Raw genomic sequence first — 55,881 nt, 5'->3', positions numbered from 1 at the left:
CGTTTTTCGGCGTCACCTTTTGCAGCGCATAGGCATCGTCCAGCGATGACGTCAGCGGCTTGTCGCAGATGACGTGGATGCCCGCTTCGAGGAAGGCCTTGGCCGGGGCGAAATGCATGTGGTTGGGGGTGACGATGGCCACTGCCTCGATCCCGTCCGCGCGCGCCGCCTCGGCCCGCGCCATCTCGGCAAAATCGGTATAGATGCGGTCCTCCGCGAGGCCGAGATTGCCGCCGCTTTCCCGCGCTACCTCGGGCCGCGAGGAGAGCGCCCCCGCCACCAATTGGTAATCGCCGTCGAGCCGCGCGGCGATGCGGTGCACATAGCCGATAAAGGCCCCCGTTCCGCCGCCCACCATGCCCAGCCGGATGGGCCGTTTTCCGTTTTCAGCCATCAGTCGTTCTCCCTTGATCCAGCCCGAGCATCTTGCGGTTGGCGGCGCGGTCGGTCCCCGCGCCGGCGAAATCGTCAAACGCCTTCTCGGTCACGCGGATGATGTGGCTGGCGATGAATTCCGCGCCCTCGCGCGCCCCGTCCTCGGGGTGCTTTAACGCGCACTCCCATTCGAGCACCGCCCAGCCGGCGAAATCATAGGCGGCCAGCTTGGAAAAGATCGCCGCGAAATCCACCTGCCCGTCCCCCAGCGAGCGGAACCGCCCGGCCCGGTCGACCCAGCTCTGGAAGCCGCCATAGACGCCCTGCCGTCCGGTCGGATTGAACTCGGCGTCCTTGACGTGGAACATCCGGATTCGCTCGTGATAGATATCGATGTAATCGAGATAATCGAGCTGCTGCAAGACGAAATGGCTGGGGTCGTAGAGCAGGTTGGCCCGCTTGTGGTGGCCGACCCGTTCGAGGAACATCTCGTAGCTGATCCCGTCATGCAGGTCCTCGCCCGGATGGATTTCGTAGCACAAATCCACCCCTGCCTCATCGAAGGCATCGAGGATCGGCGTCCAGCGCCGCGCCAGTTCGTCGAACGCCTCTTCGATCAGCCCGGCCGGGCGCTGCGGCCAGGGATAGACATAGGGCCAGGCCAGCGCGCCCGAAAAAGTCGCGTGCGCGCCGAGCCCGAGATTGCGCGACGCCTGTGCCGCCCATTTGAGCTGGTTGACGGCCCATTCCTGCCGCGCCCTTGGGTTGCCGCGCACCTCCGGCGCCGCGAAGCCGTCAAAGGCCGTGTCATAGGCCGGATGCACCGCCACCAATTGCCCCTGCAAATGGGTGGAGAGCTCGGTGATCTCTACCCCATGGCTGGCGGCGATCCCCTTGAGGTCGTCGCAATAGCTCTTCGATTGCGCCGCCTGTTGCAGGTCGATGAAGCCGGGCACCCATGTGGGCACCTGCACCCCCTTGTAGCCGAGGCCGGCGGCCCATTTGCAGATATGGTCGAACGTATCGAACGGGGCCGCGTCTCCGGCGAACTGGGCCAGGAAGATCGCGGGGCCTTTCAGCGTGCGCATGGTGTCTCCTCCACCGGGGCCGGTCCGGACCCTCCTCGAAAAATCCCACCGGCCGTTTTTGACGTACGTATCTCAATGTAAACGTTTGCACACTATCCGCCCCGTGGTTCCAGTCAAGCGCCTCGCGCATGACAAAGCCCCCGCGTCGCAGGACGCGGGGGCTTCGGGTTCGGCTCCGCGAGGAAAATCGCGGCGGTCAGGCGGCGCGGAAACTTCTGGCGCGCTGCTGCTTTTTCTTGTTGCGCTGCGAGGCGGCCTTCATCGGATCGAACGGCTTCTTGGCCGCGGCCGGCTTGCCCTGGGGCTTGCCGCCGCCATTGGGGCGGCCGCGTCCGCCGCTGCGCTTGGCCTTGCCGCCGCCCATGGCGCGCTGCGGCCGCTCGCCGCTGGCGGTTTCCACCGTGATCCCGGTCAGCCGCTCGATGGCGACGAGGAGGTTGTATTCGGCGGCGCTGCACAAGGCGACCGCCTTGCCGTCGGCCCCGGCCCGCGCCGTGCGCCCGATGCGGTGGACGTAGTTTTCCGCCACTTCGGGAAGGTCGTAATTATACACATGGCTCACGCCGGGGATGTCGATGCCGCGCGCCGCGACATCGGTGGCGACCAGCACCCGGATTTCCCCGTTGCGGAACGCCTTGAGCGTCCGGTCGCGCTGGCCCTGGCTCTTGTTGCCATGGATCGAACCGGTGGCAAAGCCCGCCGAGGCGAGGGATTTGGAGAGCTTTTCCGCCCCGTGCTTGGTGCGGGCGAAGACCAGCGACAGCGCATCGGCATCGGCGGACAGAAGGTCCTTGAGCAACGCGAGCTTGGCCGGGCCTTCCACGAAATGGGCCGCCTGCTCGATCTTGTCGGCGGTCTGGCCGGGCACGGCCACTTCCACGCGCACCGGATCGGTGAGATAGGCGGCGGCGATCTCGGTCATCTGCTTGGGCATGGTGGCCGAGAACAGCAGCGTCTGGCGCGGCTGGCCGACCATGCGGGCGATTTCGCGCAGGGTGTGGATGAAGCCCAGGTCCAGCATCTGGTCGGCTTCGTCCAGCACCAGGAATTTTGCGGAATCGAGGCGGATGGCCTGGCGCTTGACGAGGTCCATCAGCCGGCCCGGCGTCGCGACGAGGATGTCGCTGCCATGAGCGAGCGTCCGGATCTGGGCGTTGATCGACATGCCGCCCACCACGGAATTGACCCGCAGCGGCGTGCCCTTGGTGAAGGAGCGCAGGTTGAGGGCGATCTGGTTGACCAGTTCGCGCGTCGGCGCCAGGATCAGCGCCTTGCAGGTCTTGGGCGCCGGACGGCCGAGGGCCGACAGGAGGTGCTGGATCAGCGGCAGGCCGAAGGCCGCGGTCTTGCCGGTGCCGGTCTGGGCCAGCCCCATGATGTCGCGCCCTTCCATCACCACGGGGATGGCCTTGGCCTGGATCGGCGTCGGTGCCGTAAAGCCGAGGCCGGACAGGGTCTTGAGAATGTGTGCATCGAGGCCGAAGGCCTGGAAATCGGTCAAATCATATCCTTTAGCGGCGAATCCGATCCCCGGACGCCGCGCATGAAACGGCCCCATGCCGCGCCTCGAAAGCGGACGCGCACGTGCCGTAAGCGGTTGCAGGATCGGCCAAACCCGGCGGCCACATTGCCGCTAAAGCGTCGACCCTGTCAGAACCCCGCGTGATCTGGGAACTCGAATGAAACATGCCGGCGAATTCGATGGCCAAACACCATCCATGGCTGCTCACGCGGCAGCGCTCGACATGGCGCCCATATCGGCGCTTCGGGCCGCAATGTCAAGCGGGCGATGGGAGAAACCCGTCGCATTGGCACCTGACAAGCCGCCGATTTTACGCTAGAGGGCCTGCAACGGCCCCGTAGCTCAGCTGGATAGAGCAGTAGCCTTCTAAGCTATTGGTCACAGGTTCGAATCCTGTCGGGGTCGCCAATCCCATTGACGTGCTGGCGCGCCGGGAGGCGTGCTCCGGCGATGCCGCCGGAGCCGTTCCCGTTAGTCGGGGTCCCGATCGGTGATCGCCAGCGTCGTGACGTCGAGTTCGAGATCGTATTCCCGACCGTCGGCATGGATCGCATCGTCGACTTCCCAGACCTTGTCGTCATCGAGCTCGATCTCGCCCCAGGACACAAAGCCTTCGGCTATCAAGACCGCTTCGATTTTGGCGCGCTCATCGAGCGTGGGCGCCCGGTCGTCGGCAAGGGCCGGAACGGAGAAGGGTGCCACCAGCAGCGCGGCCAACACCAGAGGACGTACGATTCTCATGCGGAATTTCCTTTCACAATTGCCCCGCCACCTTATCCATATTGGTGCATTGAGATTCATTTTCATGACTGTGGGCCGGCTCCGCGACCTTCTGCCGCCCTTCCCACCCCCCCGCCCCACCGATTGCGGAACGGTTCCATGCTTTTGTCGTTGTGCCTCCCAAGGAGAAACCCGAGGAGGACAGGACCCATGGCAGTGTCGAGAAGCAGGAAGCGGGGAGTGGCCTTCTGGCTTACAATGGCACTGGCGTGTCTTCTGGTTCTGTTCGGCCTGCCCATACTGGGCGGCGGCGCGTGGCTGATCGCCCTGGGCGGATCGTGGTATTACCTCCTGGCCGGGATCGGCCTCTTGGTGACCGCCTGGTTCCTCTTCCGCCGCTCCATGCTGGCGGTGTGGATTTATCTTCTCACCTTCATCGGCACGCTGATCTGGGCCGTGTGGGAAGCGGGGCTCGACCCCTGGGCGCAGCTTCCGCGCCTCCTCGCCCCGGCCGTCGTCCTCATCCTGGTCCTCCTCACCATACCAGTCCTCGAACGGGCCTGGCCGCGTGGACGGGATCGGGTGCTGGCCGGCCTTGCGGGGCTCGCGGCGCTGGGCACCGCGTCGGCCCTGCTGCTGGCTGGGCCGGAAACCACCGCCATCGCCCAGCAGGCCGAGGACGAGGCCCCCGCCGCGCCCACTCCCGAACCCGACGCAGCGGCTGAAACGGCCCCGCCCGACGCGGAGCCCCCTTCCTCCGACATCGCCTATGCCATGCTCGAAACCGGCGCCGACTGGCCGGCCTTTGGCGGCGGCCACCACGCCACCCGCTACACCCCGCTCGACCAGATCACGCGCGAAAACGTCGCCGATCTCCAGCAGGTCTGGGAATTCCGCACCGGCGACATGCCCGAGGACGAGGAGCAATATTCCAACCAGAACACCCCGCTCAAGATCGGCAATCAATTGCTCGTCTGCTCGGCCATGAACAAGGTCATCGCCCTCGATGCGGCGACCGGGCTGGAGATCTGGCGCTATGATCCGGTGGTTTCCACCGACGCCATCCCCTACAACGCCTCCTGCCGCGGGCTGGCCTATTACCAGTCGCCCACCCTGGCTGCGGACCAGCCCTGCGCCGAGCGGGTCCTGATGAACACCCTCGACGCCCGCCTCCTCGCCATCGATGTCAACACAGGTCAGCTGTGCACCGAGTTCGGCACCGGCGGCGAGGTCGATCTGGAAGAGGGCATCGGCCACACGGTGCCTGGCTGGTACGCACCCACCTCGCCCCCCACCATCGTGCGCAACATCGCCGTGGTGCATTCCCAGGTCCGCGACGGCCAGAAGCGCGACGCCCCTTCGGGCGTGGTGCGCGGCTATGATGTCGAGACCGGCGAGATGGCCTGGGCCTGGGACATGGGCCGCCCCGGCGAGACCGGCCTGCCGCCCGAGGGCGAGACCTATACGCGCGGCACGCCCAATGTGTGGACGATCGCCTCGGGCGACAGCGAACTGGGCCTCGTCTATCTGCCGCTCGGCAATTCCGCCGTCGACTATTGGGGCGGCGACCGTTCGGACGCGGAAAACACCTATGCCACCGCCCTCGTGGCGCTCGACGTCACCACCGGCGAAGTGGCCTGGTACTACCAGACCGTGCGCTATGACATCTGGGATTACGATCTGGGCTCGCAGGCGACGCTCATCGATTATCCCACCCCGGAGGGGCCGGTCCCGGCCCTCATCGTGCCCACCAAGCAGTCCATGTTCTGGATCTTCAACCGCGAGACCGGCGAATTGCTGGTCGAGGTCGAGGACCGTCCCGTGCCCCAGGGCGGGGTGGAGCCCGAGAGGCTTTCGCCCACTCAGCCCTTCGTCGTCGATTTCCCCAACGTGCTCCAGCCCGAGATCGAGGAACGGCATATGTGGGGCATGACGCCGCTCGACCAGCTCTGGTGCCGCATCCAGTACCAGCAGAGCTATTACGAGGGCATGTATACCCCGCCCTCCACCGATTGGTGGATCCAGTTCCCCGGCTATAATGGCGGCTCGGACTGGGGCGGCATCGCGGTGGACACCGACCGCAACATCATGGTGGCCAATTACAACATCACCGCCAACCGCACCCGGCTGGTGCCGCGCGAGGAGGTCGACGAATACGGCATCGTGCCGCTGGACGAGCCCGGCTATGCCGACAACAGCCCCGACAACATCTCGCCGCAGGCCGGCACGCCCTATGGGGTGGAGGTCAATGCCGGCTGGCGGGTGCCCTTCACCGGCCTCCTGTGCACCCAGCCCCCCTATGGCGGCATCATGGCGGTCGATCTCGAGACGCGCGAGGTGCTGTGGGACCAGCCCTTCGGCACGGCGCGCGGCGACGGCCCCTGGGGCATCCCCTCGCGCCTGCCGCTCACCATCGGCACGCCCAACAATGCGGGCGCGGTGATCACGGCCGGCGGGCTGATCTTCATCGCGGCGGCCACCGACGATCTGATCCGCGCCATCGACATCGAGACCGGCGAGGAATTGTGGAGCGACGTGCTCCCGGCCGGCGGACAGGCGGGTCCGGCCATGTATGAGGTCGATGGCCGGCAATATCTGGTCATCAATGCGGGTGGCCACGGCTTCATGGAGACCCCGATCGGCGATTATTTCATCGCCTACGCGCTGCGCTGATTTGCCCGAGGGAGAAACACGATGACGGAGGAAGACCGCCGCAAGGCGCCGCCGCCCGAGACGGTGGAAGAGTTGAGAAACCGCATCGATCGCGGGGAGACGGGGGACAAGGTCGACTGGCCCGATCCCGCCGCCTCGCCGCTGGGCACCGATGACGAGGCCGGCGGCTACCCGCCGACGCGCGAGGAATTGCGGCTGGAAACCCAGTCCGCTTCCATAGCGACGCCGCAGGTCTCCTCATGGCGCGGCGTCATCGCCTATGCCGGCATCGCCGCCGCGGTGCTCATCGTCTTCGTGGCCATCATCTGGCAGGCAGGAAGCTAGAGTGCGACGAGGAAAAGTTGCAGACTTTCCCGGTTCGACCGCGCGACAAAAGAGCGACTTGGTGCGGTCACGACCCCGCATGCGGGCCGAGCGCCAGGTCCTCCCGTGGCCGCTCATGGGTCTCCGACCAGCGCCCCACCGGCTCGCCGCATCTTGAGCAGCAGACCAGGGCGTCGGCCGGCAGATGGTCCACGGCAAAGATATTGACGGTGTGGCAGACCGGGCAGACCACTTCGCGTTCATCCATATAGGGATACATGATGTCCTCCCTTGGCTGGTGCCCGACGATACCCCAGGTCGGACGCCGCGTCCTTAATCTATGTTAATATCGTCCGCCTGTTAACCCTTGGCTGTCGCAAGGCAACCCTTTGCGGCCCCTGACCGTTCATCCGGGACATCAGGAGGTAGATGCGATGACCGCTCCAAAGCGCCGCAAGGCCGCGGCCTTTGCCAAGGCCAGTTTGCCCGGCCCGCGAGAGGCCGAAACCCAGATTCGCGACGCCGGGCCCGAGGCGACCCGCAACGACAGGGACGACTGGGACAAGGTCGATGAAGCCTCCGACGAGAGCTTCCCCGCCTCCGACGCCAGCGCAAAATACTAATCGATTTCCATCAGCGTCGCCCGCCCGCTGGTGAGATCGGCCACGAGGCGGGTCACGTCCGCGACCATGGCCTTGGGGATGGCAGCGGGCAGTTCCGCCCCGCTGGCGGTAAAGTGCGGCGCCTGCATCTCGACCCCCGCCAGCGCCCCCAGCCGGGCCTGCACCAGCGAAAGATCGCCGAAGGGACAGGCAATCAAGGCCGGCACCGTCTCGACCAGTTCCATCGTTTCCGCGCCGCGCAGGGCGAGGGCCGCCGTGCCGCCATAGGCGCGGACCAGCCCGCCGCTCCCCAGCAGCACCCCGCCGAACCAGCGCGTCACCAGCACCGCGACCCGGTCTAGCCCCTGTCCTTCTATCGCCTGCAGGATCGGCCGGCCCGCCGTGCCGCCGGGTTCGCCGTCATCGCTGAAGCGGTAGCTCTGCCCGATATGCCAGGCCCAGCAATTGTGGGTTGCCGTGGTGTCGGAATGGCTTGCGATGAATTCCTTGGCCTCCGCCTCATCGGCGACGGGCGCGGCGAAGGCCACGAAACGGCTTTTCTTGATCTCCTGCCGCGCCGTCACCGGCGCGACGAGGGTTTTGAGATTGGTCATGGCGCTCTCTATCACAGAGAAGCGGGCCGCCTCCATACGTCCCGCCGCGCAAAAGCTCAGGCCGGGACCGCCGCCTTGGATGGCGTGCTTGTGGTCGATGCCATCCGGTTGCTCAGCCGCGCCCCATGGCCGGCCGCCCCGAAGCGTTCGAAGCGCTCGGCGCACAGGGCTTCCATGCGGGCCAGCCCGTTCTTGTGCATGCCGCGAATATCGAAGGAGGACGGGTTGGCCTTGAGATATTCGCGCGCCGAGCCGGTCAGCGCCATGCGCAGATCGGTGTCGATATTGACCTTGCGCACCCCCATGGCGATGCTGCGCTCGATCTCTTCGAGCGGCACGCCATAGGTTTTCGCCATCTCGCCGCCGCTGGCGTTGATCAGGTCCTGCAACGCCTCGGGAACAGTCGAGGCGCCGTGCATGACCAGATGGGTGTGGGGAAGCCGTTCATGGATGGCGGCGATCACGTCCATGGCCAGAAGGTCGCCCTCGGGCCGGCGGGAGAATTTATAGGCCCCGTGCGAGGTGCCGATGGCCACGGCGAGGGCATCCACCCCGGTCGCCTTGACGAAATCCACCGCCTGTTGCGGGTCGGTCAGCAATTCCTCGCGGCTCAGCGTGCCTTCGAGCCCGTGCCCGTCCTCCTGCTCCCCGCCCCCGGTTTCGAGCGAGCCGAGCACGCCGATCTCGCCTTCCACCGAAACCCCGCGCGCATGGGCCATCTCTACCGTGCGGCGGGTCACGTCCACATTGTATTCATAGCTGGCCGGGGACTTGCCGTCCGCTTCGAGCGAGCCGTCCATCATGACGCTGGTGAACCCCAGATCCATGGCGCTCTTGCACACTTCGGGGCTGCTGCCATGGTCCTGATGCAGGCAGAGCGGGATGGTGGGGAACCGCTCGGCGGCCGCCTTGACCATCGCCACCAGCAGCATGTCGTCCGCATATTTGCGCGCGCTCTGGCTCGCCTGCACGATGACCGGGCTGTCGGTGCGTTCGGCGGCGCGCATCACCGCCAGGAGGGTTTCCAGATTGGTGATGTTGAAGGCGGGCAATCCATAGCCATGCTCGGCGGCATGATCGAGGATCGGGCGCATGGGCATAAGGGGCACGATGGTTCTCCTCAAGAATAACGCCTTCCGGCGGAAGGCCTTTGCGTCCGGTTCAGCTTGGAAACACCCGGTTGATCTCCGCGATCGCCTGCGGGTTCAGATGCGCCACCTTGCGATCCCCGAGAATGAAATAGAGCTTGGCGGTCTCCTCGAGCTCCTCATAGGCGTAGACCGCCTGCTCGAGGGACGCGCCCGAGACGATGGGGCCGTGATTGGCCAGCAGCATCGCGCGGTGCTCGCGGGCCCGCAGGCGCACCGCCTCGGCCAGCGCCTTGTCCCCGGGCCGGTAATAATCCACCAGCGGCAGTTTTCCCACGCGCATGATTTGATACGCGGTGAGCGGGGGCAGCACGTCGTCCTTGGTATGCTCGTGGCAGAGGCACGACGCCGCGACCGAATAGGTCGAATGCAGATGCACCACCGCCTGGGCGCCCGGGCGCTCCTCATACATGGCCAGGTGGAAGAAGGTTTCCTTGGAGGGCGGCTCGCCGTCGAGCAGTTCGCCCTCGGCCGAGATGCGCGAGATCTGCTCGGGCTTGAGAAAGCCCAGGCAGCAATTGGTCGGGGTCACGAGAAACGTGCCGTCATCGAGCCGCGCCGACAGATTGCCGGCGCTGCCATGGGCCAGCTGGCGCTGATAGAGCAGATTGCCCCAGCGGGCGATATGGTCGCGAAGCTCCCCTTCCCGGCTCATGGCTGCCCGTTCTCCATCACGTCGAGGGCTTTTGTGAAAAAATCCTCGCCGCCGAAATTGCCCGATTTGAGCGCCACCACCACGTCGCGGGTCCGGCTGATCAGCACCGGCACGCCGGGGTCGATTTCCGGCCCGATCACCAGGTCGCCCAGGTCGAGGGCCTGCGCCACGGCGCCCGAGGTTTCCCCGCCGGCCACCACCAGGCGCTTGACGCCCTTGTCGACCAGCTGCCGCGCCGTGTCGGCGAACAGCGTGTCGAGCTTATGCGCCACCGCCTCGCGGCCGTAGCGGGCCTGCGTGGCCGCCACTTCCTGCGGGGTGGCCGAGGAATAGACCAGCGGCGCCTTGCCCGCGTTCCGGGAGAGGAAATCGGCGAGATCGCCCGCTTCGGTTTCGCCCGCCATGACGCTGTCGACCGAAATGTTGAGCACCGGATGGGTCAGAGCATGACGGTCGATCTGGCCGCGGGTCGCCCCCGAACAGCTGCCGGCGATGATGGCCTCGGGGCCGGAAAGCCCGGTGAACGCGCCCCCCTGGCCGCTGGCGAGGCCCCGGTCGATGAAATTGGCCCCCAGCGCCATGGCGATGCCCGAGCCGCCGGTGACCAGCGGTGCGCCGGCACAGGCCCGGCCGATGGCGATGAGGTTGTCGTCATCCACCGCGTCGACCACCACCATGGTGGCGCCCGCCCCACCCGCCTGGGCAAGCGCGGCGGCGATGGCCTCGGGACCGCCGAGAACGGTCGGCAGCGCCACATGCCCCACATCGGAGCGGGTCTGATAGCCCAGCCAGCGCCGTATGTCGGGATCGGTCATCGGGGTCAGCGGATGGTTCTGCATGCCGCTTTCGCTCAGCAGCTTGTCGTGGACGAACAGATGCCCCTGATAGATGGTGCGCCCCGCCCCCGGAAAGGCCGGGCAGACCACGACGCCCTTGGCGCCCAGCGCCTCGGCCAGCGCTTCCCCCACCGGGCCGATATTGCCCTCGCGGGTGGAATCGAAGGTCGAGCAGTATTTGAAGACGATCTGCTGGCAGCCCTGTTCGCGCAGCCAGGCCAGCGCGGCGAGCGATTGCTCCACCGCCTCGGCGACCGGGATCGAGCGGGATTTGAGCGACACCACGCCCGCCTCGACGCTTTCGGGCGCGCGATGGGCGGGCACGCCCATATATTGCGCCGTGGCGAGGCCCCCCTGGCCAGGGATGCCCTTGGCGATGGTGTTGGCGATATCGCTTGCGCCGGTAAAATCGTCGGCGATCACTCCGAGCAGCATGATGGCTTACCTCGTCACAAGAGTCTGCATTCTGGCGACCGCCGCGTCGGGGGCGGTGAACACCGGCACGCCCACCTTGCCGCGCACCGTCTCGGCGGCGCGGGAGGTGGAAAAATGCGCCAGCATCAGCGCGTCGAACCCCGCCATCTCCGGCGCGGCCTCGCCCACCAGCCGGTTGTGCTCGGCGACATTGCCCTTGCGCAACAGGTCGATGGCCTCGGGCACCACCACGGTTTCCAGCGTGCTCGACAGCCCGGACTGCGCCGCGAAGGTCCTGAACTCGTCCTCCATGGTGGGCACCGCCGGGGCGAAGGTGGCCAGCATGCCGATGCGCTCGCCCTTCTCCATGGCGGCCCGGAACATGGCCTCATTGGGCTTGACCACCGGAACCGGCAGTTCCTCGGCCATGCGGTCGATGGCCGGGCCGAAGGCCGAGCAGGTGACGAGAATGCCGTCCGCGCCAATCGAGACCGCATAGCGGCCGAAATCGACGAAGCGCTCGATCAGCCCTTCGGACAGTTCGTCCCCCTCCTTGGCCCGGTCGATGGTCAGCCCGTCATCGAGCAGGTTCACCGCCTCGGCGTCGGGCCACAGCCGCTCCATCGCCTCCTTGACCGGGTCCATGGCGACCGGTGTTGCGTGATACAGGACGATTCTGGGCGTAGCCTTTGCCATTCTCGGGCCCTTTCGGGATTAGCTCGTGATGCGGGAAGCGAGGCCACCGGCCTCATAGGCCTCATGGGCCTTGCGGGAGGTCAGATGTAGCAGGAATTCCCGCGCCAGGGCAGGGTTTTCCGCCTCCGCGAACATGGCGGCGGAAAAATCGGTCGGCTGCTGCAACGGATCGGGGAACGGCCCCACCACATCGACCCCCTGCACCGACATCAATTCGCTCACCTGCTGCACCGCCATGTCGGCCTCGCCGTCGAGCAGTTTTTCCCCGGTGAACCCGGCCGGAATCGAAACCGCGCGCGCCAAAATCTCGTCGGCGATGCCCAGCCGGTCGAGCAGGGTCAGGAAATACTGGCCGCTCGCCCCGGTCAGCGAATAGGCGATGCGGCCGGCCGACCGCAGCGCCTCGACGAACGCGTCCGGCGTCGAGATGTCGGGCTTATCCGCCCCCGCCTTCACCCCGAGCCCGAACTTGGCCTGCGCGATGGGCATGATCGAATCCGCCGCGACGATGCCCCCGGCCGCCAGTTCAGCCATCGGCTTGTCGATGAGGATCACCACGTCCCCGCGCTCGCCGCCCCGGATCTTCTCCATCAGCACATTGGTCGGCGCCCAGACCACCTCGATATCGTCATGATCGGCGTGCCAGTCGGGCAGCACCCGGCGTTTGAAGGCCACTTCCACCGCAAGTGTAGTCAACAGCCGCAACTTCCGCACCATGCGATTCCTCCCGCCCATACGCAGCCATTACTTCGAACGGCCATATCTATATTGCAAAAGCGGCGCGCCTCTACCGCTGTCCTCACCGACAAAAAATCGTTCCGGGGCCTGCGAGTCAACGCATACCGCCGTCATTTCACACCATGAAATTTCCCGGCCCGCAACTGGGCGCGCCCGCTTGCGACAAGCCCGGAAAAGGCCGCAATGCCATGCGGATATAAGCCTCTTGCCCGGAATGGCAAGCCATTGCACTCCCACGCGGAGGGCGCTATTTTCATATGGTGAAATTTGATCCGCAGGCCGCGCGCCCCGATTGACCGGGTCCGGCAAGGGTCCATAATCGGCTCACATTCCCGGCCCAGGCCAGTGGAGGAGATCATGACAGCATTATCGGTCCAGCCCGGCGACGCCAATGCGGAGCTCCGCCGCTCGCAGTACGAACAGGCGGCGCGCGCCTCCGACCGTAAGGACGGCTCCAAGAGCATCCAGTCGGTCGATCGGGCGCTCTCGATCATCGAGGCGCTTTCGCTCAGCAATTCGCCCCTGATGCTGAGCGAGATTTCCAAGCTCGTCGACCTCAACATCTCCACCTGCCACCATCTGGTCAAGACGCTGGTGTCCCGTGGCTATGTGGTCAATTCCGGCCGGGGGCGCGGCTACAGCCTCAGTTCCAAGCTCGAAAGCCTGTCGCGCCGCTCCGCGCGGGAATTCAACCTGGTCGAGTTCGTCACCCCTGCCCTGCGCGAGCTCAACGACGATATCCGCGAATGCGTGCAACTGGCCGTGTTGCGCGGCTCTATCCTCGTCACTCATGTGCGGCTCGCCTCGCAGATGCCCTCGCATGCGGATGCCTCGGGCACGCCCAAGCTGCATGCCGCCCACGCCGTCGCCCTGGGCAAGGCGATCCTCGCCTGGCTGCCGGAGGCCGAGCTGGCCCGTGTGGTCGCCGATAACGGCCTTGCGAGCTTCACCAGTTCCACCATCACGTCCCTCTCCGTGCTGGTCGAGGAATTGCGGCTGGTGCGCCGCTCGGGCTTTGCCATCGAGGATGGCGAGTTCCACCCCGAAGTGGTCGGGTTCGGCGCTGCCGTCCGCGACACCTCGGGCGCCGTGGTCGGGTCGATCGGCATCACCGTGCCCCGCCGCCGCGCCACCGAGGCCTATCGCACCTATATCGCCCAGGCGGTGATGAAAAGCGCCAAGGATATTTCCGGCCGCATGCCCGCCGGCTGCTTCACCTGAACCGCGCCCGCGCAGGCAAAACTCAAATATAGTCAAATAGAATTGGGCGCCTTGCGCCCTTTTCACATTGTAAAACCGGGCAATCGCGGCACGACGCCAAAGAAATTTCTGCTATCTGCTGGCTCCACATATCATCACGATGGAGGAGCAGATGAACAGCGGAAAGGCCGATCTCGGCGTTCTGGGTCTGGGAACCATGGGCGCGATGCTCGCCCTCAACTTTGCCGAAAAGGGTTTTGACGTCGCCCTGTTCAACCGCACCGTCGAGAAGGCGGCCCGGTTGCGCGACGATACCCCCGACCTTGCCGGGCGCCTCCATCCGCAAGCCAGCCTCGAGGATTTCGTCGCCGGCCTCGCCACCCCCCGCGTCATCGTCCTCATGGTCAATGCCGGCACGGCGGTCGACGACCAGATCGACGCCCTGCTGCCCATGCTCGCCAGGGGCGATATCGTCATCGATGCGGGCAATACCGATTTCAACGACACCCGCGCCCGCAATGCCCGCCTCGAAGGCACCGGCATCCATTTCGTCGGCATGGGGGTCTCGGGCGGCGAACTGGGCGCCCGTCACGGCCCCTCGATCATGGTCGGCGGCGACGAGGACGTCTGGGCGCGCCTGCGTCCCCTGCTCGAACCCATCTCGGCCAAGTTCGACGGCAGCCCCTGCGTCGCCTGGCTGGGCACCGATGGCGCCGGCCATTTCGTCAAGACCATCCATAACGGCATCGAATATGCCGACATGCAGATGATCGCCGAGATCTACGGCATCATGCGCGACGGGCTCGGCCTCGCCCCCGCCCGCATGGCGGAGGTCTTTGCCGACTGGAACACGCGCGGCCTCGCCTCCTATCTGGTCGAGATCAGCGCCGTGGTGCTGGCCGAAGCCGATCCCGAGACCGGCGCGCCGCTGGTCGATCTCATCGTCGACGAAGCCGGGCAGAAGGGCACCGGGCGCTGGTCGGCCATCGAGGCCCAGAAGCTCGGCGTCGGGGCCACCACCCTCGAAGCGGCGGTCTCCGCCCGCATCATCTCCTCTCAGCGCGGCCAGCGTGCCGAGGCGGCCACCGCCTTTGGCAGCCTTGCGCTGGCCGGGAGCGATTTCTCCGCCGACGCGGCCGGCATCGCCGAGCTCGAATCGGCGCTCGAAACCGCCAAGATCATCGCCTATGCGCAGGGCTATGCCATCCTTTCGGCCGCTTCGGCCGAATTCGGCTGGAACCTGCCGCTGGGCGAGATCGCCCGCATCTGGCGGGCCGGCTGCATCATCCGCTCGGGCTTCCTGCGCGACATCATGACCGCCTATGAGAGCGGCGGCGAGGAGGCCAATCTCCTCCTCAACCCCGCCTTCGCCCGCCGCGTCGAAACCGGGCAGGCCGCCCTGCGCGCCGTGGTGGCCAAGGCGGTGCTCGCCGGCATCCCCGTGCCGGCCCTTTCCGCCGCGCTGGCCTATTTCGACGATTACCGCCGGGCGCACGGCACCGCCAATCTCATCCAGGGCCAGCGCGACCTGTTCGGTGCCCACACCTTCAAGCGGCTGGATCGCGACGGCGTCTTCCACCACCAGTGGCCGGCTGTCTGAGATGACCAGCCAGATCATCAAGGTCGACGAGTTCGACTATGTCATCTTCGGCGGCGCGGGGGATCTGGCGGAGCGCAAGCTCCTGCCGGCCATCTATTACCGCGACCTCGACGGCCAGTTGCGGGACACCTCGCGCGTCATCGGCGTTTCGCGCACCGCGCGCAGCGATGAGGATTACCGCAGTTTCGCGCACAAGGCGCTCAAGCGCCACATCCCCGCCGCCGATATCGAGCCCGAGGCGGTGAAGCGCTTCCTTGCCCGCCTCCACTACCGTTCCGTCGATGCGCTGGGCGAGGAGGGCTGGGACGATCTCAAAACCCTGCTCGACGCCGCCGAGCCCCCGGCCCGCGTCCGCGCCTTCTATCTCGCCGTGGGCCCGGAGATTTTCGGGGCCATCGGCGCCAAGCTCGCCGCCAAGGGGCTCAAGAACGATCTGTCACGGCTGGTCATCGAAAAGCCCATCGGCAAGGATCTGCAATCGGCGCGGGCGCTCAACGCCACCATCGCCGAGCATTTCGCCGAGGACCAGGTGTTCCGCATCGACCATTATCTGGGCAAGGAGACGGTGCAGAACCTCATGGCGCTGCGCTTCGCCAATACGCTCTATGAGCCGGTGTGGAATTCGAGCTTCATCGACCATGTGCAGATCACCGTGGCCGAGAGCGTCGGGCTCGAGAACCGGGCCGGCTATTACGACACCTCCGGCGCCCTGCGCGACATGGTGCAGAATCACCTCCTGCAACTCCTCGCGCTGGTGGCGCTGGAGCCGCCCTCATCCTTCACCGCCGATGCGATCCGGGACGAAAAGCTCAAGGTGCTGCGGGCCCTGGCGCCCATCCATGCGGGCAATGCCAGCCAGAAGACCGTGCGCGGCCAGTACCGGGCCGGGGCAGTCGACGGGCAGGCGGTGGTCGGCTACGACCAGGATCTGGGCTCGGCGCGCAGCACCACGGAAACCTTCGTGGCGCTCAAGGCCGAGATCAACACCTGGCGCTGGGCCGGCGTGCCCTTCTACCTGCGCACCGGCAAGCGCATGCCCCGGCGGGCGTCGGAAATCGTCATCACCTTCCGCCCCATCCCCTATTCCATCTTCGACGAGAATGCCGGCGAGATCGCCCAGAACCGCCTCGTGGTCCGCCTGCAGCCGGGCGAAGGACTGAAGCAACTCCTGATGATCAAGCGCCCCGGGCCGGGCGGCATGCGCCTGCGCCAGGTCGGCCTCGACATGACCTTCGCCGAGGCCTTCAACATCCGCCACCCGGATGCCTATGAGCGTCTGCTCATGGACGTCATCCGCGGCGACCAGGCCCTGTTCATGCGCCGCGACGAGGTCGAGGCGGCGTGGGACTGGGTCGACCCGATCCTCGCGGCGTGGCGCGACAACGAGCAGCGCCCGGCCGAATATCCTTCGGGCACCTGGGGCCCGACCTCGGCCATAGCGCTCATCGAGCGCGACGGACGCAACTGGCACGAACCCGAATGAGCGCCCCCGCCATGCAGAGTCTTGCCGCCCATCTCGATGCGTTGGCCGCAAAACCCCTCGGCCCCGAGCTGGCGCGGACGGTCGCCGCCCTCACCCGGGCGGCGGTCACCGTGCATGCCACCATCCGCGCCGGCACCGTCCCCGACCTCACCGCCACCGACACGGCGGCCAATGCCAGTGGCGAGACGCAAAAGCCCCTCGACGTCTTCGCCGACGAGACCTTCCTCGCCGCCGCCCGCACCGCGCCGGTCTCGGTCTATGGCTCCGAGGAGCAGGAGCTGCCGGTCCCCTCGGGCGACGGTCCGCTGGCCATGGCCATCGATCCCCTGGACGGGTCGTCCAATATCGAGACCAATATCGCCGTGGGCACCATATTCTCGCTGTTTGCGGCGGGGGACGCGCCTGACCCCGCAGAGGTGTTCCGCCGGTCGGGCACCGAGCAGCTCGCGGCGGGTTTTTTCATCTATGGCGCGCAATTGCTGCTGGTCCTCACCTTCGGCGCGGGCACCGATGTGTTCATCCACGACCCGCAAGCCGATGAATTCCGCCACCACGCCCGATGCACCATCCCCGCGCGGGCCGGCGAATATTCCGTCAACGCCGCCAATCGGCGCCATTGGCCCACCGGCATGCTTGCCTATGTGGACGGGCTGGAACAGGGCGCCGAAGGCCCGCGGCAGCGCGATTTCGGCATGCGCTATGCCGGTTCGCTGGTCGCCGATGGCTATCGCATCCTGCAGCGCGGCGGCATCTTCATCTATCCCGCCGACGCGCGGAAAGCCTACGCGCGGGGCCGGCTGCGCCAGCTCTACGAGGCCAACCCCATCGCCTTCTGCATCGAGCAGGCCGGCGGCGCGGCCACCGATACGCGGCGGCGCCTGCTCGATCTGCCGCCCACCACGCTGCACGCCAAGGTGCCCCTCGCCTTCGGCTCACGCGACGAGGTCGAGGTGCTGGCCACCTACATGCAGGGCGAGTCCTGAATAGAAAAAACCCCCGGAGACCTTGAGGTCCCCGGGTTTTTTTATTGTCCTACGGCCCGCCCCTCAGCGCAGGGCGGTGATCGCCTTGAACAGCCCACGTGTCAGCGGGCTCACATCGTTTTCGTCCACCTCGCCCTTGATGGCTGGCAGCAGCGCCACGGCGAGTTCCTTACCCAGTTCCACGCCCCATTGGTCATAGGCGTTGATGCCGAACAGTTGCGCCTCGACGAAGACGCGGTGCTCGTAGAGCGCGATCAGTCGGCCCAGCGTATAGGGATCGAGCCGGCGATAGGCGATGGTGATCGAGGGGCGGTTGCCGCTGAACGTGCGGTGCGGCGCGATGCGCTCGGCCTCCTCCGCGCTCCTTCCCGCCGCCAGCACTTGCGCCCGCGCCTCGTCCAGCGTGCGGCCCTTGACCAGCGCCTCGCTCTGGGCGAGGCAATTGGCGAGCAGCAGGTCGTGATGCTCGTCCATGCCGCTTTCCTGCGCCGTCGCCGCGACGAGGAATTCGATCGGCACCACGTCGCTGCCCTGATGCAGCAATTGGAAGAAGGCGTGCTGCCCATTGGTCCCCGGCTCGCCCCAGACCAGCGGCCCGGTCGGGCCGGTGACCGGCTTGCCGTCCAGCCCGATGCTCTTGCCGTTGGATTCCATGTCGAGCTGCTGCAGATAGGCGGGAAGCCGGGCCAGCCGCTGGTCATAGGGGATCACCGCGCGCGCCGGATACTCCTGCGCCACCCGGTGCCACCAGCCGGTCAGCCCCAGCAGCATGGGCAGGTTGCGCTCCATGGGCGCGTCGCGGAAATGCTGGTCCATGGCGCGGCCTCCGGCGAGGAATTCGCGGAAACCATGGGCACCTGTGGCGATCATCAGCGGCAGGCCGATGGCCGACCACAGGGAATAGCGCCCGCCCACCCAGTCCCAGAAGCCGAAGCTGCGCTCGGGCGCGATCCCGAAGGCCCGGATCTTGTCGAGCGCCGTGGACACGGCGCAGAAATGCGCCCCCACCGCGTCCTCGCCCAGCGCCGCGACGATGAAGCGCCGCGCCGTCGCGGCATTGGTCATGGTCTCCACCGTGGTGAAGGTCTTGGAGGCCACGATGAACAGGGTGCGGCCCGGTTCCAGCCCCTTGAGCGTATCGGCGATATGGGCGCCGTCCACATTGGAGACGAAATGCAGGCGCGGTCCGTCGTGATAGGGCGCCAGCGCCAGGGTCGCCATGGCCGGGCCCAGATCGGACCCGCCAATGCCGATATTGACCACATCGGTGAAGCGCTCGCCGGTCGCCGAGCGCACTTCGCCCAGCCGAATGCCGGTGGCGAATTCCGACATGGCCGCCAGCACGCGCTCCACGTCATGGCCGACCGGCTTGCCGTCCGTAGCATAGCCATCGGAAATCCGGCCCCTGAGGGCCACGTGCAGCACCGCCCGGTCCTCGGTCAAATTGATGCGCTCGCCCGCGAACATGGCGTTGCGGCGCGCTTCGAGGTCCATGGCCCGGGCATGGGCCATGAGCGCCGCCAGATCGTCGTCCGACAGCGCCGTCTTGGAATAGTCGAGCCGCATGTCCTCGTGCTGGGCCGAAAACCGCGCGAAGCGCTCATTGTCCATTTCGAACAGGGGCGCGATGCCACCCCGCTTGCGCGCCCGCCCGCGATCGATGAGCTGTTCGCGCGCATTCGGCGCGATAGGTGCGATGCTTGCCATGCACAAATCTCCCGGAAAACAACTATGGTGGGGGCGCCCGCCGGGCGGTCCGAACCCTGTCAGGCTTCGAGCCGTTCCTGCACCATCTGGCGCAACGCCCTCAAATCCTTGGCGAACAGGCGGATGCCATCGGCCAGTTTCTCGGTGGCCATGGGGTCTTCGTTCAGCTCCCAGCGGAAGCGCTTTTCGTCCATGGCGATCGGGGCGACCGGCTCGGCGTTCTCGGGTGCGAGGCGCCGCACCAGCTCGCCCTCCTGACCGTCCAGCTCTTCGAGCAGCGCCGGGGCGATGGTCAGGCGGTCGCAGCCGGCCAGCGCGGCGATCTCGCCCACATTGCGGAACGAGGCGCCCATGACGATGGTCTCGATGCCATTGGCCTTGTAGTAACTGTAGATCGCGCGCACCGAAAGGACGCCGGGGTCTTCCTCGGCCGTATAGGTCTTGCCGGTCCGCGCGGCGTGCCAGTCCATGATGCGGCCGACAAAGGGCGAGATCAGGAACACGCCCGCATCGGCGCAGGCAATGGCCTGGGCCAGCGAGAAGACCAGCGTCAGGTTGCAGTCGATGCCCTCGGCCTGGAGGATTTCGGCCGCCCTGATGCCTTCCCAGGTGGCGGCGAGCTTGATCAGCACCCTGCCCCGCCCGATGCCCAGCCGGTCGTAGTCGGCGATGATACGGCGCGCCGCCGCGACCGAGCCCTCGACGTCGAAGGAGAGGTCGGCGTCCACTTCGGTCGACACCCGGCCCGGCACCTCATAGGCCAGCGCCGCGCCCACCGCGATGGCCAGCCGGTCGGCGACGGCGCCCGCCACCGCCTCTTTCGAACCCTGCTGGTTGCCGCCCCAGCGCAGGGCATCATTGAGCTTGTCGGCGAAGGCGGGGCTGGAAATGGCCTTGAGCACGATGGTGGGATTGGTCGTGCAGTCGATCGGCCGATGGTGCCGGACCGCGTCGAGATCGCCAGTATCGGCCACCACCGTGGTCATGGCGCGCAATTGTGCGAGCTTTGAGGCCATGTCTGGTTTCTCCTTTGTGTTCAACACGGTCGAGGCGGTCATCCGAGCCTGGCCTTCAGCCAGCCCAGGCCGTCCTCGGTGTTGCCGGCCGGAATGTATTCGCACCCCAGGGCCCCGCCATAGCCGATCTCGGACAGCACCGTGTCGAGCCGGTCGAAATCCACCGTGCCCGTGCCCGGCTCGTGGCGGCCCGGCAGGTCGGCGATATGCACATGGACGATCCGCGCGGCGTGCTGGCGCAGCGTGGCGTCGAGATCGAGGCCGGTGGAAAGCGTGTGGAAGACGTCGAGCAAGAGGCCCATGTTCGGCGCCCCGACCGCGTCGATGACTTCGGCCGCCCGGTCGGGCGTCGCGATATAATAGTCGGGCACCGCGCCGCTGCTCATCGGTTCGAGGATGATGGTGATGCCGTGTTCGCCCGCTTCCCGTGCGGCAAAAGCGAGGTTTTCGACGTAGCAGTCCCAATGGTCCTGGGTGCGCTGCGCCTCCGGCAGCACGCCGGACATGGCGTGGAGCTTGTCCACCCCGATGGTGCGCGCATAGGCAATGCCCTCGGCGACGCTGCGGCGGAACTCGTCGCGGCGTTCGGGGAAGATGCCGAGGCCCTTTTCGCCCGCGGCCGCATTGCCGGAGCGCAGCCCGAACTGGGTATAGGTCACTCCCGCCGCGGCCAGGAGGGAGGCCATGTCCCCGGCCGGAATGGAATAGGGCGCCGGATGTTCGACCGCCGCAAAGCCGTTCCTGGCCGCGGCCGCCACCCGATCCTCGAGCGGCATTTCGTTGAACATGTAGCCGATGTGAGCACTGTAGGAAAATGTCATTGATGGGGCTCTCCATGCGCCCGGTTCCGCCACGGCGCCAGCGCCGCGGCGGAGAGGTTCGTCGAAGTCAGCGGCCGGCGACGTTCCAGCCGCGGCCATGGTCGCCATAGCCTTCGCAGCCATCGGCGGTGATGGCAACCGTGTCCTCGAGCTTGATGAAGCCGCGCTTGGTGTGGTGCAGCTCGGTCTCGATCGACACCACCATGCCCGCTTCGAGCGGCTTGTCGGCGTGATAGGCGGGATAGGTCGGCACCGCCGTGCTCATCAGCCAGGGAGCTTCGTGGCTCACGATACCCATGCCGTGGGCGGAGAAGAACATCTGCTCGCGGGCCGAGCATTTGGCGAGGGCATCATTGGCCCAGGTGAAGATGTCGCCGCCTATGGCGCCGGCCTTGAGCCCGCTGCGCGCCGCCTGCTGCACCTCCTCAATCTGGCCGAGCAGGTCGATCAGTTCCTGGTCGGGCTCGCTGGTATAGGCCATGCGGCACAGATCGCCGATATAGCCCTTGTAATTGCCGCCCGAATCCAGCGCGAGGGTCTCGCCCTCCTCCCAGATCTTGTCGTAGGGGGCGCGGTTGAAGGCGGTGCCGATATTGGTCAGCGCGTATTCGAACTTCAGCCCGCGCTTGGTCTCTTCCTGGCGCAGCGCCTCGAAAAGGGCGCGCTTGCTGACGCCGGGGCCGTGGCTCTTGATCACCGCGAGCATCGAATCGACCACCTTTTCGGAGGCCTCGCGCATGATGGTCAGTTCCTCGGGCGTCTTGAGGGCGCGCAGGATTTCGAGCGAGAAGGTGGCGTCGACCAGTTCCGCATCGGGCAGCGCGTCCTTGAGGACCGTATAGGCGTCGATGGGCATGAAGCCGACCTCGATCCCCACCCGGCCCTTGCCGCCGCCCAGGCCCTTGAGCATTTCGGCCGCCGCGCCGGCAAAGCCGGGGCTCTTGAAGTTCTTGAGGTCGAGATTGGAGACCCAGAAGGTGCCGAGTTGCTTTTCGTATTTCTCCATGGGCACGCCGACATAGCCAGAATCCAGCGGCCGGCCCTTGAGATAGACGAAGAAGGGCAGGTAGCGGCTCAGCCCGTGCGCGTCCATGTAGTCGTAGAAAAAGAAGCGGTAGCCGCCCAGCAGATACTGGATCGAGTGCTTGGAGGTGACGAGCAGCGCGTCGAGGCCCGCTTCTTCCATCAGCCGGTCGAGCCGGTCGGTGTCGAAGGGGGGCTTGTGCAGCTTGGAAAGGTCCTCGGGCGGGTTGCCCTCTGAATAGGCGAAGCTCATGACGATCCTCTTGTGACTGGGTGCGATGGTTTGAATTTATTGGCCGCCAGGCGGTAAATCAAAACCAGAAGCGCCGTTTTAATGATGTGAAATGAGGCCGGATAAAAAATGCGCCGCAAGACTAAGTCTTGCGGCGCAGCAATTGTCGCGGGGAGATTTACGCGGTTTTCGGGACGCGCGAGCGCACCATGCCCACAAGGCTCATGACGATGACCAGCAGCGCCATGCCGAAGAACAGCAACGCGATGGGCGACAACAGGATCGAATAGCTGTCTCCCGACATGATCATCGCCGTCCGGAACTCGCGTTCCATGGCAGGCCCCAGCACCAGCCCCAGAAGGATGGGAGTGAGCGGGATGCGCGCCTTCTGCAGCAGGTAGCCGAAGAAGCCGACCACGATCATCGAGCCCACATCGAACATGGAGTTGCGCAGGGAATACGAGCCCACCACGCAAAGCACCATGATGGCCACGGCCAGGAGATGCGGCGGGATCTTGAGCGCCTGCACGAACAGGTGCACCCCGAACAGCATGATCACCGTCACCAGCACATAGGCCAGCCCGTAGAACATGTAGAGGCTGTAGACCACGTCCGGGGCCTCGACGAACAGCAGCGCGCCGGGCTGGATGCCGTGGATGAGCAGCCCGCCCAGGATCAGCGCGGTGGCCGGGTCGCCGGGAATGCCGAGGCCGAGCATGGGGATCATCGCCCCGCCGGTCACGGCGTTATTGGCCGTTTCCGGCGCCACCACGCCGCCCATATCGCCCTTGCCCCAGTTCTCGGGGTTCTTGGCCAGGCGCTTTTCCTGCGAATAGGCGAGGAAGGCGGAGATGGTGCCGCTGGTGCCCGGAATGGCGCCGATGACGGTGCCCAATATGCTCGAGCGCAGGATGTTCCAGCGATAGCCCCAGATATAGCCCAGCTTGGGCAGTTCCACCTTCACCGACTTGCCGTCGACGATGGTGCTGCTGCCGCTCTTGTGCTCGAACAGCGTCGAGACCACCTGCGGCACGGCGAAGAGGCCGATCATGGCGACCAGCAGGTCGACGCCCTGTAGCAGGTTGACATTGCCGAAGGTCAGCCGCGACACGCCATCGATGGGGTCCTGGCCGATGGTCATCACCATCAGCCCGATCACCCCGCCGATCAGCCCGCGCACCAGCGATTGCTCGGCCAGCCCGCATATGGTCGCCATGCCGAACACCACCAGCGCGAAGATTTCGGCCGGCCCGAAGGCGAGGGCGACATTGGAGAGCGCCTGCACCGAGGCCACCATGACCAACAGGCTGAACAGCCCGCCCAGGGTAGAGCAGATGGTGGCCATGGCGATGGTGATGCTGGCCTTGCCGGCCTTGGCCAGCGCATAGCCGTCGGCGACGGTGGCCGCCGAGGACGGGGTTCCCGGCACGCCGACCAGGATGGCCGCCACGGTGCCGCCGCTGGCCCCGCCCACATAGGTGGAGACCAGCACGCCGATGGCCATCATGGGTTCGAGGGTGAAGGTGAGCGGCAGGATCAGTGCCAGGGCCATGGTGTAGGTGAGGCCGGGTATGCAGCCGAAGGCGAGCCCGAAAAAGCTCCCCAGCACCAGGGCCAGGAGCGAATGGGGCTCGAAAGCGACCGCGGCCGCCGTCATGAAAGCATCCATGTTAAAACCCCAGTCCGAGTACGCCTGCCGGCAGATAGACGCCGAGCAGTTTGTTCATGAGAAGGTAGAGCCCGAGACCCAGCGTGAGCGAGAGCGCCGCGATGAGGATCCAGGAGCGCAGGCGCAGCACGATGAGGCAGAAGGCCGCCACGCCGATCACAGTCACCAGGAGGAAGCCCAGATACTGCATGCCCACGGCATAGACGATGAGAAAGCCGAAGGTGGCCGCGATGCCCCAGATTTCCTGGGAGAGGCCGGACATATTGATGGCTTCGGCATCGCCATTGCGCACGCGCTTTAATTCCGACCCGGCAAGGCCGATCGCGGACAGGACCATGAGCAGTACGCCCAGCGTCGTGGGGAAACTTCCCGGAGCGACGAACGATCCCGAATATCCCGCCGGGATCGTCGTGGAAGACAGCCAGGTCCAGACTGCCCCGATCAGCAACAGGATCCCGAAAAGGACCCTGTCGCGCCAGATGATGGTCATAGTTCCAGTCCTACCGGTTGTTCAGTCCAAGATCGGTCATGAGCTGGCCGATAATGGCATCGTCGGTGGCGATAAGCTCGCCGAACTCGTCGGCCGGCAGGAAGGCGGGCGTGAAGCCGAGATTGACCGCGATGTCCGCGAACGAACCGCTTTCGGTCGCCGTGCGGGCGAGATCCTCGAGATAGGACACCACCTCCGGCGGCGTGCCTTCCGGAGCGACGAGGCCGCGCCACATGGTGATGTCGAGGCCTTCGGCGCCGGCATCGTGGCAGGTGGGGACGTCCCCGTGTTCGAGCGGCTGGGCGCCGGTCGAGCACAAGAGCAGCAGGTCGCCGCTTCTCAGATGCGACTGGAACTGGCTCTGCCACTGCACCGCGACGTCGATGCGGCCCGACAGCAGTTCAGCCGGAGCGCGGCCTTCGCCATAGGGGACGTAAATCACGTCGAGGTCGAACTTGTCGAACAGGGCGGCAGAGGCGATGTGGGTGAACGAACCGAGGCCGGAAACGCCGACGCGCAGCGGCTGGCCCTGCTCGCGGGCCGCCGCGACCATTTCCTCGAGATTGTCCCAGCCACGGCTCGACTGCACGGCGACCACGGGCACTTCGACGCCGATCTGGGCGATCGGGGTGAAGGCTTCATAGTTGAACGGCAGATTGCCCTGGTAATAGACCGTCGAGATGGAGTTGGAGTTCCAGACGATATTGTATCCGTCCGCCGCAGTCGCCTGGGCGTAGGAATAGCCCACGGCCCCGCCGCCGCCGGGACGCGAAACCGCTACGATCGGCTGGGCCGAAGCGCGCGACATCTCGTCGGACAGCACCTGGCCCACGGTCTGGGCAGAGCCGCCGAACAGGATGGTCATTTCAATGGGTTTGGTCGGGAAATCGGCCTGGGCCAGCGCCATACCCGGCACCAGCAGCACGCCCATGGTGTTTGCCAGCACCAGAGATTTCAGATTGCAGAACGTCATGGCTTTCCTCCTCAGCCTTTTTTAAGTTCATCCGCCCCGTGAGTCCAAAAACACCCTCCGGGTGCGATTCTCAGTTCCAAAACCGTAAGGCCGGCGCTGTGGCGCCGGCCTCTTTTCTTGCTTATTCCGCAGCCTCGACCTGGCGGGCTGCATGGTCGTTGCGCACCACCACCTTGATCGCGTCCTCGATGCGCTCCCTGGCGTAGCGCAGGGCTTCGGGCAGTTCGCGCATGGAGAAGGTGTGGGTGTGGATCAGGGTAGCGTCGAAACGCTTCTGGCGCATGAACGCCTCGGCCCGGTGGGTCGCGGTCTTGCCCTCGCCACGGATGCCATAGACGTAAATGTTGTTGCGCACCAGATAGGCCACGTCGACCGGCACCGCCTCGCTCGGGAAGGCCGCAAGGCAGATCTTGCCGCCGCGGTTGAGCATCTGGGCCGCTTCGTTGACCGCGTTGGGCGCGCCCGAGCATTCGACCACATAGTCGACGCCCTTGCCGCCGGTCAGTTCCCTGACCTTGGCCACCGGGTCTTCGTTGCGCACGTTGATCACGTGGTCGGCGCCGAGCTTCTTGCCGATCTCGAGACGGTTGTCGCGGGTGCCGGTGAGGATCACCGGCTGGGCGCCCAGCGCCTTGGCGACGGCCGCGCCGAGCAGGCCGATCGGGCCCGGTCCGCTCACCACCACGCTTTCACCGGCCACGAGCCCGCCCAGTTCGGTCAGCCCGTACATGGAGGTGCCCGCCGTCACGACCAGCGTGGCTTCCTCGTCGCTCATATTGTCGTCGACGTGGATCAGGGTGTTGATGTTGTTGACCTGGTATTCGCAGAACCCGCCATCGGTGGTGAAGCCGTTGGCCCGATGTCCCTTGTCGACATCGCCATAGTTCTTCCCGTAATTGTGGCAGGAGGTGTACATGCCCTGGCGGCAGCGCTTGCACTGGCCGCAGCCGGCGTGGATTTCCACCGTCACGCGTTCGCCGATCTTGAACTCGTCGACGCCCGGCCCGAGCGCAACCACCGTGCCCATGTATTCATGGCCGGGGGTGAAGTTCTTGTTGAACGGCTCGCCGCCCTGGATCATGGCCGGGGGGCCGTGGTCGATGATCTCGAAGTCGGTGGCGCAGATGGCGACCGCATCGATGCGCACCAGGACTTCCGCCTTCTTGGGCGTGGGGACAGCCTTGTCGACGAGCGTCAGTTCCCCGGGCGAACCCAGGACCCAGGCCTTCATGGTTTCCGGCACCGGATAATCTGCGCTTACGGTCACATTCGATGGCATGGCCATTGAACATCTCCTCCATACAAAGAATGAATACTCTCAGACGACGGCCAGCTTCTTGTCTGGATGTCTTCGGTGTCGCAATGTTGGGGGGAACGACATGTTACCGTCAACGCGCGTCCACCTTCTTTCATCATGTGAAAACCGGGTGGGCGCGGGGACGCGGCGGCGCCGGACTTCTGCTGTCACCGGACGGAAATTTGACGCATGTCAATTGCATCGATTTCGTGCTGACTTATCTTCTGATGGCATCAGGGAGACACCGACATGTATAGCCATATACTCATCGCGACCGACGGTTCGGAGATTTCCACCAAAGGGGTCGATCACGGCCTGAAGCTCGCCAAGGCGCTGGGCGCCCGCGTGACCATCATCACCGTCACCGACTACTGGGCCTCCGGGGCGCTTGCGGCGGCCGGGCCGGCCACCATCGCCGAATATGAGGAATCGGGCCGGCTGGCGGCAGAGGACATTCTGCGCGAGGCCGCCGAGATGGCCAGCCAGAGCGGGGTGACGGCGGAAACCCGGCACATCCCGAATCGCTATGCGGCCGATGCCATCGTCGAGACCGCGCAATCGGCCGGCGCCGATCTCATCGTCATGGCCTCCCATGGCCGCCGCGGCTTCCGCAAGCTGCTGCTCGGCAGCCAGACCAGTGAAGTGCTGACCACCAGCACGCTGCCGGTTCTCGTCGTCCGCTGACGCGACCTTTTCGACATCGGATGGGGGCGGCGTCGCCGCTGCCCCTATCCGTCTTGCCAGGCGCCTATCCCTGGCGGGACGGCACCCGCACCACCAGCCCGTCGAGTTCGGCCCGGATCTTGATCTGGCACGACAGCCGGCTCGTATCCTCGACCTCGAAGGCGAAGTCGAGCATGTCCTCTTCCATCGAGGACGGGCCTCCGGTCACCCCGAACCATTCCTCGTCCACATAGACGTGGCAGGTTGCGCAGGTGCAGGCCCCGCCACATTCGGCCACGATGCCCCTCACCCCGTTGCGGATCGCCGTTTCCATCAGCGTGGCGCCCAGTTCCGCCTCCACATCCCGGCGCGCGCCATCGGGTTCGATGAAGGTGATCATAGGCATGGGTGAGGCTCCGGGGATAAGTTTTTATTGGCCCGGATATAGGTCCGCACCCCGGTGCGCACAAGCGCGACATAATTGGCTAATTACATCGCGCAAGGCGCCGCACGACAGGCAGCGTTCACCCGATATTCGCTAGTCGGCGACCAGCGTCGAGATATAGGCGCACACCTCGTGCACGGCCATGGCGAGGTCGTCCAGCGTCTCGTCCTCGAGGGCGCCATTGGTGCCGAATTCGGCCTCCGCCGCCTCGGCGAGCGCCGCCAGCGTCACCGCGCCGATGCCGCGCGACGCGCCTTTAAGCGTATGTAATCCCAGCGTGATTTCATAAGGGTCGCGGCTGGCCTTGATGCGTTCGAAATAGGCGATCACCTGGGTTTCGAACATGCGCAGCACTTCGCATTCGAGCCCGCGATCGCCGAGAGTTTGCCGCGCCAGATGCACCAGATCGATGGGCCGGTTGGTCCGGTCGATGCGCGGGGAATCGAGCCCCTGCCAGGCTGCTGGTTCGACCATGAAATGCACCCGCTCCACGCCGGAAAAAACTGCTCGCCGCACTTTATGCGAGGCTCCATGAAAACTCTCTTAACCCTCGAAAACCACTCGATTTTCTTAACAAGGCGTATGGAGGAAAAAAGTCGTTAACGGTCTTTTAATAAAGATTTCAGTACCCGCGCCAAACCGTGTATAAGGATATGTTAGAGCAGAAGACGGACTCCCGGTCCGGCGATGGCAGGTAAAGCGGAAGAGCTCCCGCAAGTCATTGCCGCAATTGCCGTTTTCTGAGTGCGGCGCTTTGAGTAAAAAGAGTATTGTGAGTATGGCGAACAAGTCGACCCCCCCCAAGGACGATCCGGCAGCGCTCGCGTTTTCCGCTGTCGAAAACGCACTGAAGGACTCGATCTTCTCAATGGACGACAAGCCCGCCCGCAAGGTCGAAAGCCAGCCCGCCAGGCAGGAGGCGCGCCGCGACACCCGCAAGGAAAACCCAACGAATACAGAGCGTTTGCGTGCCGCCGACAAGATCGCGGCCCAGGCCTCATCGGTCGCCAATGATGACCGCTCGCCCGCCGCTTCGGGCCTTTTCTCCTTCCAGACCCGCGCCTCCAACGCCCCCATCTGGGTGGCCATCGCCGCCTCGGTTCTGTGGCTGGCCGGGGTCGGCCTCATCGCCTCCCTGCGCTATTCGGGCCAGTTCGCCGATGGCCTGACCCTGGGCGAGTTCGTCCAGAGCCTTGATTTTGCTGCGCTTGCGGCCATTGCCTGCCTGCCGGTGCTGGCGATGATCTCCATCGCCTTCCTCGTGCGCCGCGCCCAGGATCTCCGCCTCGCCGCCGCCTCGATGACCCAGGCCGCCATGCGGCTGTCCGAGCCTGAATCCTCGGCCGCGCACAAGATCGCCACCGTCGGCCAGGCCGTCCGCCGCGAGGTCAACGCCATCGGCGACGGGCTCGAACGCGCCCTCTCGCGGGCCGGCGAACTCGAGGTCATGGTCCACAACGAGGTGACCGCCCTCGAGCGCACCTATTCGGACAACGAGACCCGCATGCGCCAGCTGATCGAGGAGCTATCGAGCCAGCGCGAGTCGGTGGTCACCAATTCCGAGCGCATGCGCGACGCCATCGTCGCCCTGCACGGCAACATGTCGACGGAGATCGACCAGATCGGCACCACGATCACCGACCGGCTGCGCACCGCCGGGACCGAGATCACCGGCGCCATCGCCGAGCGCGGCAACGCCGTCGCCCAGTCGATCGAGGAGGCCGGCACCACGATCGAGACCACCTTCGAGCGCCGCAGCCAGGCCTTCACCGAGGCCGTGGACAGCCGATCCGCCGACCTCATCGCCGCGCTGGACGATACCGCGAGCCGCCTCGATACGACGCTGGGCGACCGCACCGAAACGCTGACCAGCGCCATCACCAGCTCCACCGAGCGCCTCGACGCCACCCTGTCGGGCAGCGCCGAAAGCGTCCATAAGGCGCTGGAAGGGCATGCCGATCTCATCGAATCTGCCCTCACCGACACCACTGGCCGCCTCAATTCCCTGCTCGACGAGCGCACGGGTGCCCTGTCCTCCGCCCTCGAAAGCGGCACCAGCGCCCTGGCCGACACCCTCGGCAGTGGCGTGGGCAAAATCGAATCCGCCTTTGGCGATCGCACCGACCGGCTGGCCGCTTCGCTCGACGAACGCGCGCTTTCGCTCTCGGAATCCGTCGATGCCCGCATCAACAGCCTCGTCAACGCCCTGGATTCCCAGACCATTGCGTTCTCGGCGGTGGTCGATGAAAAATCGGCCTCCCTCGGGGACATGCTCAAGGATTCGACTGATTCCATCCTCGTCGATTTCTCGCGCCGTTCCGAAACTCTCGGCACCACCTTCGCCGCGCTGGGCGACCGGATTTCCAAGGACATCCTCACCCGCTCCGAAGACGCGGAAGCCGCATTGGGCCGCATCACCGACCGCCTGGATGAAACCTTCTCCATCCAGGCCAACGCGCTGGAAAGCCAGATCCAGTCCATGAGCCTGCGCCTCGACGGCGCCTTCGAAGACTCGGCCGAACGCAGCCGCGAGGTCCTGACCCGGGCCGGGGCCGACACCCTCAGCCAGCTCAATGCGCGCATCGACGAGATTTCCGTGGTCCTCGACGGCCGGATCGGCCAGGTCGACGCCATTGTGGGCGACAAGGGCGAACGGCTCATCGCATCCCTCGATGCCCATACGGGCGAAATCGCCGAGCGCAGCGCGCGGCTCGAAACCACGCTGGACGAAAAGGGCCGCGCGATCAGCCAGACGCTGGAGACCGGAAGCGAACGCTTCGCGGCGCTGGCCGAGGCCCGCACCGACGCCCTGCGCGAAACCCTCGACACCCGCACCGAAACCTTCGCTTCGGCCATCGAAAGCCGCACCGACGCCCTCAATTCCGCCCTGGAAGCGGGCACCGAGACCTTCGCCTCGCTCGCCGACGCGCGCACCACGGCGCTCGGCGACACGCTCGCCACCCGCACGGACGCCTTCGCATCGGCCATCGACCTGCGCACCGATGCCCTGTCCTCGGCTCTCGATACGCGGGCGGATTCGCTGAACGCGTCGCTCGACATCCATACCGAAGCCCTCACCTCGACCCTCGACAGCCGCACCGCACAACTGACCAGCGCGCTCGATGCGCGGGCCGACCAGTTCGGCTTGGCCATCGAAAGCCGCACCGATGCGTTCACCTCCGCCATCGACACGCGGACCGACGCCCTGGCTTCGGCGCTGGACGAGCGCGCCAGCCGGCTCGCCGCCCAGTTCGACGGGCGCACCCAGCAGATGACCTCGGCCATTGACGATCAGGTCAACAGCCTTGCCGCGGCCCTGGACGAGCGCACCGGGCAGCTTGCGGCCAGCCTCGACGGGCGCACCGAGCGCTTCACCACCAGCCTGGACGAGCGGGCCGAGCGTCTCGACGCCAGCCTCGACGGCCACGCCGAACGGATTACGACGGCAATCGAGGCGCGGACCGACCGGCTCGATATCCATCTCCACGGCCATGCCGAACGCCTGGCCGCCGCCCTCGACGAGGGTGTCAGCCGTCTCGATGCCGGCCTTGACGGCCGCACCGAGCGCTTCACCTCGGCCATCGACAGCCGTACTCAGGCCCTGACCTCGGCGCTCGACGAGCGCACCGGCCAGTTCACCTATGCGCTCGACAGCCGCACCGACCAGTTCAATTCGGTTCTCGATGGCCGCGCCGAGCAGTTCACCTCCGCGCTGGACCGGCGCAGCGAAGAGCTCACCTCGGCGCTTGACGCCCGCACGGCCCAGCTCGACACCACCATTTCGGCCCGCACCACCCAGCTCGACGACACGCTGGCCGAGCGCTCCAATGCGATGAATTCCATGCTCGACATCACCTCGAGCCAGCTGTCGGAAACCCTCACCGAGCGCACCCGCTATCTCGGCGGCGTGGTCGACGATGCCGCCCTGCGCCTCGAACGTTCGATCGGCGAGCGCGCCAATGCGCTGGAAACGGCGCTCGACGAGAAGTCGGCGCATATGTCGGAAACCATTGCCTCGCGCACCGGCGAACTGTCGGGCGCCATGGAGGCCTCAGGCGAAAAGTTCCGCTCGACCGTGGATTCCAGCCTCACCCAGGTCACCGAGACCATGGAGAGCCGCACCACCCAGGTCTCCCAGCTCATCGAAGGCAAGGTGGCCGAGGTCAATTCCAATATCGGCCGCGAGATCGACAGCGCCGTGTCCCGCATCGCCGATGCGGAGAGCGGGGTCACGGCCCGTATCGACCGGGCGGCCGACTCCGTCGGCCAGAGCGCCCGCGACGCCGCCGATCTAGTGGAATCGCGGCTCACCGAAGCCCGCACGGCCATCACCGAAATGGTCGATGACCGCCTGGGCACCCTGCCCGAGGCCATCACCACCCGGGCCGAAATCACCGCCGAGCGCCTGGCCGGCCTCAACGAGGCCATCCACGGCACCATCGGCGATTCCATGCGCGACCTCGAGGCTGGCGCCGACCGGATCGAATCGACGCTCACCAACTCGATCCACAGCGCCATCGGCCAGTCCATGGCCGATCTCGAATCCGGCGCCTCGCGCATCGAAACCGTGCTCAACGACAAGCTGGCCAATGTCACGGCCAACATATCGGCCGATGTCGAGCAGACCACCATGCGGATGGACGCCGTAGTCCGCAAGGCCATGGAGGAGCTGCGGACCGCCGCCGTCCATATCGAGGATCTGGTCGAGGTCCGCGCCGTCAATACGGCCGACGAGCTGGGCCGCAAGGCCTCGGAAATCAACCGCATCGTTTCCGAGCACACCGACAGGTTCGCCGATCTCATCGACAGTAAGCAGAACCAGCTGACCAAGGCCCTGGGCGGCCAGACCAATCTCCTGCGAGCCGCGCTCGAAGCCAATGCGCGCGACAGCGAGGAGATCATGGCGGAATCGACCAACCGCATCCAGCACGAGGTCACCGAGTCGCTGCGCAAACTCAACGACGCGAACCTGCTGCTGCAGCGGGTTCTCGAATCCTCCACCGGCAATCTTGCCCGCCTGCAGGGCAATGTCGCCGAGCAGACCACCTCCTATTCCAACGCCGTGCGCGATGCTCTGTCGGGCACCGAGGAAGCCGGCACCATCATGGGCCAGCACGTCGAGGCGCTGCAATCGACCATCGCCTCGATGCTCGATCAGTTCGGCCAGATGTCGGGCAGGCTGCGCACCGAAACCGGCGAATTCACCCATGCGGCGGCCAATCTCGCCGAGGTTTCCAACTCCACCATGGACACCCTGGAAAACCGCCGCGGCGCCATGGATTCGCTGGCCGAGGGCTTTGCCGCGCGCACCGAGGAAATCGACGGCCGCCTGCGGGGCTTTGCCCAGTCGATCGCCGAGACCGTCAACCAGACCGAGCGCCGCCTGATCACGGCGCGCAAGGCCATGGAAGACGCCCTCTCCTCCACCTCGGACGAGGTCACCGGGCAGATTTCCTCCATCGGCGACCTAGCTTCCACGGAAGGCCAGCGGGCCAGCCAGGCCCTGCGCCAGACCCAGTCCGAACTGCTGGCCGATATCGAGCGGGCCTATGCCGACGCGACCCGCCGGTTCACCGACACCGCCGACGCCATGCGCATGACCGCATCCCAGCTCGGCCAGGAGCTCGAGGCGACCCGCAACGAATTGCAGCGCTCCGTGCTCGACCTGCCGGAAGAAACCCGTTCCAGCGCCGCGGCCATGCGGCGCGTGGTGGCCGAGCAGATCGAGGCCCTGGCCGAGCTCAACGCCATCGTCCGGGCGCAGCCGGGCACCCATGACGTGTCGGGCGGTTCCGCTCCGCGCACGCCCTCGGCCCGGCTTTCGGCTCCTGCCGCCCCGCGTCGGGTCGAACCGCAGGCGCCGCGCCCTGCCCCGGCCCGCGAGCCGGAGCAGCCGCGCCAGCAGGCCACGGTCACCATGGCTTCGCGCCCTGCCGAGGCTCCCAAGTCGCCGTCCGAACGGCTCAATGAAGCCCTGGTGCAGTCCCGCGCCCAGCAGGCTCCGGCCGCCCAGTCCCAGGCGCCGCAGGAAGGCGGATGGCTGCGCGACGTGCTGCGCAATGCCTCGGCCAGCCAGGCCGGCACGCAGCGGCCCATGAACCTGTCGAGCCTCACCGAGGACATCGCCCGCGCCATCGACAGCGATGCTCTGGCCGCGGCCTGGAACCGGTATCAGGACGGCGAATCCGGCGCTTTCAACCGGCGGCTCTACACCATCACCGGCCAGTCGACCTTCGACGAGGTCCGCCGCCGCCTGCAGCGCGATGCCGAGTTCAGCCGCACAGCCAGCGCCTATATGAGCGAGTTCGAGCAATTGCTCGGGGAAGCCGCCAACGGGCCGAACAGCATGCAGGCCACGTTCGGCCAGCTCACCTCCAACCGGGGCAAGGTCTATACCATGCTGGCCCATGCCAGCGGCCGCCTGAGCTGATCCTCGCAAACCCCAAACACAGGAAAGGCGGCCGATGGGTCGCCTTTTTTCGTTCCGGGTGCCGCTTCCTATTGGGTCGCGCGCAATCGCCCCAATCCGCGGCGCTTGCGCGGCGGGGCGCTCATGTCCTTCCAGCGGATCAACTCGAACGCGCCGTCATGTTCCTCGACGATGGCCGTGCAGCTTTCTACCCAGTCGCCGGAATTGATGTAGTGGATTCCGAACTTGTGGTGCATGGTCGCGTGGTGGATATGGCCGCAGATCACGCCGTCCACCTCGGTATTGCGCGCCTCGAGCGATAGCGCCTGCTCAAACCGGCCCATCACGCTGACGGCGTTCTTGACCTTGCGTTTGGCCCAGGCCGACAGCGACCAGTAGGAGAGGCCCAGCCGGCGGCGGATCCAGTTGACGGGCACGTTGACGGTGAGGGCGAAATTATACGCCCAGTCCCCGATATGGGCGAGCCATTTGGCATTGGCCACCACCACGTCGAACTGGTCGCCATGGATCACCAGATAGCGCTTGCCGTCCGCGGTGATGTGCACCATGCGGTCGACGATCTCCACGCCGCCGAAATAGGTGCCCAGATAGTCGCGCAGGAACTCGTCGTGATTGCCGGGGAGGTAGACCAGGCGCGCGCCGGCCCGGGCCTTGGCGAACAGCAGGTTGGCCAGGGCGTCATATTCGGGTGGCCAGTTCCACTCTTTCTGCAACCGCCAGCCATCGATCAGATCGCCAACGATGTAGATCGTATCCGCATCGTGGAGTGCGAGAAACTTGAGCAGTTCTTCGACCTGGATGGTTTGCATGCCGAGATGGACATCGCTGATGAACAACGCCCTCACATGCCGAACCGGCCTGGTGTCTTCCATTAACTCGGCGCCCTTATCTGCTCGCTCAAGCTCGGTGGTCGCACACTAGACGAGGCCAGGGAGCAAGACAAAACCGTTTCCCGCTTCCCACGGCATTCGGCCTGGCAATGTGGCCAATGGGAAACAGGTGCGGCCCGTCCCCCCGGTTACGGCATGATCCCCAGCCGGCGCTTGAGGGCAATGATCCGCCCGTAGCTGGCCTCGATCAGGCTGGCAAACCGGGGGTCCTCACCCGCCTTCTCGACCAGGATCGCATGGATTTCCGTACCGAGTTCCGGGTCGTAGGCGACGGTGTTGGAAAACAGCAATATGTCGTTTCCGGCCGCCACGGCGCGCACCACGGTCTCTTCGAGGTCGAATCGCGAGCGGATGGCGCCCATCTCCAGATCGTCGCTGATTACCACGCCCTCGAAGCCAAGCTCGCCGCGCAGCACTCCGGCAATCCAGTGCGGCGACAGGCTGGCCGGCAGTTGCAGGGCATCTCCATCCTGCCACTCGGCGTTGAAGAGATGGGCCACCATGATCATGTCCGCCAGCCCGGCTCCAATCAGCGCGCGATAGGGATCGAGCTCGCTTTCCTGCCACACCTCGGTCACGTCCACGAAGCCGTCATGGGTGTCGCCGGTACTCGATCCATGTCCCGGGAAATGCTTGAGCGCCGTGCCCATGCCGGCCGCGTGATGCCCCTCGATAAAGGCTCGCGCGAAGGCGGTCACCGTCTCCGCATCGCTGCCATAGGCGCGCTCATATCGGGCGATGATCGGGTTGGCGGGATTGAGGTCGAGATCGACCACAGGGCCGAAATTGACGTTGAACCCTTCTCTTGCCAGGTTTCGTCCCAATTCGGCATAGATCGCACGCGCCGCCTCGGGTCCCTGCCGGGCCACCGCCGCCGCCGATGGGATTTCCGCAAAGCCCACGGCCCGGGTCAGGCGTTCGATCTGCCCGCCCTCCTGATCCAGCGCGATGAAGGGCGGCAGCCAGGGCCGCGCCGCAACCAGCGCGCCATTGATCGACCGGATGGCCGGAAGGCTGGCGACATTGGTGCGCAGATACATGACCCCGCCGATCTCGCCGCGCCCGATCTGCTCGCGCACGGCGCGCACGCCGGCATCGGTGACCGCATCGCCATTAAAGCCCAGCATGATCATCTGGCCCGCCATGTCCTCGATGCTCTGGGCGTGGAGGCCGCCGGGGGCGATGATCAGGACCAGGGCGAGGAGAAACCGCCGGTATATACGCATGCTCATCCAATCGGTGTCTGGAGGGCCAGAATGGCGCGATTCTGCGACTGCTCCAAACTCTCGCCGGCCAGTGTGGCCGAAATCAGCTCCGCAGGTCCCGCGCCAGCCGGTCGGCTTCCTCATCGTCGAGGATGGCGACGATCTCCTCGGCCGGGCCCGGGCGGGCGAAAAGGAACCCCTGCCCCGTCCTGCATCCGGCCAGCCGCAGCAGCCAGGCCTGGTCCTGGGTCTCGATGCCCTCGGCGATGACGTGCTTGCCCAGCGATTCCGACAGCATCAGCACCGTGCGGACGATGGCCGAGGCCTCGAGATCCTCGGGCAGGCCGCGCACGAAGCTCTGGTCGATCTTGATCGTATCCACCGGCAGACGCCCGAGATAGCTCAGCGAGGAATAGCCGGTTCCGAAATCGTCCAGGGCGACGCTCACGCCCATGGCGCGCATCTGCGCCAGCTTCTCGGTTGCATTGGAGGTTTCCGCCACCAGCAGGCTTTCGGTGATTTCCACGCAGAGCCGTCCCGGCGGCAGTCCCGATTGCTCCAGCGCCGCGCGGAGATCGCCGACGATGTCGCCGAAATCGAACTGCATGGGCGAGATATTGACCGAAACGCGCAGCGGGGTCGCCCAACCGGCCACTTCGCGCGTCGCCGTGCGCAATATCCAACGTCCCAGGTCGATGATCAGCCCGGTATGCTCGGCGACTGGGATGAATTCGGCCGGCGGGACATTGCCCAATTGCGGATGCACCCAGCGCGCCAGGGCTTCGACGCCGACGATCCGGCGGGTTTCGAGATCGACCTGCGGCTGGTAGTGCACGCGGAACTCACCATTGGAGAGCGCCGCCCGCAGGGCCACTTCCATGTCCTGCTTGATCTTGATGCGGGTGTCCATATTGGCGGCGAAAGCCGTCGCCGTATTGCCGGGCTGGTCGCTGGCGATGGACAGAGCAAGATTGGCATGGGTGATGATGGCTTCGGGATTGAAGCCGGACAGGTCCGAATCGCTCATCCCGACGCGCGCACCGACGATCGCGTGATGGCCGTCGAGATGATAGGGACGAGCGATTTCCTCAATGAGCCGGTCGGCGAACTTGGCGCCCTCCGCGCTGCCCACCAGGCCCGGCCGCAGCACCGCGAAGGCATTGCCCTCAAGCCTCGCCACGCACAAGGGCCCCATCAGTCCCAGCCGCGCGACCACCTGCTTGAGCAGCGCATCACCATAGGCATGGCCGAGCGTGTCGTTGACGGTCTTGAGGCGGGAGAGCCCGATCAGGAACACGCTGGCGCCTTTGGCCCGTTCCGTTGGCAGGCTGAGCAGGGCGCTCAGATCCTTCACCAGCTTGACGCGCGAGGCTGCGCCGGTCAGCGGATCGTGTTCGGCCAGATAGGCGAGACGATCGGCGGCGCTCTTGCGCTCGGAGACATCGCGGAAGGTGAGGCAGGCGACCCGGCCGATGGCAGACTGGTCGGCGCCGTCGACCTCGGACAGCGTGACGACGAATTCGATGACGCGATCCACCCCGTTGCAGGGAATGATCATCTCGGCCACCTCGTCCATGGCCAGCCCGCTGCCGATCGCCCCCTCGAGGGCGCGGCGGAAGGCCTCGGGCAAGACCGCCTCATAGCGGCTGCCGATGAGGTTCGGCCCGATCAGGGTCTCGGCGAGTTTGCTGGCCGCCCGGATGGTTCCGCTGCGGTCGATGACCACCACGCCGTCGAAATTGTCGGCCACCACCCGTTCGAGCAGGCCGCGTATGGAATCGCGTTCCTGCGCGGCATGGTCGAGCGAGCGCCCCCGATCCTCCAGCTCATGCCAGAAGGCAGCGACGATAAAGCCGAGCTGGGCGATATGGACGCCGGCGGTGTCGAGCAGCAGCGCCGAATGCACCTGCAGCACCAGGGCGGTGAACTCGATGACGCCGGCATAGGCCGCCGATCCCAGGATCGCCGATTGCAGCGCCATCCTTGGGCGCAACAGGATGAAGACCAGCGCTCCCAGGATGATGATCGCCCCGGTTGCCGCCGCGCTCATGTCCCGCAGCATGCGCTCCTGGCGGATGGTTTCCGCCGCCAGCAATTGCATCGCCGGGGTGGACAGCACGCCATAGCGCGGTGCCGCATGGCTCGATTGCTGGTCGTAGCTGGGATGACCGACAACGACCTGCCGTCCGAGAAAGGCCTCGGGCGCTAAGCGGCCGCTCGTGACGTCGGCGAGGGCAATGCGCGGCACGCTCGACAGGTCGATGGAAAAATCGACGAGGAAGGTCTGGGGGCCGAGGATCTGATATTGCGGATTGAGCGCCGTCGCCATGGAGCTGATCACCCAGCCATCGCTGAGCATGCGCGTGCTGTAGCGCTCAAGGCCCGGTCCCGCCGCTGTGGTGGCATCCACCGCCACGGGCGTGGCGAGGGCCGCGGCCCGGTCGTCGGGCAATACGAGCCTTTGCGTGCCATCGGCGGCTTCGCGCTGCACCGCGACGGTGTGCACCCGTCCCTCGGCAGCGGCGAGGGATGCGAGCAGCCGCTGCCCGCCCTGCCCGGTTTCGATGTCCAGAGCGGGAATGTCCAATATGATCGTCGTGGCCCCTTGCGCGACCATGATGTCGATCGCCCGGGCCAGTTGTCCTTGCGAGGCATCGCGCGCCGAACGGGCCTGCATGCCGCCGGCGCCGACATCGATGAAGACGATCTCACCGCTGGCCGGGCGCGAGGTCAGGTTGAAGCGCATGTCGCGCAGGGCGCCGTCGAGCGGCGCGAACCAGCCCCCCGCAACGCCCCAGAGACTGAAGACGCATACGGCGGCAAGAACGGCGATTTGCAATGTCCGCGTCACCAGCCCAGTCGCCCCGGTTCGGGCTGTCCTTAGAGGACAACCTCGCCTTGGAATACGGCCGCAGAAGTGACCGACTCCTCTGCGACGCTAGCCGAACTGGCCTGAATATCTGGTAAAGACGGGCGGGGCCGCCATGGCCGCTCCGCCCGCAGAGACAGCCGTTCTAACGGTTTTTCCGGTTTGCGATGAGATCGTCGACCACGGCCGGATCGGCCAGGGTCGAAGTATCGCCCAGCGAGCCGTAATCGTTCTCGGCCACCTTGCGCAGGATGCGGCGCATGATCTTGCCCGAGCGGGTCTTGGGAAGGCCGGGCGCGAACTGGATGCAGTCGGGGCTGGCGATCGGCCCGATCTCCTTGCGCACCCAGTTGCGCAATTCGGCGGCAAGCTCATCGGACGCCGGCTCGTCGGCCATCAGCGTCACATAGCAATAGATGCCCTGCCCCTTGATCTCGTGCGGGAAACCGACCACCGCCGCTTCGGAGACCTTGGGATGGGCCACCAGGGCGCTTTCCACTTCCGCCGTGCCCAGCCTGTGCCCCGAGACGTTGAGCACGTCATCGACCCGGCCGGTGATCCAGTAATAGCCGTCCTCATCGCGGCGGCAGCCGTCGCCGGTGAAGTAGAATCCCTTGTATTGCTGGAAATAGGTTTCCTTGAAGCGCTGGTGGTCGCCCCAGATGGTGCGCATCTGGCCCGGCCAGCTGTCGGCGATGGCCAGCACCCCCGAGGCCTCCCCCTCCAGCACCTTGCCGCTTTCGGGGTCGAGCACCGCCGGCTGCACGCCGAAGAACGGCTTGGTGGCCGAGCCCGGCTTGGTGGGGATGGCTCCTGGCAGGGGCGAGATCATGAAGCCCCCCGTCTCGGTCTGCCACCAGGTATCGATCACCACGCACCGCTCGCGCCCGACCTTGCGGTGATACCACAGCCAGGCTTCGGGATTGATCGGCTCGCCCACCGAACCGAGCAGCCGCAGGCTGGAGAGATCGGCCCTCTCGACGAACTGGTCCCCGGCGCCCATCAGGGCGCGGATCGCAGTGGGAGCGGTATAGAAGATATTGACCTTGTGCTTGTCGACCACCTCCCAGAAGCGCCCCGCATCGGGGTAGCTGGGCACGCCCTCGAACATCAGCGTGGTGGCGCCATTGGCCAGCGGGCCATAGAGGATATAGCTGTGCCCGGTGACCCAGCCCACATCGGCGGTGCACCAATAAATCTCGCCGTCGCGATAGTCGAAGGTCAGTTCATGGGTCAGGGACACATAGACCAGATAGCCGCCCGTGGTGTGCAGCACGCCCTTGGGCTTGCCGGTCGAGCCCGAGGTGTAGAGGATGAACAGCGGGTCCTCGGCGTTCATCGGCTCGGGATCGCAAACCGGGTCGACGCCCGCAGCAGCCTCGTGCCACCAGACGTCGCGGCTGCCCTTCATGGCGATGGGGCCGCCGGTATTGCGGATCACCAGCACCTTTTCCACCCCGGGGCAGTCTTCGAGCGCCACGTCGACATTGGTCTTGAGCGGCACCGACTTGCCGCCGCGCCGCCCCTCATCGGCGGTGATCACCACGGCGCTGTCGCAGTCATTGATCCGCCCGGCCAGCGCATCGGGGGAGAACCCGCCGAACACCACCGAGTGGATGGCCCCGATCCGCGCGCAGGCCAGCATAGCATAGGCGGTCTCGGGAATCATCGGCATGTAGATGGTTACCCGATGGCCCTTCTTCACCCCCAGGCCCTTGAGCACATTGGCGAAGCGGCACACCTCATCGTGCAATTGCCGATAGGTGATGTGCCGCGCCTCGGCTTTGGGATCGTCAGGCTCGAAGATGATCGCCGTCTGGTCGCCGCGGGTTGCCAGATGCCGGTCGATGCAGTTGGCCGCGACGTTGAGCGCACCATCCTCGAACCATTTGATCGAGATGTCGGGCCATTCGAAGCTGGTGTTCTTGACCTTGGTGAAGGGCTTGATCCAGTCGATGCGCCGCGCCTGTTCCCCCCAGAACCCATCCGGATCGGAAACCGAGCGGGCGTACTGGGCCCCATATTGCTCGGCAGTCACATGGGTTCGGGAGACGACGGCCTCCGAGGGAACAAAAACGGCTTCGGAACTCATCGTGCATCCTCCTATGCTGCCTTGGCCGTTGTCTTACTCCAGCCCTTCCCTGCGGGACAAGAGTGGTATTCCGGTTTCGTGGACGCCCCCGCTCACGGTTTCTTAGGCCTCGCCCGCCATACTGCCGGGCATCCGAGGGGATTTGCCATGACAGACGTGCAGATGACTTCCCGTCCGGCGACCTATGCCGATATCGACGCGATCCATCGCGAACTGATGGAACTGATCGACTCCATGCCCTTTTACGGCGACCGCTTCAAAGCCTATGAAAAGGCGCGGCTGGACAAGACCTTCCTGCGCACGCTGCTCGAAATCGACCCCTGGCACATCATGCTGTTCGAGGCCGATGGGGAGACCGGCGGGTTTTCCATCTCCGGACCGGCCAACGGGACGATCTTCCAGTACTGGTCAACGATCTATCCCGCCCATCGCAAGACGCCGCTCAGCCGCTTCGGCATGGAAGCCTTCATCGCTCATTTCGACAATAATCGGTTCCACAAGGTGTCCACCTTCACCCGCCCGGAGAACCGTCCGGCGCTCGCCCTTCTGAAACGCTTCGGCTATCGCGAGACAGCCCTGCTCGAAGATCATATTTTCGGCGAGGACTATCTCATCATGGAGCGCAAGTTCACCAAGGCGATCGAGGGCTATGACAATGGCGTTGCCCTGCCCTTCGCCAAGCGCCTCAAGCTCAAGCTCAGGGCGCTGACGGACCGCTGAACGGTCAGGCGGCCGCCATGGGGCGGAAGCGGGCGAAGATCGACACGTCGATATTGACCCGGCGCAGAGCGATCAGCCACAGCGACACCGACCACAGCGATATGGCCACGAAGGCGGAGACGGCCGCTCCCATGAGGCCGAAGGGCGGCACCAGCAGGTAATTGCCCACCACCAGCGCCCCCAGCCCCAACCAGACCGCCGGCAGGCTGGCCCAGGGCCGGTCATGCATCGAAAGCACCAGCGATGCGGGTCCGAAGGCGGCCCGCACCACGAGGCCGAGGCAGAGGATCGCCACCGGCAGGCTGCCCTGGGCGAATTCCTCGCCGAAGATAGCCAGCACATAGGGGCCGAACACGAGGACCCCCACGAACAGCAATCCGGCCAGCGCCGTGGCGACCAGATTGGCCTCTCCCATCCGCTTGCCGAACGCGCCGCGATCGGCATCGCGCTCGGCGTCGAACATGTTGGGCAAAGTGAGCGCATAAACGGCTACAACGCCGAACGAAGCCAGCGCAAAGATCCTTGTGCTCACCCCGAAGATCGCCAGTTCATCGCGCCCGAGCAGGTCGGCCAGGAGGATGAGGTTGATATCGAAGAAGTAATCCGAGGCCAGGGTGACCAGCACCCAGGGCGTCGCGAACCGCCACCAGCGCCGCGGCTCGTGCTTCCGCCATTGGTCTCCCACCGGCACGGCGCTCACCGCGCGGTGCACCGTAACCGTCTGTAAAGCAAAGAGAACCAGCAGGAAGCCGGCCAGAACCCATAGCATCAGCGCCATGTCGGGCCCGGCGACGAACACCGCGACGAGGGCGAACGCCGCCAGCGTCAGGACGGGGCGAAACAGCATGTCCGGCAGATAGCCGGCCATGGGACGCTTCAGGCCCACAAGGGTCGTGGCGCTGACATAGGTCATGCCGGAGGCGATGCCGATCAGGGCCGTCGGCACCCATAGGGCGCGCAAATGCGTGCCGCCCTCGCCCATCAGGAAGGTGATTGGCCAGCCGACGACCAGGACGATCGCACCAACCCCGAACAGATGCAGATAGGAGCGCCGCACGAAGCGCCGCAAATGCACGCCTTCGCCGCGCGAGGCATATTCGGCGGTGAAATAGGTGCTGACGGTCTGGAACCCCAGCGGCATGATCACGGCCATGATGTTGGTCGCGGCGATCACCAGCAGAAAATCGCCCAGCGCCCCGGCGCCCCAGACCCGCGAGATCGCCGCCTGGACGAAAAAGATGAAGCCGGCGCCGAAAATGCGCAGCCCGAAGATCGCTACCGATTTGGACGCTAGTTTACCCGCAAGCGACATGAACGCTCCTCTCGCGCCGAATTATTCCGCACGCCCGACGCGCTGGCGCAGGCGGCGCATCACGTTGAGCCGCAGCACCAGGATGCGGTCGCGGCCCCGCATCAGGCCTTCCCGCGCCTTATAGGCCAGCATGCCGGCCGCCCGCGCCCGCCAATGGGAGGCATAGTTCATCACCGGCGGCAGGGGGCTGATATGGCCCGCCTCGCCGACCATCCCGCTCTTGAACTGATGCAGGCCGGCAAAGCCGTCCGTTCCGCCCAAATCGTAGAATTGGGCTGTGCTGTTCTCGCGCAGCCAGGTGATGACGTGCCAGTGGAGGAAATAGCCGGCCCGCAGGGCGAGCGCCGAATCGGCCGTCGCGCCGTAGAGATAGCAGGCCGTCCTCCCCCGGGTGAAGATGATGCCGCCGGCCACCGTCTCGTCGCCCTTGCTGACGAAGAACAATTCGGGCCGGGCCGTTCCGTCGGGCATGGCCATCAGCGCATCCACCGTGTCGATGGCGGAAAAGTCGGGAAACATCTTGCGCGCGCTCATCATGCGATACAGCGTGAAAAAGCGCCCGAGTTCTTCCGGCCCCGCATGCTCGAAGCGCAGGCCGGCCTTCATCGACTTGCGAAGATTGTAGCGCCATTTCTGCGCGAATCCGGCGAGGCGCGTGTCGTCGTCGACGCCGAGGTCGACCACATAGCGCTGCGGATATTGGACCCCCACTCCCGACACGAACCCCCGCGCCGCCAGCAGGGCTTCCAGGCGATTGCCCGGCCCCTTTTCGACCTTGGGCATGATGGAGACCATCATGCCGCGCCGGTCGGCATATTCGTCGACCAGGGCGGCAACCATCTCGTCGATGGTGCGCGCCGCATTGGGAGCGGTTTCCTTGGCGAGGATAGGACCCCATTTGACCAGCGCGATGGTCGCCAGCCCCAGCGGCAGGCGCTGCAGCATGACGAGGGCCCCGCCCACCACCTCCCCGCCGGACACGAATTCGACCGGCTCGAGGTCCACCCCCGGCCAGCGCCGCGCGGCATAGGTATGAAGCTGCTCCTGGCAAATGCCGTCAAAGCCCGAGGCCAGTCGGTCCCATCGCGCCGCATCGACATAGCGCAGCGCAAGCGCTCCCGTCGTGCCCCGGGCCTTGGGCCTGGAATGGCCTGAAGCCACCATCGATGGCGAGGAACTGGTCAGTGACATGCTGCGGTCCATGGCTTGGCGTTTGCGCCCATCCTAGCGCCATGGATGCTGACGAATGCTTTCGCGCAACCGCACCGGCGCAGCCAAGTGTTCCGGCGGTAAACGAAGGGTAATCAATCCCGGTCGGATTTTCGCGATCCGATGGCGTTCGCCACCGGACGGCAACAGCGGTTTTCAGGAGAAAGTGGTGGGTGTACGAGGGCTCGAACCTCGGACCCGCTGATTAAGAGTAATCGAACAAGAGGCAAACCGCCCGGAACCCCTGGCTTGCAGTTTCCAATGACCACACCAGAAGCCCGTGAAACCCCCGGAACATATAGTGAATTGGAAACCCCTTTTCGGTGCGTTGTAATTGACACTTGTTCTGCATCCGTTCACGGCGCTATGCTCTGCCGCTTTGAAAGGAGCCGGCCATGGCAAAGGAACGCCTGTGGGCCCTGGGCAATCGAGAGCCCAGCGATTTCGTGCGAGCACTGGAGATGGCCCGGCGCAGGGCTGAGGGGCACCGTGAGGCGAGCGCAGAGGCATGGCAGGACCATGCTGCACTTCTGCAGCTTCTGCCCGAAACCGTGGGGCGACTGCTGGTACTGGAGGATGAGCGGGAATCGTTCCTCGAACGCCTTACGGTGAGTGCCCCTCCAACTGGAGACACGACCGGTGACTTGTCGGCGATGTGTCAGGACGCTTTAGGCGGATCGCTGGCGGCGATAGCGCAGGATGCCTTGCGGAAGGGCTGGGGACCCGAGGACATTTATCGAGCCATGGTAGCTTACGGCAACTACATGCTGGCCTTCACCCGCAACTCAATGGGGATGGGGCATATGATGGCCGGCCTCAACCTGGAGGAGAAGGCGGCGGCTGTCGCTGAGGCCCAAGCCAAGGGTTATGGGGCCCTGCCGCCATACGGAACGAAAACTCGCTCTCGCCAAACGACTTCGAATGAGATGTGATGGGTGAGAAGGAGCAGCCATGTGCAATCTCTATAGCCACACATCCAACCGCGATGCGATCACCGCCTTTGTAAAGGCAACGCGGATCGCCGAGAGCGTCGGCAACCTCGCGCCGCAGTCGGGCATCTTTCCCGACTATTCAGCGCCGGTCGTCAGGAACATGGACGGTGAGCGAGAACTGGCCATGGCTCGCTGGGGCATGCCCTCGCCGAAGTTCGTGCTCGAGGGCAAGAACCGCGACCCCGGCGTCACCAATGTGCGCAACACGGCGTCCCCTCACTGGCGGCGCTGGCTCGGCGTCGAAAACCGCTGCGTCGTGCCGTTCACCTCGTTCTCAGAGTTCAACAAGGCGGCCGGCGGCGATATCTGGTTTGCGCTCGACGAAAGCCGGCCCCTCGCCTTCTTTGCCGGCATCCACGTCCCGGGCTGGACCAGCGTGCGAAAGGTCAAGGACGGGGAGGTCACCGCGGATCTCTACGCCTTCCTCACCAGCGATCCGAACGCGGATGTGAAGCCGATCCATCCCAAGGCCATGCCGGTCATCCTCACTGATGCCGACGAGATCGACATGTGGCTCACGGCGCCATGGGATGACGCCAAGCACCTGCAACGCCCCCTGCCCGATGGGTCGCTCCGGATCGTTGCCAGGGGCGTGAAAGAGGATGGCGCGGCATGAGGCTCTTTCGCCGGCCGCGGCTCCTCCCACGGAAGCCTCGCCTGCCCTCATTACGGCCCCGCCGTCGATCGCGCCGCCCCTCGATGGGCGTTGTGGCCGTCTTGGTGATGGGCGGCCTCGGCCTGGCGGCAATCGGGGGCTCTGGCTCTGGTCCTGCACCCGTCGCCCAGGCCGTTGCGACGGACCAGTTCACAATGTGCGGAAGTGCCCAGCGCTACACCTGCGTCGTCGATGGCGATACGATCTGGTGGCGCGGCCAGAATTTGCGGCTGGAAAGCTACGATACTCCGGAACCTTATACCGACATTTGCGGCGGCGAGCGGGAAATTGCGCTGGCCCACCGTGCCAGCGCCCGCCTGCTGGAACTCTTGAACTCCAACCAGTTCTCGGTTCAGACCTTCGGGACGGATCGCTATGGCCGGACCCTCGCCACGATCAAGGTCGACGGCGTCGATGTGGGCGATATCCTGATTGCCGAGGGTCTGGCCCGGCGTTGGCCGAACGGACATGAGTTCTGGTGTTAACTGGAGAGTGCAGATGAGCAAGCCAACCACACCCGCCAAGCTGATCGTCGTAATGGCGTTCGAAGATGATGGCGAAGGCGGACTGCGCCCCGCCTTCGAGCCGCGTGAGTTTCAGAGCGAGCAGCGGGCCAAGACCGAGGCCGGATCGTTGGTCAACGCTTACCCCGCCGTGATCGCCTGGTCACGCACTGCCGATCCGAACCTCGGCGAGTACGGGGAGCCCGAGGTGCTGTTTAGGTTCGGGCCGGTGCCGGATATGGAGTGACCGAAAAGCGGCAGGAACTATGGCGACGACTACTCGTTCTTCTCATCAAGGAGGCGATTGCCATGCCGCTCGATCACCGTGCCGCTACTGAACGCCGAAAGAACATCGAAGTAGGCGGCACCGATCCATTCGTCGTCGTTGCAGGGCTGATCGTCGCCATCCTTCTGGGCTCGTGGCTTTTGTGGATGAACGGCCACGAAGAAATCAGCAACATGCAGCAAATTTACGGGGCGGAGCGGCCCATTGGCGAACATGAGAAGCCAGAGCTGCTGTTCAGTTTTTGGACAGTGCCGGATACGGAATAAGTCGCCATGCGGTCGCCCCCCTTTTTATGCAAATGCGATGGAATTGCGCTACCTGCCGCAAACCACTTCACCCCCATACCCTCAACCATATCTCTCGCTCGCGATTCCTCCCACCAGAGGCAGCATATGGAGGAATTGGATGCTCAGCGCATATCGCATCGCGATGGAAAAAGTCGAACAGGCCCGGGCCATAATCTCAGGCGAAGTCTGGCACGATGACGAAATAGCAATGCTGTTTGATCTGGCCGAAGAGCGGCTGCAAGAACTCTATCACGGGATGGGGCAAAAAGGTTCGCCGGAGAACGTTGTGCGCTTGCACCCCGCCAGCAGCGGCCGTTGACACGCTCAGCAGCTTCCCGTTGCGCCGTCACGGCCCTCCGCTCCACTTCTGCACGATAACGTCCCAAGCCCATACGACCACGCCCGCAATCGACGCCCCGGCAAAACCAGCCATGGTGATCACTGTCACCCCGGCCACCTTCCAGCGCCGGACCTCATTGATGGTCGGCATCACCTCGTCGGTGAGCTTCACATCGAAGGCGTCGAGGCGTTCGCGGACCTGCGCGTCGATACCGGCACTGATCTTGATGTCCGTCTCGATGGCCCCTACCCGCTCATAGAGCGCCTTGCGGCTTTCGCTTGAGGCGACGTTCTGCTCTTTGAGAAGCTGATGGATGGCCGCGAGCTGGTCATCGATGCCGTCGAGGCGACCTTCGATGCGACCGATATCGCGTTGGGTGGAATCGTCAGCCATGTCGCCCCGTCATAGTCCAGAGATAGAGGCGGCCGCACCAAAGCGCGGCCGGCGAAGATTAGCGGCGTGAGCGATCCACAATCGGCCCGGAATAGCCGCCAGCGCGAGCCCGCGCCTCGTCTTCGGTGAGTACGGGAATATCCCTGCGCTTGTTGGGCAGAAGCCAGACACCGGCCGCCCAGATGCCATTGATGATGGTGAGCGCCGTCGCCTCGTCGAGGCCCAGGTCGATGCCCCAATACAAGCGGACGAAATGAACGCCGGCCATAACAAGCGAGAACCAGAACTTGGCCGCGGTGAGCGGGCCGAACATGGTGAGAAGATTGAGCAGCTTGCCCATGGTGTTTTCCTTTCAGCGGGAGACAAAGAAAAAGGCCGCTGCGAGGGCGGCCGCAAGGAGGATGAAGATTATGGCGCCGCGCGAGGCCTGCGGCGCGGGCTTGTCGGGAGGGGATTTCGGCACGGGAACGGGCCTGGGCTGCTCGGTGGGCTTGCCAGCAGCCAGCTGGAGCGCCAGCGCTCGTACATCGGCTACCCGCCTGCCCCAGCCTTTCCCAAATACCGGCCAGGTCGATAGTCTCTGCAGAAAGGCGAGCCGCTGCGAGCACAGCTCATTAATGGCGGCTGTGGCGCCAATTCGTTCGATGGCCCTGAGAGAAATAGGGCCGATCGCGCCGTCGACCGCCACGCCAGCAATGGCTTGGAGCATCCTTATCGCCCGATCAGGGCCGGAATTGACCGCGAAGTCGAAGACGGCCAGATCAAGGCCGGCCGGTAGAGCGTCACCGCGCACCGCGTCCCAATAACGGGCCTTGTAAATCTGCCCGGCCTCGCCCTTGGTCAGCGCCTTGACCGCGCTTTTCGGCAGGCTGGTCCAGGGCACGATACGGCGCCAGTCCGCCAGCGTCTTGCGGGTGATGCCCATATTCGTGGCGCCACCCGGGTCCGATGGGTGATCGGCATAGCCGCCCTCATGTTTCAGCACAGCCTCAAGCGAGGCCGCGAAATTGTCGCGGGCCATATTGGCCTCCTATTTCGGTGACAAAGGATTACAAGAACCGACACGTCCTAGATGTGTACCCATCCAAGACGCGCTCTGCGCGCCAACCACAAAGCTGAAAGCGAGCCAATGAAGCCGAGTATCTTATTATCGACCTCCATGCTGCTGCTGGTGGTGGCAGTACCAGCTTTTGCACAAGTCGATCTGAGCCGACCCGACCCCGGCATTGGTGAGGGCTTCGCTCAGGCGATGGCAAAGCAATTCCAGGAGCACTTCGATATCGAGCAAGAGCGCGCCGACTGCCTCGTTTATGAGGTCGTCGAGTTGGGCAGGGCACACGGATATAGCGGGACGCTGGTAGAGATGGCCGAGGAAGTGCGCCACTTCTGTAATGTCTAGCGCGTAACAGCGTTATCGGAAGCTCGGCCCCCCGAGCATCCGTAGAGCCGCCCTGCCAGCTCCCCCAAGACCTGGGGGCGGCTCGCCTCTACGACACTCGAAAGCTGCTTAGAAATTGTAGGAAAAGACAGTATATCTCAGCAACAGATTGGGCGGCAGGAACCGATCCTGGGCAAAGGTTCCGCCGACGTCGAAATCACCCCTGATCTGCAGTTCGGTTGCTGTCGCCCCCACCGATAAGTTGAAGAAAGCCGTTCGGGACCAGGTGCCGCCGGTATAGATGCGGATCTCCCTACGAAGCCGCGCGCCGCTTGAAGACCCGCCAATCACACGCCAGACGCCGCCGATTTCCACCTCGACATGGAACACCGGCGCCGTCGAAAATGCGGCGCCGTAGTTGACGTCATGGGAGTAGGTTCCGGTTCTCTGATTGGTTGGCACGCTCGGCCAGTTGACCTGGTGAGTATCCTGGAGAAACAGACCGAACGCAGACCAATCTGAATTGAAGTTCAGGTTTGCCTCAGCCGTCGCGTCGGCGTCGAAGCCAGGCTTGCCGATCTTCAGTCCGCTGGCGTCCAGCACTGCACGAATAGCCATCTAAGCGCCCAGAACGACGTACGAAATGCGATCGATAAAGTAAGGAGCGACCGGCGCGAAGGTGAACCTGTCGTTGTAGATCGATACCGAGGGCGGCCGGTTGGTGGCAAAGCCGAAGTAATTCTCCGCAGCCGTTTTATTCGACCCATTCGAGTGGTTGATGAAAGACGAGGATTCGGTGACGTTCTGCATATTGTACCAGCGAGAGTTGAACGCCCGCGCCCGACCCATCATCAAGATGACGGGAACGAAGGGAAGCGTGAAGCCGTAGTTCTCGGTAACGATCCCGGTGCCGTTAGGGACGTTTACAGACCCGGTGAGCAGTATGCGCGACGAGGCCAGCCAGTCTGAATTGAACGCCACGTCCTTGCCGAGAGCGCCCATGGTCAGAACATCGACCCCGGGCTTGCTCACCTTGAGCCCGCTGGCATCCAGAAGAACCCGATTGGCCATGCTCTACCCCCGCGGCACGTTGAAGATCGCCCAATAGACGCTCCAGGTGCCCGCTGTTTCCGAGAAAAACTCAACGGTGTTTCCCGAAAATGTCGCTCGAATGAAACCGCTCGCCGGATAGAAATAGACAAGCGGCACGAAGCCGAGATCCGGCAGGGTGACTGTTCTCGTCGCGTTTTGCGGCACCCCTGCAAACACGCCGCTGTCGAGCACCTGCAGCATCTGGGCGTTGGAATCGAGCAGCAGGTCGGCCATGCTTGCCGTCAGGACGTCGACGCCTGGCTTACTGACCTTGAGGCCGTTGGCGTCCATCACCACTCTGTTCGCCATCAGGTGCCGTCCACGATCAATATCCGGTTGTTGGGGCCTTGGAGGAACACGCCGGTAGCGCCCGTACCGACCTGCAGCGTGCCGGTGATGTTGGCGTTGACGGCGAAGATCGACGCGGCATCGATTTTATCGGCCTGGATTATGGGGATACGGGCATACTGCAATTGCCCGTCACTCGCGAATACGCCCAGAACATTGCCTAAGCTGTCGACGATGCTAAACCGATCCACCCCGAAAAGGGCCTCGGACATGGTCGGGGTTGCACGGATGGTGAAGATGCCCGGCGAGAAGGTATTCGGCCCATCTATCTTCACTTGCACCGCGAACTGAGAGACGCCTCCGCCCGGGCTCGCTTCGGCCTTGGCGACAACCGCAACCGAGGACTCTACGTCATCCACCAGGGCGGACAGATCCTGGAACCCCTCGCTTACCGCCGTGAGATCGTCGCCCTGCTGGCTGACTGTGGCCGACAAACCGCTGAGCGCAGAGGCATCGGCTTTGTCAGCCAGGTCCGATTGCACTTCAGTGATCGCCAGGCCTTGCGCTTCGATAGTATCGCCCTGATCGGAGACGGTCGTCGCGAGGCTGCTCAATGCCGAGGCGTCAGCTTTGCCACCAAGCGCCGACTGGACGCCGGTGATCGCTGTGCCCTGCGCCTCAATGGCATCACCTTGGTCAGACACCGTCGTGGCGAGGGACTGAACCGCCGAGGCATCGGCCTTGTCAGCCAGGGCGTTACTGAGACCGGTGATTGCCTGCCCTTGCGAAACGATATCGTCGCCTTGCTCGGAGACCGTCAGGCTGAGGCTGTTGAGCGCGGCCGCATCGGCCTTGCCCTCGATCACCGTGCCCAGCGAAGTGATAGCAGTAGATTGGGCCTCAAGCACACCGTCGATGCGGAAGACCTCGGAGTTGAGCGTACTGCCAATGGCGGCGACAGCTTCTCCGAGGCTTTCGTAGTCGCCGACCTTCTGCCAATAGGCGGCATTGGCCGGCGTGACGCCAATCGGCGCGTCCTGAATGGCGACATAGAGGCCACCATCGAATGTGACCATCTGGCCGTCGGTATAGGCGAGTTCTGGATCGTACGCCGGGGTCGATAGCAGGTCCGCAACCTGCGCCTCGACGATGCTTAGCGTTTCGTCGATGTCGCCGATCTCTCCCAGGATCTCGCCGAGATCGACATCGAGGAACTGACGAGTGTCGCCGAGAAGATCCTGTAACTCGCTGGAAAGGTCTCCCTCCGATACACGGATATCCGGCGTCGTCACCGCCAGCCAGTCCGACATGTCCATATCGCGCGGCGAAAAAGGCACGAAGATCGATGCGACCTCGTAAGGCTCATTGCCCAGGATGAGCTCCCCCACGATGATCACCGAGGGGGTCAGGTTATCCGCGTCGTAAGGATAGGGTTGCGAGAAAAATGGCTCGACCTCCCCCGAACGCCGAATCATGATCTTGATATCGCGGATGTCGTCCATGCCGCCTTGATAGAAGCATTGGATACCCGGGCGCCGGGCACGGCTTTCGCTGTCCGTATGCGCGTAAGGCGAGACTGCCCAGCCGGTCACGACCTGGGCCGGCGGATATATGGTCTGGATCGTCCCCACCGACCACTCTTGCCGTGCGGCGGCCGGCGGATCGAAATCGGCCGGATCGATCTCGCGCAGTGTCATGGTCTGCACGAAGCTGCGACGACCGGACATTTCGAGGATTTCGAACTGCTTGCCGCTATAGCCTTCCGAAAGGATTGTGCCATCGATCACGTCGCCAGGCTCGAGCAGCCAGGTGATGGGATGGAACGATGCCCGGAACTGGCGGAAGCGGCGACCGTCCTCGAGATAACTATAGGCCAGCCGCTGCACCTGCTCATTGCGGCTGACCATGGGGAAGCGTAGGCCGGCCGACAGGGTTCGATTGCCATCGGCGGCGATATAGGCGGCGCTGCTCTGGACCGGCGCCGGCTTCCAGCCCCAGGCTTCTCCGGGCTCCGTGTAGGACGCCTCAACCGTGTTGTGGGTCGCTTCCAGTCCCGGGAATGGCGTCACAGTGCGCGGATCGGTGATCAGCAGGTCCGCCTCGCCGAAGGAATAGACAGACGTCCCCGGCGCGCCACAGCGCGGCTTATACGACCCCGCGCTCTCGATGAACCGCCCCAGGGAGGATTTGGCGATTTCCTCCAGAACCGCGGCCGGCTCCATGTCGACGGTGATCTCGCCGCCGATGGTGAACTGCTTCTGGTTATCCCAGGCCGCCAGCCTCCGGTCCGCCTCGTTCATGGCCGCGACCCATGCCGAAGTCGGCAGGCGCAGTGCCGGAAGGTTTTGCAGGCCCCACAGCCACTCGGACCCGACATAGACACCCATGAAGGCGACGTTGTAGGCGATCACATAGGGATTGTCGGTCCACTCCCATGTGGCCGGATTATTGCGCCGATGCGTGCCGATGCCGCCTGCCGAGCTATCTTTGCGGATATCGTAGAGCCGGAGCCCGCGCACCTCGAACAGCATCTTGGGCGCGCCGGACTTCCACAGCTCGCGGTTGTACCGGACCGTGACGACGGCATAGGCGTTGCCGAGACCGATGCGGTCGGCGCCATAGGGACGCTCGGAACCGCTGAATTTTGATACGAGATAGGGATCGGCGACCGTCTGGCGTCCATCGTGGAACTTGACCCAGAGATGATCCCTGCCGCCCTTACGGCCCTGATTGATGGGATAGCCATAATCCGGATGGGGGTCCGACCACCTGATCGTTGCCAGCTCGCCGTTCACATAGACATTGCTCAGCCCGTCGAGCGGCGCGTTCGCCAGCTCCAGCACGTCCACGAAATAGGCGTTCGGCGTCTGCCCCTCATTGCCCCATGCGCCGGCATATACCCGATGCCCCGCCGTGGCGGCCGTGCCAACGAAGAACGACAGCGGGCTGTCCCCGCCGATCTGCATGGTGAGCGAGACGCCCGGGTCTTTCTGCTTGGGCGCCAGCGCCTGCGCCAGCAGCGTGCCGCCGACATAAAGGGCGGTGCCGACCAGCAATTGCGCGACAATGCCGCCGCCGAAAAGGCCGGCTATCGGTGCAACAAGAAAAGGCATGGTTTAAACCCTGAATGCTCTCGTGGCGTCGGCCCGATCCCGGACGCCAATGCCGGCGGGGGTCACGACCAGGACCTGCTCGCCGTTGAGAATGCCGAGCGAGAAGCCGAAGGTGTCATCGGTGGGGATGGCCATCACGTCGCCGATCTGGGCCTCGACAGGGTGGAGCGGTTCATCCAGATAGAGCCCGGCGAAATCTGCCATGTTGGTCGCACCTGCCCGCTTCATCACGCCCAGCGCGCCGCGCGCCGTCGTGTACCGCCCCCGGTGAGGCTCGGCATGATCGATGCCGGTCATGGCCTTGATCGCCCCGGCAACGAACAGCCAGCAGTCGTGGCGGCCGAAAGCGTATGGCTCGGCCCGCAGTTCGGCGACATACTCACCGATCCGCTTGCGCCAATCCTGGCGTCTCATTCTGCCTCCTGCCCCCACGGGATGTTCCAGTCGCCGGCCACGCCGATATCGTCATGAAAGGCGTCGTCCTCGTCGCGCTTGCGCTGATGAACAGCGGATCGCTTGGCCGAGTTGGTGCGGGTCAATTGGCGGGTATCGGACACCAGATCGAACCGAATGCCGCCCTCACCACCCGCCGCCGGCACCTCTTTGGGGGCGCCGTTCAATTCCCCCACGAACTCAAGAAGGGCGCTGACGAAGTTGCGCGTCTCGGGATCGAACAGGGCCTGATAGACCGCAACCTGGGCCAGACGCATGTCATGGCCGGTCCACATGTCGATGACGCCTTCATGGATCGCCGACATGGTGATCGACTTGCGCCGGATCGAGAGATCGGAGGTGCGCGGCGTCTCACCGACCTCAAGAATGGCACCGGCCCCGACGAATGGATAGCTGACCGGACTGCCCGTAAAGGGCGAGGTCACGGTGCCGGTTTCGGTATCGTGCTCGGTCCAGAACGCTTTGACGACGGGATCGCCGTCGAAATCCTTCACATTCCAGACGATCAGGTCGGCCTCGATCAGACCGGCCGTATCCGCGCCCTGCAAAAGAGCGACGACTGAGGGGTCAGTGGTTTTCATGGGATCTCACACAAAAAAGCCGCCCGGAGGCGGCGCTAAATGATCAGGGTCAGTCAGCGGCTAAACCGCTTCGTCCTCCGGCACCCGGCTCAGCCCCATGGCATCGAGGGCGGCAAGCCCGTCCACAGCACCAATGGCCACAAGCGCGCCTGGGCTGGCCAAAGGCGGTTCCTGCCCGTCTTCGTCCGGCACCCAGAAATACAACGCGTCCTGCGCCCTCTCCGCGCCCGCCATGTTGACGGTATAATCCGTATCCCATTCGGGACGGTTCAGAGTGGTTTGCGCCCCGGCAACCCAATCGTCGGTCGCTTCAAGCGAGGCGGCGGAATAGAGACTACCGTCTGCGTCCTGCCATGACGGTTCGCGGAAGGTCAGGGCATCTGCGGGGCCGAAGGCAAGAGCCATGGCAAGATTATTGGCGTCCTCGATCAAGGCCGCAGGGCAAGCGATGGTGATCCTCATGCCAGTTCCACTCCGGTCTTTTCGGCCAGCCAGTGTTCGGTGGCGGATAGGTCGGGATCGTCTGTGAGGGCGCCGCGGACGATCAGGCCGTAGATGTGGCCGTGGAAAAAGTGCTGGCCGACGCCGAACGCGCTTGCTCCCCTGCCGACCTGGATCGGTTGATTTGCATAGCCGCCAGCACCGACTGCGTCAGATGACTGAACGGAATTCCCACCATTTACGCGCAGCTCAGTATGGTCTTTGGATAGGTCTCCAAGCCCCGTGAGTGAGAACGGCGGTGCAAAATTAGTCCACGGTAGCGGCTGGATTGTCCTGCTGCGGGCGGCTTAAAAGTCGTCCACCTAT

54 protein-coding genes and 1 tRNA gene (1 of these 55 only partly in view) are annotated in these 55,881 nt (G+C 65.0%); 18 read left to right on the top strand and 37 right to left on the bottom strand.

All coding sequences use genetic code 11. From position 1 onward, the window contains the following. The 3 genes from DVH29_RS11500 to DVH29_RS11490 all read right to left on the bottom strand — a co-directional run. Positions 1-394: the start of a Gfo/Idh/MocA family protein gene (locus DVH29_RS11500; protein WP_114646325.1), read on the bottom strand. The gene continues 758 nt to the left of window position 1, outside the view; the window shows 394 of its 1,152 coding nt (coding positions 1-394); the start codon lies at positions 392-394; its stop codon lies off the left edge, out of view. After that, on the bottom strand, positions 387-1,463 hold the full coding sequence (locus tag DVH29_RS11495) for a sugar phosphate isomerase/epimerase family protein (RefSeq protein WP_114646324.1): 1,077 nt from the start codon (positions 1,461-1,463) through the stop codon (positions 387-389). Before DVH29_RS11495 ends, DVH29_RS11500 begins: the two co-directional genes overlap by 8 nt. 196 nt (positions 1,464-1,659) lie before the next feature. Then, a complete protein-coding gene (locus DVH29_RS11490; protein WP_199562578.1) occupies positions 1,660-2,964 on the bottom strand; it encodes a DEAD/DEAH box helicase in 1,305 nt (434 codons plus the stop codon). A gap of 352 nt (positions 2,965-3,316) precedes the next feature. Here DVH29_RS11490 and DVH29_RS11485 point away from each other — a divergent pair. Then, positions 3,317-3,393, top strand: a tRNA-Arg gene (locus tag DVH29_RS11485). Between the two features lie 63 nt (positions 3,394-3,456). Here the strand turns inward: DVH29_RS11485 and DVH29_RS11480 are convergent. Then, positions 3,457-3,726, bottom strand: a complete 270-nt coding sequence (locus DVH29_RS11480) for a PepSY domain-containing protein (RefSeq protein ID WP_114646322.1) — start codon at positions 3,724-3,726, stop codon at positions 3,457-3,459. A gap of 219 nt (positions 3,727-3,945) precedes the next feature. Between DVH29_RS11480 and DVH29_RS11475 the strand changes: the two genes are divergently transcribed. Together DVH29_RS11475 and DVH29_RS11470 are read left to right on the top strand one after the other, a co-directional pair. Beyond that, entirely contained in the window at positions 3,946-6,378 is a 2,433-nt protein-coding gene (locus DVH29_RS11475; protein WP_245944963.1) for a membrane-bound PQQ-dependent dehydrogenase, glucose/quinate/shikimate family, read from the top strand. Between the two features lie 21 nt (positions 6,379-6,399). Then, positions 6,400-6,702 carry a hypothetical protein gene (locus tag DVH29_RS11470; protein ID WP_114646320.1) on the top strand — a complete coding sequence of 101 codons (303 nt, stop codon included), beginning with the start codon at positions 6,400-6,402 and terminating at the stop codon, positions 6,700-6,702. Between the two features lie 67 nt (positions 6,703-6,769). Here the strand turns inward: DVH29_RS11470 and DVH29_RS11465 are convergent, their stop codons facing one another. Continuing rightward, positions 6,770-6,961 carry a hypothetical protein gene (locus tag DVH29_RS11465; RefSeq protein ID WP_114646319.1) on the bottom strand — a complete coding sequence of 64 codons (192 nt, stop codon included), beginning with the start codon at positions 6,959-6,961 and terminating at the stop codon, positions 6,770-6,772. 154 nt (positions 6,962-7,115) lie between these two features. Between DVH29_RS11465 and DVH29_RS11460 the strand changes: the two genes are divergently transcribed. Further along, positions 7,116-7,304 (top strand): hypothetical protein, encoded by a 189-nt coding sequence (locus DVH29_RS11460; RefSeq protein WP_114646318.1) that lies wholly within the window; start codon positions 7,116-7,118, stop codon positions 7,302-7,304. Here DVH29_RS11460 and DVH29_RS11455 read toward each other — a convergent pair. The 6 genes from DVH29_RS11455 to DVH29_RS11430 are packed head-to-tail and all read right to left on the bottom strand — an operon-like array spanning position 7,301 to position 12,363. Next, positions 7,301-7,897 carry an IMPACT family protein gene (locus DVH29_RS11455; RefSeq protein ID WP_114646339.1) on the bottom strand — a complete coding sequence of 199 codons (597 nt, stop codon included), beginning with the start codon at positions 7,895-7,897 and terminating at the stop codon, positions 7,301-7,303. The genes DVH29_RS11460 and DVH29_RS11455 overlap by 4 nt on opposite strands. Positions 7,898-7,953: 56 nt before the next feature. Beyond that, the gene (gene fba, locus DVH29_RS11450) at positions 7,954-9,006 is read right to left on the bottom strand and encodes a class II fructose-bisphosphate aldolase (RefSeq protein ID WP_114646317.1); all 1,053 of its coding nucleotides are present in this window, start codon (positions 9,004-9,006) and stop codon (positions 7,954-7,956) included. Between the two features lie 52 nt (positions 9,007-9,058). Continuing rightward, the gene (gene otnC / locus DVH29_RS11445; protein ID WP_114646316.1) at positions 9,059-9,700 is read right to left on the bottom strand and encodes a 3-oxo-tetronate 4-phosphate decarboxylase; all 642 of its coding nucleotides are present in this window, start codon (positions 9,698-9,700) and stop codon (positions 9,059-9,061) included. After that, positions 9,697-10,971: a 3-oxo-tetronate kinase gene (gene otnK, locus DVH29_RS11440; RefSeq protein WP_114646315.1), complete on the bottom strand. Its 1,275-nt coding sequence runs from the start codon at positions 10,969-10,971 to the stop codon at positions 9,697-9,699. Before otnK ends, otnC begins: the two co-directional genes overlap by 4 nt. A 6-nt stretch (positions 10,972-10,977) precedes the next feature. After that, positions 10,978-11,646 (bottom strand): aspartate/glutamate racemase family protein, encoded by a 669-nt coding sequence (locus DVH29_RS11435; RefSeq protein ID WP_114646314.1) that lies wholly within the window; start codon positions 11,644-11,646, stop codon positions 10,978-10,980. Positions 11,647-11,664: 18 nt separating this feature from the next. After that, positions 11,665-12,363 (bottom strand): molybdate ABC transporter substrate-binding protein, encoded by a 699-nt coding sequence (locus DVH29_RS11430; protein WP_158541645.1) that lies wholly within the window; start codon positions 12,361-12,363, stop codon positions 11,665-11,667. Positions 12,364-12,741: 378 nt separating this feature from the next. Between DVH29_RS11430 and DVH29_RS11425 the strand changes: the two genes are divergently transcribed. The 4 genes from DVH29_RS11425 to DVH29_RS11410 all read left to right on the top strand — a co-directional run bounded on the left by DVH29_RS11425 (position 12,742) and on the right by DVH29_RS11410 (position 17,650). Next, the gene (locus tag DVH29_RS11425; RefSeq protein WP_147276070.1) at positions 12,742-13,605 is read left to right on the top strand and encodes an IclR family transcriptional regulator; all 864 of its coding nucleotides are present in this window, start codon (positions 12,742-12,744) and stop codon (positions 13,603-13,605) included. A gap of 151 nt (positions 13,606-13,756) precedes the next feature. Beyond that, positions 13,757-15,184, top strand: coding sequence for an NADP-dependent phosphogluconate dehydrogenase (gene gnd, locus DVH29_RS11420; RefSeq protein WP_114646338.1), 1,428 nt, complete (start codon positions 13,757-13,759; stop codon positions 15,182-15,184). Between the two features lies 1 nt (position 15,185). After that, positions 15,186-16,667, top strand: a complete 1,482-nt coding sequence (gene zwf, locus DVH29_RS11415; protein WP_114646311.1) for a glucose-6-phosphate dehydrogenase — start codon at positions 15,186-15,188, stop codon at positions 16,665-16,667. Next, positions 16,664-17,650: a class 1 fructose-bisphosphatase gene (locus tag DVH29_RS11410; RefSeq protein WP_114646310.1), complete on the top strand. Its 987-nt coding sequence runs from the start codon at positions 16,664-16,666 to the stop codon at positions 17,648-17,650. Before zwf ends, DVH29_RS11410 begins: the two co-directional genes overlap by 4 nt. Before the next feature lie 63 nt (positions 17,651-17,713). Here the strand turns inward: DVH29_RS11410 and pgi are convergent, their stop codons facing one another. From pgi to DVH29_RS11370, 8 genes are all read right to left on the bottom strand, one after another. After that, positions 17,714-19,357 carry a glucose-6-phosphate isomerase gene (pgi, locus tag DVH29_RS11405; RefSeq protein WP_114646309.1) on the bottom strand — a complete coding sequence of 548 codons (1,644 nt, stop codon included), beginning with the start codon at positions 19,355-19,357 and terminating at the stop codon, positions 17,714-17,716. A gap of 59 nt (positions 19,358-19,416) precedes the next feature. Further along, the gene (tal, locus tag DVH29_RS11400; protein ID WP_114646308.1) at positions 19,417-20,373 is read right to left on the bottom strand and encodes a transaldolase; all 957 of its coding nucleotides are present in this window, start codon (positions 20,371-20,373) and stop codon (positions 19,417-19,419) included. 38 nt (positions 20,374-20,411) lie between these two features. Continuing rightward, positions 20,412-21,194 carry a hydroxypyruvate isomerase family protein gene (locus tag DVH29_RS11395; protein WP_158541644.1) on the bottom strand — a complete coding sequence of 261 codons (783 nt, stop codon included), beginning with the start codon at positions 21,192-21,194 and terminating at the stop codon, positions 20,412-20,414. A gap of 67 nt (positions 21,195-21,261) precedes the next feature. Then, complete coding sequence (locus DVH29_RS11390; RefSeq protein WP_114646306.1) at positions 21,262-22,470, bottom strand: M24 family metallopeptidase; 1,209 nt, start codon at positions 22,468-22,470, stop codon at positions 21,262-21,264. Between the two features lie 157 nt (positions 22,471-22,627). Next, on the bottom strand, positions 22,628-24,106 hold the full coding sequence (locus DVH29_RS11385; protein ID WP_245944962.1) for a tripartite tricarboxylate transporter permease: 1,479 nt from the start codon (positions 24,104-24,106) through the stop codon (positions 22,628-22,630). Between the two features lie 13 nt (positions 24,107-24,119). Next, complete coding sequence (locus DVH29_RS11380; RefSeq protein ID WP_114646304.1) at positions 24,120-24,608, bottom strand: tripartite tricarboxylate transporter TctB family protein; 489 nt, start codon at positions 24,606-24,608, stop codon at positions 24,120-24,122. Between the two features lie 10 nt (positions 24,609-24,618). Continuing rightward, complete coding sequence (locus DVH29_RS11375; protein WP_245944961.1) at positions 24,619-25,581, bottom strand: Bug family tripartite tricarboxylate transporter substrate binding protein; 963 nt, start codon at positions 25,579-25,581, stop codon at positions 24,619-24,621. 121 nt (positions 25,582-25,702) lie between these two features. Beyond that, complete coding sequence (locus tag DVH29_RS11370) at positions 25,703-26,866, bottom strand: zinc-dependent alcohol dehydrogenase (RefSeq protein WP_114646303.1); 1,164 nt, start codon at positions 26,864-26,866, stop codon at positions 25,703-25,705. A 261-nt stretch (positions 26,867-27,127) separates the two neighbouring features. Here DVH29_RS11370 and DVH29_RS11365 point away from each other — a divergent pair, with 261 nt between their 5' ends. Next, positions 27,128-27,562 carry a universal stress protein gene (locus DVH29_RS11365; RefSeq protein WP_114646302.1) on the top strand — a complete coding sequence of 145 codons (435 nt, stop codon included), beginning with the start codon at positions 27,128-27,130 and terminating at the stop codon, positions 27,560-27,562. Between the two features lie 64 nt (positions 27,563-27,626). Here DVH29_RS11365 and DVH29_RS11360 read toward each other — a convergent pair whose 3' ends face one another. Then, entirely contained in the window at positions 27,627-27,947 is a 321-nt protein-coding gene (locus DVH29_RS11360; protein WP_114646301.1) for a 2Fe-2S iron-sulfur cluster-binding protein, read from the bottom strand. Positions 27,948-28,079: 132 nt separating this feature from the next. Further along, positions 28,080-28,502: an Hpt domain-containing protein gene (locus DVH29_RS11355; RefSeq protein ID WP_147276069.1), complete on the bottom strand. Its 423-nt coding sequence runs from the start codon at positions 28,500-28,502 to the stop codon at positions 28,080-28,082. A gap of 262 nt (positions 28,503-28,764) precedes the next feature. On the opposite strand from DVH29_RS11355, the gene DVH29_RS11350 reads away from it, so the two are divergent. After that, positions 28,765-34,416, top strand: coding sequence for an apolipoprotein A-IV repeat region-like domain-containing protein (locus DVH29_RS11350; RefSeq protein WP_114646299.1), 5,652 nt, complete (start codon positions 28,765-28,767; stop codon positions 34,414-34,416). Between the two features lie 68 nt (positions 34,417-34,484). Here the strand turns inward: DVH29_RS11350 and DVH29_RS11345 are convergent, their stop codons facing one another. The 4 genes from DVH29_RS11345 to acs form a co-directional block, all read right to left on the bottom strand. Next, the gene (locus DVH29_RS11345; RefSeq protein WP_114646298.1) at positions 34,485-35,288 is read right to left on the bottom strand and encodes a UDP-2,3-diacylglucosamine diphosphatase; all 804 of its coding nucleotides are present in this window, start codon (positions 35,286-35,288) and stop codon (positions 34,485-34,487) included. A gap of 146 nt (positions 35,289-35,434) precedes the next feature. Then, a complete protein-coding gene (locus tag DVH29_RS11340; protein WP_158541643.1) occupies positions 35,435-36,538 on the bottom strand; it encodes a glycoside hydrolase family 3 protein in 1,104 nt (367 codons plus the stop codon). A 76-nt stretch (positions 36,539-36,614) separates the two neighbouring features. Beyond that, complete coding sequence (locus DVH29_RS11335) at positions 36,615-39,362, bottom strand: EAL domain-containing protein (protein ID WP_114646296.1); 2,748 nt, start codon at positions 39,360-39,362, stop codon at positions 36,615-36,617. A gap of 163 nt (positions 39,363-39,525) precedes the next feature. Beyond that, complete coding sequence (acs, locus tag DVH29_RS11330) at positions 39,526-41,472, bottom strand: acetate--CoA ligase (protein WP_114646295.1); 1,947 nt, start codon at positions 41,470-41,472, stop codon at positions 39,526-39,528. Positions 41,473-41,619: 147 nt separating this feature from the next. Between acs and DVH29_RS11325 the strand changes: the two genes are divergently transcribed. After that, entirely contained in the window at positions 41,620-42,192 is a 573-nt protein-coding gene (locus DVH29_RS11325) for a GNAT family N-acetyltransferase (protein WP_114646294.1), read from the top strand. A gap of 4 nt (positions 42,193-42,196) precedes the next feature. Here the strand turns inward: DVH29_RS11325 and DVH29_RS11320 are convergent, their stop codons facing one another. Together DVH29_RS11320 and DVH29_RS11315 are read right to left on the bottom strand one after the other, a co-directional pair. Further along, positions 42,197-43,504, bottom strand: coding sequence for a lipopolysaccharide biosynthesis protein (locus DVH29_RS11320; RefSeq protein WP_114646293.1), 1,308 nt, complete (start codon positions 43,502-43,504; stop codon positions 42,197-42,199). Positions 43,505-43,525: 21 nt separating this feature from the next. Then, on the bottom strand, positions 43,526-44,695 hold the full coding sequence (locus tag DVH29_RS11315) for a lipid II:glycine glycyltransferase FemX (protein WP_158541642.1): 1,170 nt from the start codon (positions 44,693-44,695) through the stop codon (positions 43,526-43,528). A 413-nt stretch (positions 44,696-45,108) separates the two neighbouring features. Here DVH29_RS11315 and DVH29_RS11310 point away from each other — a divergent pair, with 413 nt between their 5' ends. The 6 genes from DVH29_RS11310 (at position 45,109) to DVH29_RS11285 (ending at position 47,755) form a co-directional block, all read left to right on the top strand. Beyond that, the gene (locus tag DVH29_RS11310; protein ID WP_114646291.1) at positions 45,109-45,645 is read left to right on the top strand and encodes a hypothetical protein; all 537 of its coding nucleotides are present in this window, start codon (positions 45,109-45,111) and stop codon (positions 45,643-45,645) included. A 19-nt stretch (positions 45,646-45,664) separates the two neighbouring features. Then, positions 45,665-46,321, top strand: coding sequence for an SOS response-associated peptidase (locus DVH29_RS11305; RefSeq protein WP_114646290.1), 657 nt, complete (start codon positions 45,665-45,667; stop codon positions 46,319-46,321). 194 nt (positions 46,322-46,515) lie between these two features. Continuing rightward, complete coding sequence (locus DVH29_RS16610) at positions 46,516-46,845, top strand: thermonuclease family protein (protein WP_245944960.1); 330 nt, start codon at positions 46,516-46,518, stop codon at positions 46,843-46,845. A gap of 13 nt (positions 46,846-46,858) precedes the next feature. Continuing rightward, positions 46,859-47,110: a hypothetical protein gene (locus DVH29_RS11295; RefSeq protein WP_114646288.1), complete on the top strand. Its 252-nt coding sequence runs from the start codon at positions 46,859-46,861 to the stop codon at positions 47,108-47,110. Then, the gene (locus tag DVH29_RS11290; RefSeq protein WP_114646287.1) at positions 47,107-47,415 is read left to right on the top strand and encodes a hypothetical protein; all 309 of its coding nucleotides are present in this window, start codon (positions 47,107-47,109) and stop codon (positions 47,413-47,415) included. Before DVH29_RS11295 ends, DVH29_RS11290 begins: the two co-directional genes overlap by 4 nt. A gap of 139 nt (positions 47,416-47,554) precedes the next feature. Next, positions 47,555-47,755, top strand: coding sequence for a hypothetical protein (locus DVH29_RS11285; RefSeq protein ID WP_114646286.1), 201 nt, complete (start codon positions 47,555-47,557; stop codon positions 47,753-47,755). Positions 47,756-47,782: 27 nt separating this feature from the next. Here DVH29_RS11285 and DVH29_RS11280 read toward each other — a convergent pair whose 3' ends face one another. Genes DVH29_RS11280 through DVH29_RS11270 form a run of 3 tightly spaced genes read right to left on the bottom strand, consistent with a single transcriptional unit; the run spans position 47,783 to position 49,190 of the window. Next, positions 47,783-48,169 carry a hypothetical protein gene (locus tag DVH29_RS11280; protein WP_114646285.1) on the bottom strand — a complete coding sequence of 129 codons (387 nt, stop codon included), beginning with the start codon at positions 48,167-48,169 and terminating at the stop codon, positions 47,783-47,785. A 58-nt stretch (positions 48,170-48,227) separates the two neighbouring features. Next, positions 48,228-48,509, bottom strand: a complete 282-nt coding sequence (locus tag DVH29_RS11275; protein ID WP_114646284.1) for a hypothetical protein — start codon at positions 48,507-48,509, stop codon at positions 48,228-48,230. A gap of 12 nt (positions 48,510-48,521) precedes the next feature. Then, positions 48,522-49,190, bottom strand: coding sequence for a glycoside hydrolase family 108 protein (locus tag DVH29_RS11270; protein WP_114646283.1), 669 nt, complete (start codon positions 49,188-49,190; stop codon positions 48,522-48,524). Positions 49,191-49,328: 138 nt separating this feature from the next. On the opposite strand from DVH29_RS11270, the gene DVH29_RS11265 reads away from it, so the two are divergent. Then, the gene (locus DVH29_RS11265; protein ID WP_114646282.1) at positions 49,329-49,568 is read left to right on the top strand and encodes a hypothetical protein; all 240 of its coding nucleotides are present in this window, start codon (positions 49,329-49,331) and stop codon (positions 49,566-49,568) included. A 108-nt stretch (positions 49,569-49,676) separates the two neighbouring features. On the opposite strand, the gene DVH29_RS11260 is transcribed toward DVH29_RS11265, so the two are convergent. Genes DVH29_RS11260 through DVH29_RS11230 form a run of 7 tightly spaced genes read right to left on the bottom strand, consistent with a single transcriptional unit; the run spans position 49,677 to position 55,536 of the window. Continuing rightward, positions 49,677-50,165 (bottom strand): hypothetical protein, encoded by a 489-nt coding sequence (locus DVH29_RS11260; protein ID WP_114646281.1) that lies wholly within the window; start codon positions 50,163-50,165, stop codon positions 49,677-49,679. After that, positions 50,166-50,618 carry a hypothetical protein gene (locus DVH29_RS11255; RefSeq protein ID WP_114646280.1) on the bottom strand — a complete coding sequence of 151 codons (453 nt, stop codon included), beginning with the start codon at positions 50,616-50,618 and terminating at the stop codon, positions 50,166-50,168. A gap of 3 nt (positions 50,619-50,621) precedes the next feature. Next, a complete protein-coding gene (locus tag DVH29_RS11250) occupies positions 50,622-50,948 on the bottom strand; it encodes a hypothetical protein (protein ID WP_147276068.1) in 327 nt (108 codons plus the stop codon). Next, positions 50,948-54,040 (bottom strand): phage tail protein, encoded by a 3,093-nt coding sequence (locus DVH29_RS11245; RefSeq protein WP_114646278.1) that lies wholly within the window; start codon positions 54,038-54,040, stop codon positions 50,948-50,950. The genes DVH29_RS11250 and DVH29_RS11245 overlap by 1 nt, the downstream gene beginning before the upstream one ends. A 3-nt stretch (positions 54,041-54,043) precedes the next feature. Next, entirely contained in the window at positions 54,044-54,454 is a 411-nt protein-coding gene (locus DVH29_RS11240; RefSeq protein WP_114646277.1) for a DUF6950 family protein, read from the bottom strand. Beyond that, positions 54,451-55,074 (bottom strand): hypothetical protein, encoded by a 624-nt coding sequence (locus DVH29_RS11235; protein WP_147276067.1) that lies wholly within the window; start codon positions 55,072-55,074, stop codon positions 54,451-54,453. Before DVH29_RS11235 ends, DVH29_RS11240 begins: the two co-directional genes overlap by 4 nt. Positions 55,075-55,134: 60 nt before the next feature. After that, positions 55,135-55,536 carry a hypothetical protein gene (locus tag DVH29_RS11230; protein WP_114646275.1) on the bottom strand — a complete coding sequence of 134 codons (402 nt, stop codon included), beginning with the start codon at positions 55,534-55,536 and terminating at the stop codon, positions 55,135-55,137. Positions 55,537-55,881 lie beyond the last annotated feature (345 nt).

This window comes from Pelagibacterium lacus, from assembly GCF_003345525.1.
GTDB classification, from domain to species: domain Bacteria; phylum Pseudomonadota; class Alphaproteobacteria; order Rhizobiales; family Devosiaceae; genus Pelagibacterium; species Pelagibacterium lacus.
This window is presented reverse-complemented; position numbering and strand designations above follow the sequence as displayed.

Bases quoted from the DNA above. Each gene is read 5' to 3' on its own strand.
- DVH29_RS11465 (WP_114646319.1), bottom strand. From the start codon at position 6,961: ATGTATCCCTATATGGATGAACGCGAAGTGGTCTGCCCGGTCTGCCAC.
- DVH29_RS11250 (WP_147276068.1), bottom strand. From the start codon at position 50,948: ATGGCGAACAGAGTGGTGATGGACGCCAACGGCCTCAAGGTCAGTAAG.
- DVH29_RS11430 (WP_158541645.1), bottom strand. From the start codon at position 12,363: ATGGTGCGGAAGTTGCGGCTGTTGACTACACTTGCGGTGGAAGTGGCC.
- acs (WP_114646295.1), bottom strand. From the start codon at position 41,472: ATGAGTTCCGAAGCCGTTTTTGTTCCCTCGGAGGCCGTCGTCTCCCGA.
- DVH29_RS11480 (WP_114646322.1), bottom strand. From the start codon at position 3,726: ATGAGAATCGTACGTCCTCTGGTGTTGGCCGCGCTGCTGGTGGCACCC.
- DVH29_RS11295 (WP_114646288.1), top strand. From the start codon at position 46,859: ATGAGCAAGCCAACCACACCCGCCAAGCTGATCGTCGTAATGGCGTTC.
- otnK (WP_114646315.1), bottom strand. From the start codon at position 10,971: ATGCTGCTCGGAGTGATCGCCGACGATTTTACCGGCGCAAGCGATATC.
- DVH29_RS11455 (WP_114646339.1), bottom strand. From the start codon at position 7,897: ATGACCAATCTCAAAACCCTCGTCGCGCCGGTGACGGCGCGGCAGGAG.
- DVH29_RS11280 (WP_114646285.1), bottom strand. From the start codon at position 48,169: ATGGCTGACGATTCCACCCAACGCGATATCGGTCGCATCGAAGGTCGC.
- DVH29_RS11230 (WP_114646275.1), bottom strand. From the start codon at position 55,536: ATGAGGATCACCATCGCTTGCCCTGCGGCCTTGATCGAGGACGCCAAT.
- DVH29_RS11350 (WP_114646299.1), top strand. From the start codon at position 28,765: ATGGCGAACAAGTCGACCCCCCCCAAGGACGATCCGGCAGCGCTCGCG.
- DVH29_RS11270 (WP_114646283.1), bottom strand. From the start codon at position 49,190: ATGGCCCGCGACAATTTCGCGGCCTCGCTTGAGGCTGTGCTGAAACAT.
- DVH29_RS11275 (WP_114646284.1), bottom strand. From the start codon at position 48,509: ATGGGCAAGCTGCTCAATCTTCTCACCATGTTCGGCCCGCTCACCGCG.
- DVH29_RS11245 (WP_114646278.1), bottom strand. From the start codon at position 54,040: ATGCCTTTTCTTGTTGCACCGATAGCCGGCCTTTTCGGCGGCGGCATT.
- DVH29_RS11385 (WP_245944962.1), bottom strand. From the start codon at position 24,106: ATGACGGCGGCCGCGGTCGCTTTCGAGCCCCATTCGCTCCTGGCCCTG.
- DVH29_RS11425 (WP_147276070.1), top strand. From the start codon at position 12,742: ATGACAGCATTATCGGTCCAGCCCGGCGACGCCAATGCGGAGCTCCGC.
- DVH29_RS11370 (WP_114646303.1), bottom strand. From the start codon at position 26,866: ATGGCCATGCCATCGAATGTGACCGTAAGCGCAGATTATCCGGTGCCG.
- DVH29_RS16610 (WP_245944960.1), top strand. From the start codon at position 46,516: ATGTGCGGAAGTGCCCAGCGCTACACCTGCGTCGTCGATGGCGATACG.
- DVH29_RS11495 (WP_114646324.1), bottom strand. From the start codon at position 1,463: ATGCGCACGCTGAAAGGCCCCGCGATCTTCCTGGCCCAGTTCGCCGGA.
- DVH29_RS11320 (WP_114646293.1), bottom strand. From the start codon at position 43,504: ATGTCGCTTGCGGGTAAACTAGCGTCCAAATCGGTAGCGATCTTCGGG.
- DVH29_RS11265 (WP_114646282.1), top strand. From the start codon at position 49,329: ATGCTGCTGCTGGTGGTGGCAGTACCAGCTTTTGCACAAGTCGATCTG.
- DVH29_RS11390 (WP_114646306.1), bottom strand. From the start codon at position 22,470: ATGAGCTTCGCCTATTCAGAGGGCAACCCGCCCGAGGACCTTTCCAAG.
- DVH29_RS11315 (WP_158541642.1), bottom strand. From the start codon at position 44,695: ATGTCACTGACCAGTTCCTCGCCATCGATGGTGGCTTCAGGCCATTCC.
- DVH29_RS11410 (WP_114646310.1), top strand. From the start codon at position 16,664: ATGAGCGCCCCCGCCATGCAGAGTCTTGCCGCCCATCTCGATGCGTTG.
- DVH29_RS11470 (WP_114646320.1), top strand. From the start codon at position 6,400: ATGACGGAGGAAGACCGCCGCAAGGCGCCGCCGCCCGAGACGGTGGAA.
- DVH29_RS11235 (WP_147276067.1), bottom strand. From the start codon at position 55,074: ATGAAAACCACTGACCCCTCAGTCGTCGCTCTTTTGCAGGGCGCGGAT.
- DVH29_RS11375 (WP_245944961.1), bottom strand. From the start codon at position 25,581: ATGACGTTCTGCAATCTGAAATCTCTGGTGCTGGCAAACACCATGGGC.
- DVH29_RS11305 (WP_114646290.1), top strand. From the start codon at position 45,665: ATGTGCAATCTCTATAGCCACACATCCAACCGCGATGCGATCACCGCC.
- DVH29_RS11460 (WP_114646318.1), top strand. From the start codon at position 7,116: ATGACCGCTCCAAAGCGCCGCAAGGCCGCGGCCTTTGCCAAGGCCAGT.
- DVH29_RS11240 (WP_114646277.1), bottom strand. From the start codon at position 54,454: ATGAGACGCCAGGATTGGCGCAAGCGGATCGGTGAGTATGTCGCCGAA.
- tal (WP_114646308.1), bottom strand. From the start codon at position 20,373: ATGGCCTCAAAGCTCGCACAATTGCGCGCCATGACCACGGTGGTGGCC.
- DVH29_RS11310 (WP_114646291.1), top strand. From the start codon at position 45,109: ATGGCAAAGGAACGCCTGTGGGCCCTGGGCAATCGAGAGCCCAGCGAT.
- DVH29_RS11395 (WP_158541644.1), bottom strand. From the start codon at position 21,194: ATGACATTTTCCTACAGTGCTCACATCGGCTACATGTTCAACGAAATG.
- DVH29_RS11340 (WP_158541643.1), bottom strand. From the start codon at position 36,538: ATGAGCATGCGTATATACCGGCGGTTTCTCCTCGCCCTGGTCCTGATC.
- DVH29_RS11360 (WP_114646301.1), bottom strand. From the start codon at position 27,947: ATGCCTATGATCACCTTCATCGAACCCGATGGCGCGCGCCGGGATGTG.
- pgi (WP_114646309.1), bottom strand. From the start codon at position 19,357: ATGGCAAGCATCGCACCTATCGCGCCGAATGCGCGCGAACAGCTCATC.
- DVH29_RS11255 (WP_114646280.1), bottom strand. From the start codon at position 50,618: ATGGCCAATCGGGTTCTTCTGGATGCCAGCGGGCTCAAGGTGAGCAAG.
- gnd (WP_114646338.1), top strand. From the start codon at position 13,757: ATGAACAGCGGAAAGGCCGATCTCGGCGTTCTGGGTCTGGGAACCATG.
- DVH29_RS11325 (WP_114646294.1), top strand. From the start codon at position 41,620: ATGACAGACGTGCAGATGACTTCCCGTCCGGCGACCTATGCCGATATC.
- DVH29_RS11260 (WP_114646281.1), bottom strand. From the start codon at position 50,165: ATGGCTATTCGTGCAGTGCTGGACGCCAGCGGACTGAAGATCGGCAAG.
- zwf (WP_114646311.1), top strand. From the start codon at position 15,186: ATGACCAGCCAGATCATCAAGGTCGACGAGTTCGACTATGTCATCTTC.
- DVH29_RS11435 (WP_114646314.1), bottom strand. From the start codon at position 11,646: ATGGCAAAGGCTACGCCCAGAATCGTCCTGTATCACGCAACACCGGTC.
- DVH29_RS11285 (WP_114646286.1), top strand. From the start codon at position 47,555: ATGCTCAGCGCATATCGCATCGCGATGGAAAAAGTCGAACAGGCCCGG.
- DVH29_RS11380 (WP_114646304.1), bottom strand. From the start codon at position 24,608: ATGACCATCATCTGGCGCGACAGGGTCCTTTTCGGGATCCTGTTGCTG.
- otnC (WP_114646316.1), bottom strand. From the start codon at position 9,700: ATGAGCCGGGAAGGGGAGCTTCGCGACCATATCGCCCGCTGGGGCAAT.
- DVH29_RS11365 (WP_114646302.1), top strand. From the start codon at position 27,128: ATGTATAGCCATATACTCATCGCGACCGACGGTTCGGAGATTTCCACC.
- DVH29_RS11345 (WP_114646298.1), bottom strand. From the start codon at position 35,288: ATGGAAGACACCAGGCCGGTTCGGCATGTGAGGGCGTTGTTCATCAGC.